Annotated in this window: 50 protein-coding genes, 1 tRNA gene and 2 riboswitches (2 of these 53 cut by a window edge); of the genes, 17 read left to right on the plus strand and 34 right to left on the minus strand. The window is 67.9% G+C overall.

Annotation, left to right across the window (positions count from 1 at the left end; all coding sequences use genetic code 11):
• Positions 1-1,411, minus strand: the start of a protein-coding gene (locus IW252_RS05050; protein WP_196837114.1) for a Na+/H+ antiporter subunit A. Its footprint begins 1,598 nt before the window's first position; 1,411 of the gene's 3,009 nt are visible here — the first part of the coding sequence; it begins with the start codon at positions 1,409-1,411; the stop codon falls past the left edge of the window.
• Between the two features lie 99 nt (positions 1,412-1,510).
• Here IW252_RS05050 and IW252_RS05055 point away from each other — a divergent pair, with 99 nt between their 5' ends.
• A complete protein-coding gene (locus tag IW252_RS05055; protein WP_231365912.1) occupies positions 1,511-2,833 on the plus strand; it encodes an MFS transporter in 1,323 nt (440 codons plus the stop codon).
• On the opposite strand, the gene dcd is transcribed toward IW252_RS05055, so the two are convergent.
• Positions 2,823-3,404, minus strand: a complete 582-nt coding sequence (dcd, locus tag IW252_RS05060) for a dCTP deaminase (protein ID WP_196835567.1) — start codon at positions 3,402-3,404, stop codon at positions 2,823-2,825. The two genes, IW252_RS05055 and dcd, sit on opposite strands and share 11 nt — an antisense overlap.
• A gap of 56 nt (positions 3,405-3,460) precedes the next feature.
• On the opposite strand from dcd, the gene IW252_RS05065 reads away from it, so the two are divergent.
• The gene (locus IW252_RS05065; RefSeq protein WP_196835568.1) at positions 3,461-4,396 is read left to right on the plus strand and encodes a M15 family metallopeptidase; all 936 of its coding nucleotides are present in this window, start codon (positions 3,461-3,463) and stop codon (positions 4,394-4,396) included.
• A gap of 6 nt (positions 4,397-4,402) precedes the next feature.
• Here the strand turns inward: IW252_RS05065 and kynA are convergent, their stop codons facing one another.
• Together kynA and IW252_RS05075 are read right to left on the minus strand one after the other, a co-directional pair.
• Positions 4,403-5,260, minus strand: coding sequence for a tryptophan 2,3-dioxygenase (gene kynA, locus IW252_RS05070; protein ID WP_196835569.1), 858 nt, complete (start codon positions 5,258-5,260; stop codon positions 4,403-4,405).
• 4 nt (positions 5,261-5,264) lie between these two features.
• Positions 5,265-6,971 carry a fumarate hydratase gene (locus IW252_RS05075; RefSeq protein WP_196835570.1) on the minus strand — a complete coding sequence of 569 codons (1,707 nt, stop codon included), beginning with the start codon at positions 6,969-6,971 and terminating at the stop codon, positions 5,265-5,267.
• A gap of 144 nt (positions 6,972-7,115) precedes the next feature.
• Here IW252_RS05075 and IW252_RS05080 point away from each other — a divergent pair, with 144 nt between their 5' ends.
• The 8 genes from IW252_RS05080 (at position 7,116) to IW252_RS05115 (ending at position 13,031) form a co-directional block, all read left to right on the plus strand.
• Entirely contained in the window at positions 7,116-7,574 is a 459-nt protein-coding gene (locus IW252_RS05080) for an SseB family protein (RefSeq protein ID WP_196835571.1), read from the plus strand.
• 139 nt (positions 7,575-7,713) lie between these two features.
• The gene (locus IW252_RS05085; RefSeq protein ID WP_331271448.1) at positions 7,714-8,964 is read left to right on the plus strand and encodes a multidrug effflux MFS transporter; all 1,251 of its coding nucleotides are present in this window, start codon (positions 7,714-7,716) and stop codon (positions 8,962-8,964) included.
• Between the two features lie 66 nt (positions 8,965-9,030).
• Positions 9,031-9,101, plus strand: a tRNA-Gly gene (locus IW252_RS05090).
• 149 nt (positions 9,102-9,250) lie between these two features.
• On the plus strand, positions 9,251-9,679 hold the full coding sequence (gene panD, locus IW252_RS05095; protein WP_196835572.1) for an aspartate 1-decarboxylase: 429 nt from the start codon (positions 9,251-9,253) through the stop codon (positions 9,677-9,679).
• A gap of 3 nt (positions 9,680-9,682) precedes the next feature.
• Positions 9,683-10,612 (plus strand): AEC family transporter, encoded by a 930-nt coding sequence (locus IW252_RS05100; protein ID WP_196835573.1) that lies wholly within the window; start codon positions 9,683-9,685, stop codon positions 10,610-10,612.
• Between the two features lie 144 nt (positions 10,613-10,756).
• On the plus strand, positions 10,757-11,599 hold the full coding sequence (locus tag IW252_RS05105; protein WP_196835574.1) for an amino acid ABC transporter substrate-binding protein: 843 nt from the start codon (positions 10,757-10,759) through the stop codon (positions 11,597-11,599).
• Between the two features lie 3 nt (positions 11,600-11,602).
• The gene (locus IW252_RS05110) at positions 11,603-12,277 is read left to right on the plus strand and encodes an amino acid ABC transporter permease (RefSeq protein WP_196835575.1); all 675 of its coding nucleotides are present in this window, start codon (positions 11,603-11,605) and stop codon (positions 12,275-12,277) included.
• A complete protein-coding gene (locus IW252_RS05115) occupies positions 12,264-13,031 on the plus strand; it encodes an amino acid ABC transporter ATP-binding protein (protein WP_196835576.1) in 768 nt (255 codons plus the stop codon). Before IW252_RS05110 ends, IW252_RS05115 begins: the two co-directional genes overlap by 14 nt.
• A gap of 34 nt (positions 13,032-13,065) precedes the next feature.
• Here IW252_RS05115 and IW252_RS05120 read toward each other — a convergent pair whose 3' ends face one another.
• The 4 genes from IW252_RS05120 to IW252_RS05135 all read right to left on the minus strand — a co-directional run bounded on the left by IW252_RS05120 (position 13,066) and on the right by IW252_RS05135 (position 19,132).
• Entirely contained in the window at positions 13,066-14,253 is a 1,188-nt protein-coding gene (locus IW252_RS05120) for a cystathionine gamma-synthase (RefSeq protein WP_196835577.1), read from the minus strand.
• On the minus strand, positions 14,250-15,632 hold the full coding sequence (locus IW252_RS05125) for an aminotransferase class V-fold PLP-dependent enzyme (protein ID WP_196835578.1): 1,383 nt from the start codon (positions 15,630-15,632) through the stop codon (positions 14,250-14,252). Before IW252_RS05125 ends, IW252_RS05120 begins: the two co-directional genes overlap by 4 nt.
• Positions 15,633-15,743: 111 nt before the next feature.
• The gene (metE, locus tag IW252_RS05130; protein WP_196835579.1) at positions 15,744-18,092 is read right to left on the minus strand and encodes a 5-methyltetrahydropteroyltriglutamate--homocysteine S-methyltransferase; all 2,349 of its coding nucleotides are present in this window, start codon (positions 18,090-18,092) and stop codon (positions 15,744-15,746) included.
• Between the two features lie 59 nt (positions 18,093-18,151).
• Positions 18,152-19,132 (minus strand): methylenetetrahydrofolate reductase, encoded by a 981-nt coding sequence (locus IW252_RS05135; protein WP_196835580.1) that lies wholly within the window; start codon positions 19,130-19,132, stop codon positions 18,152-18,154.
• An 85-nt stretch (positions 19,133-19,217) separates the two neighbouring features.
• Positions 19,218-19,322: riboswitch (SAM riboswitch) on the minus strand.
• A 254-nt stretch (positions 19,323-19,576) separates the two neighbouring features.
• Between IW252_RS05135 and IW252_RS05140 the strand changes: the two genes are divergently transcribed.
• On the plus strand, positions 19,577-20,572 hold the full coding sequence (locus IW252_RS05140) for a nuclear transport factor 2 family protein (RefSeq protein ID WP_196835581.1): 996 nt from the start codon (positions 19,577-19,579) through the stop codon (positions 20,570-20,572).
• A 4-nt stretch (positions 20,573-20,576) separates the two neighbouring features.
• Here the strand turns inward: IW252_RS05140 and IW252_RS05145 are convergent, their stop codons facing one another.
• The 6 genes from IW252_RS05145 to IW252_RS05170 all read right to left on the minus strand — a co-directional run bounded on the left by IW252_RS05145 (position 20,577) and on the right by IW252_RS05170 (position 28,015).
• Positions 20,577-21,818, minus strand: coding sequence for an MFS transporter (locus IW252_RS05145; RefSeq protein WP_196837116.1), 1,242 nt, complete (start codon positions 21,816-21,818; stop codon positions 20,577-20,579).
• A 121-nt stretch (positions 21,819-21,939) separates the two neighbouring features.
• Entirely contained in the window at positions 21,940-23,946 is a 2,007-nt protein-coding gene (locus IW252_RS05150) for an NHL domain-containing thioredoxin family protein (protein ID WP_196835582.1), read from the minus strand.
• 63 nt (positions 23,947-24,009) lie between these two features.
• Positions 24,010-24,873, minus strand: a complete 864-nt coding sequence (locus tag IW252_RS05155; protein WP_196835583.1) for a hypothetical protein — start codon at positions 24,871-24,873, stop codon at positions 24,010-24,012.
• Complete coding sequence (locus IW252_RS05160; RefSeq protein WP_196835584.1) at positions 24,863-26,917, minus strand: cytochrome c oxidase assembly protein; 2,055 nt, start codon at positions 26,915-26,917, stop codon at positions 24,863-24,865. The genes IW252_RS05155 and IW252_RS05160 overlap by 11 nt, the downstream gene beginning before the upstream one ends.
• An 11-nt stretch (positions 26,918-26,928) precedes the next feature.
• Positions 26,929-27,609, minus strand: coding sequence for a copper resistance CopC family protein (locus IW252_RS05165; RefSeq protein WP_196835585.1), 681 nt, complete (start codon positions 27,607-27,609; stop codon positions 26,929-26,931).
• Positions 27,610-27,733: 124 nt separating this feature from the next.
• A complete protein-coding gene (locus tag IW252_RS05170) occupies positions 27,734-28,015 on the minus strand; it encodes an HU family DNA-binding protein (protein ID WP_269208232.1) in 282 nt (93 codons plus the stop codon).
• 272 nt (positions 28,016-28,287) lie between these two features.
• Here IW252_RS05170 and IW252_RS05175 point away from each other — a divergent pair, with 272 nt between their 5' ends.
• Entirely contained in the window at positions 28,288-29,604 is a 1,317-nt protein-coding gene (locus IW252_RS05175) for a hypothetical protein (RefSeq protein WP_231365913.1), read from the plus strand.
• Positions 29,605-29,735: 131 nt separating this feature from the next.
• Positions 29,736-30,413, plus strand: a complete 678-nt coding sequence (locus tag IW252_RS05180) for a DnaJ family domain-containing protein (protein WP_196835587.1) — start codon at positions 29,736-29,738, stop codon at positions 30,411-30,413.
• A gap of 87 nt (positions 30,414-30,500) precedes the next feature.
• Here the strand turns inward: IW252_RS05180 and rpsN are convergent, their stop codons facing one another.
• The 8 genes from rpsN to gcvP form a co-directional block, all read right to left on the minus strand.
• Positions 30,501-30,806 carry a 30S ribosomal protein S14 gene (gene rpsN / locus IW252_RS05185; RefSeq protein ID WP_196835588.1) on the minus strand — a complete coding sequence of 102 codons (306 nt, stop codon included), beginning with the start codon at positions 30,804-30,806 and terminating at the stop codon, positions 30,501-30,503.
• Between the two features lie 3 nt (positions 30,807-30,809).
• On the minus strand, positions 30,810-30,977 hold the full coding sequence (rpmG, locus tag IW252_RS05190) for a 50S ribosomal protein L33 (RefSeq protein WP_196835589.1): 168 nt from the start codon (positions 30,975-30,977) through the stop codon (positions 30,810-30,812).
• Positions 30,977-31,213, minus strand: coding sequence for a 50S ribosomal protein L28 (gene rpmB, locus IW252_RS05195; protein WP_196835590.1), 237 nt, complete (start codon positions 31,211-31,213; stop codon positions 30,977-30,979). Before rpmB ends, rpmG begins: the two co-directional genes overlap by 1 nt.
• 371 nt (positions 31,214-31,584) lie before the next feature.
• Entirely contained in the window at positions 31,585-32,070 is a 486-nt protein-coding gene (locus IW252_RS05200) for a MarR family winged helix-turn-helix transcriptional regulator (RefSeq protein WP_196835591.1), read from the minus strand.
• A gap of 88 nt (positions 32,071-32,158) precedes the next feature.
• The gene (locus IW252_RS05205; protein WP_196835592.1) at positions 32,159-33,592 is read right to left on the minus strand and encodes an L-serine ammonia-lyase; all 1,434 of its coding nucleotides are present in this window, start codon (positions 33,590-33,592) and stop codon (positions 32,159-32,161) included.
• Between the two features lie 156 nt (positions 33,593-33,748).
• Positions 33,749-34,129 (minus strand): glycine cleavage system protein GcvH, encoded by a 381-nt coding sequence (gcvH, locus tag IW252_RS05210; protein ID WP_196837118.1) that lies wholly within the window; start codon positions 34,127-34,129, stop codon positions 33,749-33,751.
• Positions 34,130-34,179: 50 nt separating this feature from the next.
• The gene (gcvT, locus tag IW252_RS05215; protein ID WP_196835593.1) at positions 34,180-35,286 is read right to left on the minus strand and encodes a glycine cleavage system aminomethyltransferase GcvT; all 1,107 of its coding nucleotides are present in this window, start codon (positions 35,284-35,286) and stop codon (positions 34,180-34,182) included.
• 18 nt (positions 35,287-35,304) lie between these two features.
• Complete coding sequence (gcvP, locus tag IW252_RS05220) at positions 35,305-38,193, minus strand: aminomethyl-transferring glycine dehydrogenase (RefSeq protein ID WP_196835594.1); 2,889 nt, start codon at positions 38,191-38,193, stop codon at positions 35,305-35,307.
• A gap of 191 nt (positions 38,194-38,384) precedes the next feature.
• A riboswitch (glycine riboswitch) is annotated at positions 38,385-38,484 on the minus strand.
• 250 nt (positions 38,485-38,734) lie between these two features.
• On the opposite strand from gcvP, the gene IW252_RS05225 reads away from it, so the two are divergent.
• A complete protein-coding gene (locus tag IW252_RS05225; protein ID WP_196835595.1) occupies positions 38,735-40,501 on the plus strand; it encodes an SLC13 family permease in 1,767 nt (588 codons plus the stop codon).
• 18 nt (positions 40,502-40,519) lie between these two features.
• Here the strand turns inward: IW252_RS05225 and IW252_RS05230 are convergent, their stop codons facing one another.
• From IW252_RS05230 to IW252_RS05245, 4 genes are all read right to left on the minus strand, one after another.
• Positions 40,520-41,152: a trimeric intracellular cation channel family protein gene (locus IW252_RS05230; RefSeq protein ID WP_196835596.1), complete on the minus strand. Its 633-nt coding sequence runs from the start codon at positions 41,150-41,152 to the stop codon at positions 40,520-40,522.
• A 72-nt stretch (positions 41,153-41,224) separates the two neighbouring features.
• Positions 41,225-41,995 carry an SGNH/GDSL hydrolase family protein gene (locus IW252_RS05235; RefSeq protein WP_196835597.1) on the minus strand — a complete coding sequence of 257 codons (771 nt, stop codon included), beginning with the start codon at positions 41,993-41,995 and terminating at the stop codon, positions 41,225-41,227.
• Between the two features lie 58 nt (positions 41,996-42,053).
• Positions 42,054-43,250 (minus strand): serine hydrolase domain-containing protein, encoded by a 1,197-nt coding sequence (locus IW252_RS05240; RefSeq protein WP_196835598.1) that lies wholly within the window; start codon positions 43,248-43,250, stop codon positions 42,054-42,056.
• Positions 43,251-43,309: 59 nt separating this feature from the next.
• On the minus strand, positions 43,310-44,251 hold the full coding sequence (locus IW252_RS05245; RefSeq protein WP_196835599.1) for a ribonuclease HI family protein: 942 nt from the start codon (positions 44,249-44,251) through the stop codon (positions 43,310-43,312).
• A 219-nt stretch (positions 44,252-44,470) separates the two neighbouring features.
• On the opposite strand from IW252_RS05245, the gene IW252_RS05250 reads away from it, so the two are divergent.
• A complete protein-coding gene (locus IW252_RS05250) occupies positions 44,471-46,012 on the plus strand; it encodes an alanine/glycine:cation symporter family protein (protein ID WP_196835600.1) in 1,542 nt (513 codons plus the stop codon).
• A gap of 123 nt (positions 46,013-46,135) precedes the next feature.
• On the opposite strand, the gene IW252_RS05255 is transcribed toward IW252_RS05250, so the two are convergent.
• From IW252_RS05255 to IW252_RS05275, 5 genes are all read right to left on the minus strand, one after another.
• Complete coding sequence (locus IW252_RS05255; RefSeq protein WP_196835601.1) at positions 46,136-47,263, minus strand: glutathione S-transferase family protein; 1,128 nt, start codon at positions 47,261-47,263, stop codon at positions 46,136-46,138.
• Complete coding sequence (locus IW252_RS05260) at positions 47,260-47,829, minus strand: NADPH-dependent FMN reductase (RefSeq protein ID WP_196835602.1); 570 nt, start codon at positions 47,827-47,829, stop codon at positions 47,260-47,262. The genes IW252_RS05255 and IW252_RS05260 overlap by 4 nt, the downstream gene beginning before the upstream one ends.
• A gap of 7 nt (positions 47,830-47,836) precedes the next feature.
• On the minus strand, positions 47,837-48,202 hold the full coding sequence (locus IW252_RS05265) for a GNAT family N-acetyltransferase (RefSeq protein WP_196835603.1): 366 nt from the start codon (positions 48,200-48,202) through the stop codon (positions 47,837-47,839).
• 44 nt (positions 48,203-48,246) lie between these two features.
• Complete coding sequence (locus tag IW252_RS05270; protein ID WP_196835604.1) at positions 48,247-49,260, minus strand: pirin family protein; 1,014 nt, start codon at positions 49,258-49,260, stop codon at positions 48,247-48,249.
• A gap of 69 nt (positions 49,261-49,329) precedes the next feature.
• Complete coding sequence (locus IW252_RS05275; RefSeq protein WP_196835605.1) at positions 49,330-49,809, minus strand: hypothetical protein; 480 nt, start codon at positions 49,807-49,809, stop codon at positions 49,330-49,332.
• A 120-nt stretch (positions 49,810-49,929) separates the two neighbouring features.
• Here IW252_RS05275 and IW252_RS05280 point away from each other — a divergent pair, with 120 nt between their 5' ends.
• Positions 49,930-51,333 (plus strand): glucose-6-phosphate dehydrogenase, encoded by a 1,404-nt coding sequence (locus IW252_RS05280; protein ID WP_196835606.1) that lies wholly within the window; start codon positions 49,930-49,932, stop codon positions 51,331-51,333.
• Here the strand turns inward: IW252_RS05280 and IW252_RS05285 are convergent.
• Positions 51,330-53,030 carry a gamma-glutamyltransferase gene (locus IW252_RS05285; RefSeq protein WP_196835607.1) on the minus strand — a complete coding sequence of 567 codons (1,701 nt, stop codon included), beginning with the start codon at positions 53,028-53,030 and terminating at the stop codon, positions 51,330-51,332. The two genes, IW252_RS05280 and IW252_RS05285, sit on opposite strands and share 4 nt — an antisense overlap.
• Before the next feature lie 196 nt (positions 53,031-53,226).
• Here IW252_RS05285 and IW252_RS05290 point away from each other — a divergent pair, with 196 nt between their 5' ends.
• Complete coding sequence (locus IW252_RS05290) at positions 53,227-54,330, plus strand: DUF418 domain-containing protein (protein ID WP_196835608.1); 1,104 nt, start codon at positions 53,227-53,229, stop codon at positions 54,328-54,330.
• A gap of 37 nt (positions 54,331-54,367) precedes the next feature.
• Here the strand turns inward: IW252_RS05290 and IW252_RS05295 are convergent, their stop codons facing one another.
• Complete coding sequence (locus IW252_RS05295) at positions 54,368-56,296, minus strand: ATP-binding cassette domain-containing protein (RefSeq protein ID WP_196835609.1); 1,929 nt, start codon at positions 56,294-56,296, stop codon at positions 54,368-54,370.
• A gap of 1 nt (position 56,297) precedes the next feature.
• Positions 56,298-57,123: the 3' portion of a FecCD family ABC transporter permease gene (locus tag IW252_RS05300; protein ID WP_196835610.1), read on the minus strand. 296 nt of this gene lie beyond the right edge of the window; only the last 826 of its 1,122 coding nucleotides appear in the window; its start codon lies off the right edge, out of view — the gene reads right to left on this strand; its stop codon occupies positions 56,298-56,300.

Consider the following 57,123-nt stretch of genomic DNA (forward strand, 5'->3'; position numbering starts at 1 on the left):
AGAACGTCCACGGCACGGGCCGAAACGGCGTCGGGGAAAGCCCCGGCTTGGAGGCAAAGGCACCCCACATGAACCGGGCGCTATAGGCGAACGTGGCGATCGAGCCGAGCACCACACCGCCGATGAGCCACGCGGCCACACTGACGCCGAACAGCCCCTCCTCCGGGAGCCCGGTGTGGGCCAACAGCGCTTCAAAGACCGATTCCTTAGCCACAAAGCCGAACAGCGGCGGCAGTCCGGCCATCGAGGCGGCGCCAAGGAGCGCTACCCAGAACAACTTCGGCGCGCTGCGTCCCAGGCCGGAGAGCTTGCGAATGTCACGGGTGCCGGCCTGGTGATCGATGATGCCGACGACGAGGAAAAGCGTGGCCTTGAAGAGTGCGTGCGCCACCATCAGGGCGCACGCCGCCAACGCAGCATCCCGGGTGCCGATCGAGGCGATAAGGATCAGGAAGCCGAGCTGCGAGACCGTGCCGTAGGCCAAGATGAGCTTGATGTCCCGCTGGCGCAGGGCCCGCCAGCCGCCCACCAACAGCGTGATCACGCCCAAGGTCAGGAGCGTGGGGTGCCACCACGTCGTCGTACTGAATCCCGGGGCGAACCGGGCAATCAGGTACACGCCCGCCTTCACCATGGCGGCCGCGTGCAAATACGCGGAGACCGGGGTGGGCGCCGCCATGGCGCCGGGGAGCCAGAAATGGAAGGGAACCAGCGCGGACTTGGACACGGCGCCGACGAGGATCAGGACGACGGCGATGTCAGCGGCGGTGCCGGTCAGCTCCGGAGCGCCCGACTGGGCTGCGGCCAGCACGGAGGAGAGCCGGTAGGTTCCGGCCAGTTGCCCCAGGAAGACGAGGCCCAGCAACATGGTGAGCCCGCCGAATGTCGTGACGATCAGGGCCTGCAGCGCCGAGCGCCGCGCATAGATGCGCGTCCGGGCGTAGCCGATCAGCAGGTAGGAGAGGATCGTGGTCAGTTCCCAGAAGATGAACAGCACGATCATGTCGTCGGCCGTGACGAGGCCGAACATGGAGGCGGCGAAGGCCGTCAGCTGGGCACCGAAGGGACCAATATTCGGATCGTCATTTTTGAAGTACCGAGCGCAATAAAACAGGACCAAGGCGCCGACGCCCAGCACGAGGACGCCGAGGAGCGCGGCCAGCGCGTCGAGGCGGAACGCAAAATGCACGCCGAGCGCGGGCAGCCAGGGCACGGAGAAGCCCGGCGGCGAGGCCTCGCTTTCCGTCGGTGCCAGCTGATCCGCGGCGAGGATGGCGGGCAGCTGCGCGAGCAGCCACACCAGCCCTGCGGCGGGGAAGAACGCGAGGACGTAGAACGAGCTGCGGCCGATCCGGCGGAACAGCAAGGGGGCCAGCGTTGCGGCGCCAAAGAGTGACAGCGTCACGATCAGCACGTCAGACCCCCTTTCACCCGTCATGTAACCCTATCGGCAATTTCTGATCGCTTCCTGTCATCCGACATGACACCGCGTGCGGATAGGCTTTCCGTTATGAACATCACACAGCCGCGCATCTTCACCCGGCAGGTCATGGCGTGGGCCGCATGGGACTGGGGGTCCGCGGCGATCAATGCCGTGATGACCACCTTCGTCTTCACGGTGTACCTCACCAGTTCCGCCTTTGGAGACACGGATGAGAATTCCGCGGCCCTCGGCGCGGGGTTGGCCATTGCGGGGCTGGCGATCGCGCTCTTGGCCCCGGTGACGGGGCGGCGATCCGACGCGGGCGGGCGGCGTCGGTTCTGGCTGGGTGTGAATTCCGTGCTGGTCGCGTTGACCACAGCCGCGTGCTTCTTCGTGTTTCCCGACCCGTCGTTCCTGATGTTCGGGATCGTGCTGATCGCGCTCTCGAGCGTTTTCGCCGAGTTCGCCACCGTGAACTACTACGCCATGCTCCCGCAAATTTCGACGCCGGCGACCATTGGTCGGGTGTCCGGGTTCGGCTGGTCCATGGGCTACTTGGGCGGCATCGTCGCGCTCGCCATCGTCCTGTTCGGGTTCGTTCAGCCCGTCGTCGATTGGCCCGGTGCGGCCGAAGACAACGCCCTGAACCTGCGGCTCGTCGCGGTCTTCTCCGCGGCGTGGTTCTTCTTCTTCGCGCTGCCCGTGTTGTTCGCGGTTCCGGAGAAATCCCGGGAGCCGGGGCCCAAAGTCAGCGTTCTGCAGAGCTATGTCCAGCTGGGCCGCCACATCGCCACCCTCTGGCGGACCGCCCGGCACACCCTCTTTTTCTTGGCCGCCTCGGCCGTGTTCCGTGACGGTTTGGCCGCAGTGTTCACGTTCGGCGGCGTCGTGGCCGCGGGGACGTTTGGCTTTTCCACCTCCGAGGTCATCATCTTCGCAATCGCCGGCAACGTGGTCGCGGCCCTCGGCTCGCTGATCGGTGGGTTCCTCGATGACCGCGTCGGGCCGAAAGCGGTGATTGTTGCCGCGCTGATCGGCTTGCTGATCGCCGGCCTCGGGCTCTTCCTGGCCCCCGTGGTCATGGCCTCCCCCACCACCGGGTTCTGGATCTTCGGGCTCAGCCTGTGCCTGTTCGTGGGCCCCGCCCAATCCTCTTCGCGCGCCTACATTGCGCGGCTAGCCGAGGACGGTCGGGAAGGCGAGATCTTCGGGCTCTACGCCACGACGGGGCGCGCCGTCAGCTTCCTCGCCCCCACCGCGTTCACGCTCGCCATCGCCCTCGCGGCCCCGTATGTGGCCGACGGCGGCGCCCAGCGGTTCGGCATCCTCGGGATTCTGGCGGTCCTGTTGGTCGGCCTCTTGCTGCTGCTACCGGTGCGCAAGCCGGTCAGCCGCGGAACTACCGGGTGATGCCGGTGCGGTGGAAGTTCTGGAAACTGCGGGAGGCCGTGGGACCGCGCTGGCCCTGATAGCGATTCCCGTAGGGCCCGGAGCCGTAGGGATGCTCGGCGGGCGAGGTCAGGCGGAAGAAGCACAGCTGCCCGATCTTGGAGCCCGGCCACAGCTTGATGGGAAGCGTGGCCATGTTGGACAGTTCCAGCGTGACGTGGCCGGTAAAGCCGGGGTCAATGAAACCGGCGGTGGAGTGGGTCAGAAGCCCTAGCCGCCCCAGCGAAGACTTGCCTTCGAGGCGCGCCGCCACGTCCTCCGGCAGGGTCACCTGCTCGTACGTCGCACCCAGCACGAATTCGCCGGGATGCAGGATGAACGGCTCGTCGGGGTCCACCTCGACCAGGCGGGTCAGTTCCGGTTGATCCTCGGCCGGGTCGATGTGCGCGTACTTGTGGTTGTCGAACAACCGGAAGAAGCGGTCCAGCCGCACGTCCACACTGGACGGCTGGATCATCGCCGGATCGTACGGGTCCAGCCCGATGCGGGACGAGTCGAGTTCGGAACGGATATCGCGATCAGAGAGCAGCACGGCTCCAAAATATCGCATCTAGCCGCACATAGCGCCCTCAACTACCATGGAAAGTCATGACCTCTGACCGTGCTCCGCGTGCGTTGACCGCCGCCGCCCGCGCCCCGCACCGGCCCGGGATCGGCTGGGCGCGCGCACTGGGGGTGGGTGCCGTCGGTCTGGGGCTCGCGGTGGCCACGGCGCTCCCCGCCGCGCAAGCCACCCCGGAGGGCTCAAGCACGACGACGCCGGCCGCCGTCGTGCCGGTTGACGCGGAACCCGCGCTGCAGGCCGGGCAGGCTCCCCATGTGGAGGACCTGTCCGACCCCTCGTCACTGGCGGCCATCGCCAACCCGGCCCGCCCCTTGGATCCGCTCGATTACGCGCCCGAGGAACTGGAGCCCGTCAACGCGTCCGGGGACCAGCTGGTACCCGTGGCTGCGGAGGCGACGCGGCAGCTCCTCGACGCAGCGGCGGAGGCGGGCCACCCCCTGCGCGTGGAAAGCGGGTATCGCTCCTACGAGCGCCAGTCGGAACTGTTCGCGTCCTACGCCGCCTCCTACGGCGCCGAGTACGCCTCACGCATCTCCGCCGAGCCCGGCACCAGTGAACACCAGCTGGGACTCGCGGTGGACGTGGCCCTCGCGAACGGGTACTGCACCCTGCAGGCCTGCTTCGGCGACACCCCGGCGGGGCAATGGGTGGCCGAACATGCCGAGGACTTCGGCTTCATCCTGCGCTATCCGGAGGGCGCCACGGAGACCACCGGGTACGCCTACGAGCCGTGGCATCTGCGCTATGTGGGCGCGGAGATCGTAGCGGACTTCGCCGCGTCCCAGGCCACCACCTACGAGGACTACGCGGCCAACCTTGAGGCAGCGGCGGACCTCGTGGCCGAGCCGCTGCCGGAGGTGCTGCCCGGCCAAGCGCCGCTCCGCCTCGATGTCACGGACCGCCCGGCCGGGCTGCTCCGGTTGCCCGACGAGCTCCGGATGGGCCGCCCGGCCTCCTAGCCCGCGCTACTCGGCGCCCACCTCCGTGCGGACCGCCAACAGCTCGGGGAAGAACGTCAGCTCCAGGGCACGCTTAAGGAAGCCTACGCCGGAGGATCCACCGGTCCCGCGCTTGAAGCCGATGGTTCGCTCCACGGTCTTCATGTGGCGGAACCGCCACAGCTGGAAGTTCTCCTCGAGATCCACCAGCTCCTCACACGCCTCGTACAGGTCCCAGTGCTCGGCCGCGTTCTCATAGACCGCCTTGTACACCTGCACCAATGGCTCGGAGAACGTGTGCGCTTGCGTCACGTCCCGCTCCACCAGCTCCGCCGGGACGTCGAACCCGCGGCGAGCCAGCAACCGGATGAACTCGTCATACAGGCTGGGCATCTCCAGCAGGTCCGTGAGCAGCTTTTGGGCGGCCGGATCGGCGTCGAACACCTTGATCATCCCGGCGTTCTTGTTGCCCAGCACAAACTCCACAGCACGGTACTGGTAGGACTGGAAACCGCTCGAGGCGCCGAGCGAGCCGCGGAATTCCGCGTACTCGGTGGGCGTGAGCGTCGCGAGGACGCTCCACTGCTCGGTCAGGGTCCGCTGGATGTGCTTCACCCGGGCAATGTGCTTGAGCGCAAAGCGCAGGTCATCCCCACGCAGGCGTTCGACGACGGCCTTCAGCTCATGCAGCATCAGCTTCAGCCACAGCTCCGAGGTCTGGTGCTGAATGATAAACAGCATCTCGTCGTGATGCTCCGGCGTGCTCACGGGGTGCTGGGCGTCGAGCAGGGTCTCCAGCGACAAGTAGGAGCCGTAGCTCATCTTGTCCTTGAAGTCCGTCTCGATGTCCGATTCCAGCGAGCGGGTGTTCTTCTCTACAGTCATGGCGCTACCTCGTGCGGACCGGGATGCCGGTGAACGTCGGCTTCATGGTGGCGGCGAAGAAATCCTCGCCCTTGTCGTCGACCACAATAAAGGCCGGGAAGTCTTCGACCTCGATCTTCCACACCGCCTCCATGCCGAGTTCCTCGTACTCAAGGACCTCAACCTTTTTAATGCAGTCCAAAGCGAGGCGTGCCGCCGGGCCGCCAATCGAGCCGAGGTAGAACCCACCGTGCCGCTCGCACGCCTCCGTCACCTGGCCGGACCGGTTGCCCTTGGCGAGCATCACTTTGGACCCGCCGGCGGCCTGAAATTGGTCCACGTAGGAGTCCATGCGCCCCGCCGTCGTCGGGCCGAAGGAGCCGGAGGCCATGCCGTCGGGGGTCTTCGCCGGGCCGGCGTAGTAGACCGGGTGGTCCTTCAGGTACTGCGGCATCTCCTCGCCGGCGTCGAGCCGCTCCTTGATCTTGGAGTGTGCGATGTCTCGGGCGACCACCAAGGGGCCGGTGAGCGAGAGGCGGGTCTTGACCGGGTGCTTCGTCAGCTCAGCCAAGATCTTCTCCATCGGCTGATTCAGGTCAATCTTGACCACGGAGCTACCGCCCGTGCCGGTGACGCCGTCCGTCTCCTCATCGTGCGCGGCAACGGCCGGGTGGGACTCGTCCGGCATGTACTGCGCCGGGTCGGTCTCGAGCTGTTCCACAAACACGCCGTCGGACGTGATCTTGGCCTTCATCTGCCGGTCGGCGGAGCAGGACACGGCGATGGCCACCGGCAGGGAGGCGCCGTGGCGCGGCAAGCGCACCACGCGCACGTCGTGGCAGAAGTACTTGCCGCCGAACTGCGCACCGATCCCGAATTCGCGGGTCAGCTGATGCACCTTGTCCTCGAGCTCGGTGTCGCGGAAGCCGCGGCCGGTCATCGCCCCCTCCGTCGGGAGCGTGTCGAGGTACTTTGCGGACGCGTACTTGGCGGTCTTCAAAGCGTACTCGGCGCTCGTGCCACCGATGACGATGGCGAGGTGGTAGGGCGGGCACGCGGCGGTGCCCAAGGAGCGCAGCTTCTCATCGAGGAACTTCAGCATGGCCTCTTCGTTGAGGATCGCTTTGGTCTCCTGGTAGAGGAAGGACTTGTTGGCCGAGCCGCCACCCTTGGCCATGAACAGGAACTCGTACTGGGCCTCGTGGCCCTCCTTAGTGTCCGCGTAGATCTCCACCTGCGCCGGCAGGTTATTGCCCGTCTGTTTTTCTTCCCACGTGGTCAGCGGGGCCAACTGGGAGTACCGCAGATTGAGCTGCGTGTAGGCGTCAAAAATGCCCTGGGAGAGGGCCCGCTCGTCCGGGCCTTCGGTGAGCACGTGCTGACCGCGCTTACCCATGACGATCGCCGTGCCCGTGTCCTGGCACATGGGCAGGATGCCGCCGGCGGCGATGTTGGCGTTCTTCAGCAGGTCAAGGGCGACGAACTTGTCGTTGGGGCTCGCCTCGTCATCATCGAGAATGTTGCGCAGCTGCTGCAGGTGGGCCGGACGCAGGTAGTGAGAAATGTCGTGCAGCGCCTCCTTGGCCAGCTGAGCCAAGGTTGACGGGGCGATCGACAGGAACTTCCGCCCGCCCGGGCCGTCGATGGTCTCGACTCCCTCCGTTGTCAGCAGGCGGTAAGGGGTCTCGTCCTGGCCAGTGGGCAGCAGGTCCTCGTAACGGAATTCGCTCATCAATGCTTCCTTGCAATGCTCTTGGTAGTGGCGACCAACCGGTGGTTGCCTACCCACTTTAGGCGCTGGGTGCGGCGGGGAACGAAACGGGCTGACCGGTGCACGGCCTTGCGCTGCGGGGCTACCACATGGTCGGGTGTAAGCATGAGCGAGACGCCTGAGACCAACGAATCCCCCGCAACCGGCGCACCGGAGTTCAATCCGGACGCACCCCAGAACGATTTGGAGGCCGCGCTCGTCGCCGGCCAACAGGACCCGGAGAAGGCCGGCGAGGTCATCGCCACCTTCCTCAACTCCGAGATCTTCTTCCTCTCCAGTGAGGAAGTCACGGAGGAGTCCAAGGACGTGGCCCCCTTGGTGTTGCAGAACCCGGACGGCGAGCCCCGCATCGCCGTGTTCTCCGACTTGCGCCGCGTGCCGGAGCAGTACATCGAGACGGCGCCGTTCGGCGTCAAGGTGACCGGTGCCGCCGTCGTCCAAAACCTTAACGGTGCCGGCTTGGTCCTCAACGCAGGGCACCAGATTGGCTTCGAGATTCCGGCCGAAGGCGTCGAGGCGATCCGCCAGGATTTCCGCCCGGTCACGCCGGAGGAGGACGCCTAACAAGCGTCCCACCCCGCATCCCGCGGGAGTCGGCCGGCACGCGCGCCGGCCACCGAACTGGTCACCACTCGCTTGATAGCAAGTAGTAACTATTCGAGAATCTGTTGCAAGCGGGCGGGGTTTCGGTACTGTGATTCCAGTGACCGAAACCCCGCCCGCTTCTTCGCGCCCTCGCTACGTCCCCAACGTTAAGTACATCCTGATGCTCGGCGCGCTGGCCGCGCTGCCCGCGATCAGCACGGACATGTACCTGCCGTCCCTGCCCACAGTGGCCGAGGATTTGGCAGCTACCGAGGCCGCGGTCCAGATGACGCTCTCCGCCATGCTGATCGGCGGCTGCGTGGGTCAGTTGGTGATCGGCCCCTTCTCCGACCGCTTCGGCCGCCGCCTGCCGCTGCTCATTGGCATCTCCCTGCACACCGTCCTGTCCGTGGCCTGCTCCTTCGCCCCGGACGTCACGACGCTGGTGTTCCTGCGCATCGCTCAAGGCTTCTTCAATGCGGCCGCCGCGGTGGTCGCGATCGCCGTGATCCGGGACCGGTTCGTCGGTTCGGACGCCGCCCGGCTCCTGTCCCGCCTCATGCTCGTCATCGGCGTCGCGCCTCTCTTCGCCCCGACCATCGGCGGCTTCATCGCCACGCACTGGCAGTGGCGCGCCGTCTTTTACGCGCTAGCGCTGATCGGCCTCGTCCTCGTGGCGATCGTCTTCAAGTGGATGCCGGAGACCCTGCCGCCTGCCGCACGCCGCCAGCCCGGGGATGTGAAGCCGCATCGCGCCTACTGGTCCCTGCTCAAGGACCGGCAGTTCATGGCGTTCGCCGTCATCCCGGGCCTCGGGCTCGCTGTCATCATGAGCTACGTGGTGGGCTCGCCCTTCGTCTTTCAGGACGAGTTTGGCCTGAGCCCCAATCAGTTCGCCCTGCTCTTTGCCCTGAACGGCTGCGCGATTGTGGCCTCGGCCCAGTTGAACGCCTACCTGGTCAAGCGCGTGGCCCCGGCCAAGGTCTTGCGGGCGGCCGCGCTGGCCCAGTTCGTCTTTATCAGCGTCCTTTTTGCCGTGGTCACCACGGGCGTCGGCGGCCTGCCGGCCCTGCTCCTGTGCCTGTGGCTCGTCCTCGGCGCCCAAGGCATGATCCCCGCCAACGCTTCCGTGCTGGCCTTGAATAACTACGGGCACATGGCGGGCACGGCCGCGGCCGTCATCGGCGCCCTGCAGGCGGGCATCGCCGGCGTCGTCAGCCCCATCGTTGGCCTACTCGGGGGTGGAGCCCAGTCCATGGCCACCGTCATGCTCGGCGCCGTGACGGTCACGCTAGTGGTGCTCGCCGTGGGCACGCCGGTGTACCGGCGCGACGGCTGGCGGCAACTCGCCACGTACGACGACGCCTGATTTCCGCACGCGCGTTCACCTGGGTTAGAGTAAACCCTGTTGTTCGCGGCCACTGCAGGCCGACGCGCGGCTGTAGCTCAATGGTAGAGCCTCTGCTTCCCAAGCAGATGACGCGGGTTCGATTCCCGTCAGCCGCTCGCCCGTCGCGGGAGGCCCACGGCCTCCCGCGATTTTTTTCACTGCCAGCCACCGATCACCCCGGCCAGGACCGAACCGGCGGGCCCGCACCGGGCCCATGAGCTGCACCACAGCCACGTTCAGGGGCGGGGCGTAGAATGGACTCGCCATGAAACGCACCATGTTCAAGTCAAAAATCCACCGTGCCACCGTGACGCAGGCCGACCTGCACTACGTCGGCTCCGTCACGGTTGACTCCGACTTGCTTGACGCCGCGGACATCCTCCCGGGCGAGCTGGTCCACATTGTCGACGTCACGAACGGCGCGCGGCTGGAGACCTACACCATTGCGGGCGAGCGCGGCAGCGGCGTGATCGGCATCAATGGCGCGGCCGCCCACCTCATCAACCCGGGCGACACGGTGATCCTGATCAGCTACGCGGAGATGGACACCGCCGAGGCCCGCGAGTACGTACCCCGCGTGGTACACGTCAACGAATCCAACGAGATGATCCAGCTGGGCGAGGACCCGGCGGAGGCCATCGTCGAGTCCGTCTCCCGGCCGCCGCATTCGCTGGCCGCTGGCGCCCACGCCTAATCCTTGTTCGGGGTCCTGTCCGGGTTCGCCGTCGTCTGGACGGTCATCCTGGTCGGTTACGCCGTCGGGCGCGCCGGCGTGCTGGGACCGCACGCCCGGTATGTCCTGAACCGGCTGACCTTCTTTGTGGCCAGCCCGGCGCTGCTCTTCACCACCCTCTCCGACTCGGAACCAGCCACCGTCCTAGGGCCAGCCCTGTGGGTCGCCGCCCTGTCGGCGGCGATCGTGGCTCTCGTCTATTTCCTCATCACGCGGTGGTGGTTGCGCCGCGAACCCGCCGAGGCGGCCATCGGCTCGATGAGCGCGGCCACCGTCAACTCGGCGAACCTCGGCATCCCGATTGCCGTCTACGTCCTCAATGACATCACTCAGGCGGCCCCGGTCATTCTGTTTCAGTTGGCGCTGCTCAGCCCCGTGTTCCTCACCATTCTGGATTCGACGACGTCCGCCCACCGCACCACGCCCACCGCGATGTTTGTCCAGACCGCGCGAAACCCGATGATCGTTGGTTCCCTGCTGGGCCTCGTCTTTGCGATTCTCGGCTGGGAGTTGCCGCAGCAACTCGCGGACCCGGTGGAGCTCATCGGCAATGCGTCGATTCCGGCGATGCTCATCGCCTTCGGCATCTCCCTCGTGGGTTCCCGCCCGCTGTCCGCGGCCGGCGGCCGCCGTGCCGACACCCTCTTGGCGTCGGCCCTGAAACTGGTGGTGCATCCGGTGATCGCGTGGCTGCTAGGGGCCTTCGTGTTCGGGCTCGAGGACACGCTCCTCTTCGCCGTCGTCGTCATGGCCGCGCTGCCCACCGCCCAGAATGTCTTTGTCACGGCGTCGCGGTACGAGCGCGGCACCGTGATCGCCAAGGACACCGTTCTGGTGACCACCGTCGTCGCCATCCCGGCGATGATGCTGGTCCCCTTGTTGCTGCCGCACTAGCCGCGCACACGGCCGGGGCGCCCGCTCGACACTAGCGGCCAACCAGACCTTGTGGTCATACTTCGGAATACACGCGGCGCTCCGAGCGCTGAAGAGTGTTAGCTTCACTTGCTGACCCACCACTGAGACGCCGAAGGATTCGACATGAGACGTCATACCCCCACCCTGCCGATCCGCCGCGCGCTCGGCGTGGCCGCCACCGCGGCCGCCGCCCTGACGCTGGCCGCGTGCGGTTCCACCGACACCGAAACCGCCGACAACTCAACGGCCAGCGCCGAGGGCGTCGTCTGGGAGGACGTCGCCTCCGCCGGGGTCCTGCAAGTCGGCACCGAGGGCACGTACCGCCCGTTTTCCTACCACGAGGGTGGGACGGGAGAAATTACCGGGTATGACGTCGAGGTCATCAAGGCCGTCGGTGAGAACCTGGGGATCGAGATCGAGTTCAACGAGACCCAGTGGGACGGCATGTTCGCGGGCCTCGACGCCGGCCGGTTCGACACGATCGCCAATCAGGTCACCATGACCGAGGAACGGCAAGCCGACTACCTCTTTACCGACCCGTACACGGTGAGCACCGGCGTCGTCGTCACGCGCGCCGACGACGACTCGGTCTCCACGTTCGCCGACCTCGAGGGCAAGACGACCGCGCAGTCCCTCTCCAGCAACTGGCGCACTCTCGCCGAGGATTCCGGCGCTGACGTGGAGCCCGTGGAGGGATGGGACCAGTCCGTATCACTGCTGGAGCAGGGCCGCGTGGACGCCACGATCAATGACAAGCTGACGGTCTTGGACTACCTGAACGTCAAGGGCAACGAGAACATCAAGATCGCCGCGGAGACGGAGGAATCCTCCACCGTGGGCTTCGTGTTCCCCCAGGGTTCGGAAACCACGGTGGAGAAGTTCAACGAGGCCCTGAGCGAACTGGCCGCCGACGGCACGCTCACGGAGATCTCCGAGGAGTTCTTCGGCGACGACGTCTCCCAGTAGCCCATGGATCCGAACGCGCCCGCCTGGGAGCTTTTTCTCTCCTCGCTCGGCCCCATTGCGCTCGAGGGCCTGCGGGGCACCCTGCCGCTGACGCTCGCCAGCTTTGCCTTGGGCTTGGTGTTAGCGCTCGTGGTGGCCCTGATGCGGATTAGCAAGAACCGAATCCTGGCCTCGATCGCGAGGGTCTACATCTCGATCATTCGCGGCACCCCGCTGCTGGTGCAGCTGTTCGTGATCTTCTACGGCCTGCCCTCGATCGGCGTGACCATCGATCCGTGGCCGAGCGCGATCATCGCGTTTTCCCTCAACGTGGGCGGCTATGCGGCGGAGGTAATCCGCGCGGCCATCCTCTCCGTACCCAAGGGGCAATGGGAGGCCGGGTACACCATCGGGATGTCCCGGACGACGACGCTGCGCCGGTTGATCCTGCCACAGGCGGCACGCGTGTCCGTGCCGCCGCTGTCCAACACGTTCATCTCGCTGGTGAAAGACACCTCGCTCGCCTCCCTCATCCTCGTGACCGAGGCGTTCAAGACGGCCCGCGAGATCGCCACGTTTACCAACGAATTCATGGTCATCTACCTGGCGGCGGCACTGGTGTACTGGGTGTTCTGCACGATCCTCTCCGCCGGTCAGTCCCAGCTGGAAAAGAGGTTGGATCGCTATGTCGCCCACTGAGCCCGCCCTTCTGGAAGTCACCGGCCTGCAAAAGTCCTTTGGGGATCACGAGGTGCTCACCTCCATCGACCTCTCGGTGTCTGCTGGCCGGGTTCTGGCCCTCATCGGTCCCTCCGGTTCGGGCAAGACGACGGTGCTGCGCTGCCTCAACGGCCTCGAGGTCCCGGACGCCGGGACGGTGGCGTTCGATTCCGGCCCGTCGGTCACGTTCTCCGCGTCCACCACCAAGCGCGAGAAGGACAGCCTGCGCTCCCGCAGCGCCATGGTGTTTCAGGGCTACAACCTCTTCCCGCACATGACGGTGCTCCAGAACGTCATCGAAGGGCCCGTGACCGTGCAGAAGCGACCCCGCCAAGAGGCGATCGCCCAGGCCGAGCGCCTGCTCGAACGCGTCGGCCTCTCGGCCAAAAAGGACGCCTATCCGCACGAGCTCTCCGGCGGCCAGCAGCAGCGCGTCGGCATCGTCCGGGCGCTCGCGCTCGAGCCCTCACTGCTGCTCTTCGACGAGCCGACCTCTGCCCTAGACCCGGAACTCGTCGGCGACGTGCTGACCGTCATCAAAGAGCTCGCCGAGGAGGGGTGGACCATGCTGCTGGTCACCCACGAGCTGGCGTTTGCCCGCGAGGTCGCCGACGAGGTGGTCTTCATGGACGACGGCGTGGTGGTCGAGCGAGGGCACCCGGATCAGGTCCTGCGCGATCCGCAGCAAGAGCGCACCCAGCGCTTCGTGCACCGCCTGCTCAACCCGTTCTAGCGCGCCGGGGCGCCCGGGCGCGGGCGCCCCGGCGTCAGACGGCCGTGGGCACCGCGCCGACCGCCCGGACCGTCGCCAGAGCGGCCTCAAGGTCCGCGAGCAGGTCCGCCGCGTCCTCGATGCCAACGGACAGGCGCACGAGGTCCGTCGGTGCTGCCAGCGGCGTTCCCTTCACCGACGCGTGGGTCATCTCCGAGCAGTAACAGGCGAGGGATTCGACGCCGCCGAGGCTCACCGATAAGGCGAAGAGCCGCGTGGACTCCGCGAACGTTCGTGCCGCACGCTCCGAACCGAAACGCAGCGAGACGATGCCCCCGAACCCGCTCATCTGCTCCCGCGCCAGCTCGTGACCCGGGTGGGTCACCAGCCCGGGGTAGAGCACCTCGGTGATCGAGTCCGCTGTGCTAGCCCACTGCGCCACCGTCGCCGCGTTCTGCTGGTGCCGCTCCATGCGCAGGCCCAAGGTCTTCAGGCCGCGGGCCGCGAGGTAGGAATCCTGCGGGCCGGCGACCGCTCCCCCGGCGAATTGCTGGAACCCCACCGCTTCGGCGAGCGCCTGGCCCCGGAACGCGCGGTCTGCGACCACCACCACGCCACCGAGGACGTCCGAATGCCCACCGATGTATTTCGTGGCCGAGTGAACCACCACGTCCGCCCCGAGGTCGAGCGGCCGCTGCAGAAACGGCGTCGCAAAGGTGTTGTCCACCACCAGCAGCGCCTCGGCGTCGTGCGCAACGCGCGCCCACGCGCGGATGTCCGCGATCGCCAGGCGCGGGTTCGACGGCGTCTCGAGCCACAACAGGGCCGTGTTCTCCCGCACCGCAGCGGCAACGGCGGCGGGATCGGTGATCTCCACGGGCGTGTTGGACACGCCCCAGCGCCCCAGCACTTGGTTGATCAGGCGATTGGTGCCGCCGTACCCGTCGCCGCCGAGCACCACGTGGTCCCCGGGGCCGAGCACGGCGTGCAGCAAAGCGTCCTCGGCGGCGATCCCGGAGGCGAACGCGAAGCCCGCGGCCCCGCCCTCCAGCGCGGCGATCTGGGCCTCGAAGCCGCCGCGCGTCGGGTTGGAACCGCGGGAGTACTCGTGGCCGCCGCGCAGCACGTTGATGCCGTCCTGAACAAACGTGGACGTCTGGTAGATCGGCGGAATCACGGCCCCTGTCAGCGGGTCCGGCTCTTGGCCGGCATGGACGGCGGTGGTGTTGAATCCGGTACTCATGCGCGGACGCTTCCTTCCGTGGTCAGGGTGGAGGAGTGAACGGTCAGCAGGGCCTGATCCAGATCGGCGATGAGGTCCGCGGGGTCCTCCAACCCCACGGAAAGCCGGACGGTGGTGTCGCTGATGCCGGCGGCTGCCCGCGCCGCGGCCCCCATCCGGCAGTGGGTCATCGCGGCCGGGTGGGCCACGAGGGAGCGGGTGTCACCGAGGTTGGCCACCAGCTTGAAGACGCCGAGTGCGTCGATGAAGCGCTCCACGACCCCCGCCGCATCCGAGCCGTCGCCAGCGGCGAGATCGAACGCGAACACGGCACCGGTGCCAGCCGAGAAGTCCCGCGAGGCCACCGCCACGGAAGGGTGCTCCGGGTGGCGTGCGGCCCGCACGGCAGGGTGGTGGACGGCTGCGACGGCCGGATGCTCCGCCAGGTGCCGCGCCAGAACCTCGGCATTGGCGCTGTGCTGGGCCATGCGCAGGGGCAGGGTCTCGATACCGCGGCTAATCTCCGCGGCCGCCGCCGGAGCGATGCAGGGCCCGACATCGTGCAGGTACTTGCTACGCACCAGCATCGCGAACGCCAGCTGCCCGTACCGCTGCACCAGCGTCTGGTCCCCGACGTAGCGCTCCTTTGGCCCCGCCAGTTGCTGCCACTTGGCGGGATCCGCCGCCCAATCGAACCGGCCGGCGTCCACGATGACCCCGCCCAAGGCGGCGCCGTGGCCGCCAAGGAACTTGGTGGCCGAGTGCACGACGACGTCGGCCCCGTGGGCGATCGGGTTCAGCAGTGCCGGCGTGGCGAGCGTGTTGTCCACGACCAGCGCCGCCCCGGCCGCGTGCGCGAGGTCAGCAATCGCGGGCACATCCGCGGGCTCCGCCAACGGATTCGAGATGGATTCCACCAGGACCGCCCGGGTCTGCGGACCGATGGCCTCGCGCCAGGCGTCGAGATCGTGCTGGTCCACGAAGTCCACGTGGTACCCGAAGTCCGCGAACGTGTCCGTCAGCAGGTCCACCGTTCCCCCATACAGCTGGCGGGCCGCCACCAGATGGCGCGGACCGGCGTCGTACCCCGGGCCGCCGGGACGTTCAGCGTCGCCGCGGCCGGCGAGCGCCATGAGGGCCAGCGCGACGGCGGACTGACCGGAGGCGGTGGCGACGGCGGCGACGCCGCCCTCCAGCGCCGCGAGGCGCTGCTCCAGCACTGCGACGGTGGGGTTGCCGGTCCGCGTGTAGGTGAACCCGGCTCGCGTCAGGGCAAACATTTCCGCGGCCGCGGCGTAGGACTCGAACTCGTACGCTGTACTCGCGTAGACCGGCGTGGCCACGGGGTAGTGCGGGCCGGCGGGGGTGTAGCCGGCGTGAATGCTGGTGGTCGAACTCATGAGGGGCTCCTCAGCTCGTCGGTGGTGTGCTGATCGTCGGCGGCGGGCCGGGCGCTGCCTGCGTGGGCGTCGGCGCCCGGCCCGCCGTGGGTGCTCGCGGCGAGCGGGCCGTTAGGCCGGCTGGGCGGCCAGGTCCACGGAGCGGACCGAGGCGGTGGCGGCGACGAGGTTCTTCAGCGAGGCCACCGTCTCCTCGTACCCGCGGGTCTTCAGCCCGCAGTCCGGGTTCACCCAAAGCTGGCGCTCTCCGACGCTGGCGAGGGCGATGCGCAGCAGCTCCTCCACTTCGCCGGCCGAGGGCACGCGGGGCGAGTGGATGTCATAGACGCCGGGACCCACACCGCGGCCGAACCCGAACTCCTGCAGGTCCGCCGCGACCTCCATCTTGGAGCGGGCCGCCTCGATGGAGGTGACGTCCGCGTTCAGGCCGTCAATTCCGGAGATCACCTCGCCGAACTCCGAGTAGCAGAGGTGGGTGTGAATCTGCGTGTCCACGCGGACGGAAGAGGTGGCCAGCCGGAACGCGTTGACGGACCAGTCCAGGTAGGCCGGCTGGTCGGCCGCGCGCAGCGGCAGCAGTTCGCGCAACGCGGGCTCGTCCACCTGAATGGCGGCGATGCCAGCGGCCTCCAGGTCAGCGACCTCGTCGCGCAGGGCCAGCGCCACCTGATTGGCCGTCTCGGCGAGCGGCTGATCGTTGCGAACGAACGACCACGCGAGGATGGTCACCGGCCCGGTGAGCATCCCCTTGACCGGCTTCTGGGTGAGTGACTGCGCGTACTCGATCCACGGGACGGTGAACGCCTCCGGCCGCGACACATCGCCCCACAAGATGGAGGGGCGGGTGCAGCGCGAGCCGTAGGACTGCACCCAGCCGTGCTCCGTGGCCGCGAACCCGTCAAAGTTCTCCGCGAAGTACTGGACCATGTCATTGCGCTCCGGTTCGCCGTGCACCAGCACGTCGAGACCGATCTCCTCCTGCAGGTCGATGACCCGCTTGATCTCCGCGCGGAGAAACTCGTCATACTCCTCATTCGTCAGCGATCCGGCGCGGTGGGCGGCACGGGCCTTGCGGACCTCGCCCGTCTGCGGGAAGGAACCGATGGTGGTGGTCGGCAGCGCCGGCAGGCTCAGGCGCTCGGCCTGGGCCGCCGCCCGATCGGCGGCATCGGCGCGGGTCGCGTCCTCGGTCGTGATGGCCGCGGTGCGCTGCCGCACCTCGGCGCGCCGCACGCCCTCGGCCGCGGCACGCTCGGCCTTCGCGTCCTCCGACTCCTGGATCTGAGCCGCGACCTCGGCCGAGCGGTTCGGGCCCTGCTCGACGCCGGCGGCCAGCGTCAGCACCTCGCTCACCTTCTGGTCGGCGAACGCCAGCCAGTGCGGCAGCGGGGACGGCAGGTTGGTCTCAGCGGCGACGTCGTGCGGGACGTGCAGCAGGGAGGTGCTGGTGGCCACCGAGGCATCTGCCTCGAGGGAGGTGAGCAAGTCAGCGGAGGCGGCCAGATCGTTCCGCCAGACGTTGCGTCCGTCCACGATGCCGGCGACGAACCGGGTGTCCCCCAGCGCCTGCAGCGCCTCGGTGCCGGGGCGTGCGCCGCGAACGAGGTCCGCGTGGACGGCATCGACGCCGGCGGCGGCGAGTTCGGCGAGCGCCTGCCCCGGCGCGGCCGGGTCGCCCGCCGTGCCGTAGCCCGTGGTGACGAACAGTCCCGGGCGGGTGCCGGCGTCGTACCCCGCGGCATCGGCGAGCTCGCGGTAGGCGAGCACGGCGTCGTCAACGTGGGCGCTGCCGTGCTCGGTGGTGAGGGCTGGCTCGTCCAGCTGCACCCAGTCGGCCCCCGCGTCGGCCAGCTGCGCGATGACGCCGCGGTAGGCCGCGACGACGTCGTTCAGGCGATCGATCGGCCGGAAGGTCTCCGGCGCGCCGTCGGCCGCCTTTGCCAAGAGCAGGTAGGTCACGGGCCCGACGAGCACGGGGCGGAGCGTGGCGCCGCGGGCCCGATGGCGCCGCACGATCCCGGCGAGGCGGTCGGCCAGCGCGGCAAAGCTGGTCTCCGGTCCGATCTCGGGGACCAGGTAGTGATAGTTCGTGTCGAACCACTTGGTCATCTCCAGCGGGGCGCGCTCGGCGTCACCGCGGGCCAGCGTGAAGTACGCGTCGAGGCCAATTTCCCCGCCCGGCCCGGCCAGGTCAGCAAATCGGGCCGGGAGGGCGCCCAAGGCGGCCGTGGTGTCCAGCACCTGGTCGTACAGCGCAAAGTCCGCGGGAATGGCCGAGGACTCGGTCAGACCCAGCGCGCGCAGCCGCTCCACGGTGGCGTCCTGCAGCGACGCGGCGGCGGACTCCAGCTCCGCCTCGGTGCTGCGGCCGGCCCAGTAGGACTCGACGGCGCGCTTGAGCTCGCGCCGGGGGCCGATGCGCGGGTAGCCGAGGATGGTGGCGTTCGGGAACGTGGTCATGGTGACTCCTAGGGTGAGTGGGTTGAAATCAAAGGGAATGTGTTGGTGTGGCGGCCGGCTCAGGCGTGGGCGAGCGGCCGGTTCGCGGCCTCCGCGTAGGCGCTAGCCAACGCATTGGCGTCGCCGAAATCTGCGCCCGCCGCGTCCGCCGTCCCGGCGCCCGTGAGGCCGAGCTGGTCCACGACGGCGACGGAATCCACCGCGTCGTTGAACGTGTACAGGTGCAGGCCGGGGGCTCCTGCCACGAAGGCTTCATGGGCCAACGCGGCCGCGTGGTCGATCCCGATGCGGCGACGCTCGGCATCAGTCGACGCCCGCTCCAGCCGTGCCAGCAGCGCGGCGTCGGGGGCCAGCCCGGCCAGTTCCGCCAGCCGGGTCAGCCGCCGCACACTGTTGACGGGCATGATCCCCGGCACGATGGGGATCCGTACCCCGGCGGCGCGGGCGGCCGCCACGAGGTGGGCGTATTCGGCCGCGTCGAAGAAAATCTGGGTAATGGCAAAGTTCGCGCCCGCCCGTTCCTTGGCCAGCAACACCTCGACGTCGTGTTGGAAGCTCGGCGACTCGGGGTGGCGCGTGGGGTACGCGGCCACACCGATCGCCAGCCGCCCCGCGGCCAGCGAGGCGGAGCGGCGCGCCTCCACCTCGCGGATCAGCTCCACGAGGTACCGGGCGAAGGGCAGCTCGCCCGGCCCGACGGCGTCGTGCCCCGGGGGTAGATCGCCGCGCAGGGCCAACACCCCGCGCACCCCGAGTGCCACGAGGTGATTGACCAGGCGGTCCAGGGAGGCGCGGCTCTCCCCCACGCACGTCAGGTGGGCCAGCGGGCGCAGTCGGGTGTGTTCGATCAGGTGTCCGATCAGCTCGACGGAGGCCCGCCGCCGGGCGGGGCTCCCGTTGTAGGTGACGGACACGTAGTCGGGTGCCGTGGCCTCCAGCGCCGCAATCGTCTCGACGAGGCTGCCGGCGGCCGCCTCATTCCGGGGCGGATAGAGCTCGTAGGACAACGACGGTGCCGTCGATGCCTGCAGATCTGTCATCGTCTCTCCTCGCAGTTAGTGCGAAGGAGTACGCCACGCACACCCACCGGGTACGACGACGGTGGGCGTGGGGACCGTGGATGCGTCTCCATCGCTTCTGGCGGTAGCACCGTTCCGAGCCGGCAGGGCCGGGTCCGGATGGTTGCTGCGGCGTCGTCGAGCCAGATCTCTCAGCCGCTCTGGATGGGTTGTGGAACCAGACTGCGGTGCCGGCGGGAGAACGGACAAATGAGTCGGCGGCGGGCGCTTCACAGTGCTGCACATGACCCGCGATGACTCCGTGTGGCCGGATGTGTCCCCCGGAAATCCGGGGTGCCGCGTCTCACGCGCGTCATAAGACGTGATGATGACGCGGTACGTCGCGGTGTACCCGCGCCTGCGCCGGGAAACCGGCCGCGCCCGCAAAGAACGGCCGCAGCCTGCGCCGCTGGTAGCGTATGGCCCGTGCACACCACGATCCGAGCGCGGCTTCGCAGGGTCATCGCCATCTGGGCGGTGGCCCTGATCGTCGTCCTCGTGGCGGCCGGCGTGGCCATCGCCGTCGTCAATGCCAAGCACTTTGGTCCCGAACGCGTGGTGGCTGACTACGTGGCCGCTCTCCAGGAGGGCGACGGCGCCACCGCGCTCGGCTACCTCAACCTCGACGCCCCGGCCGAAGGCAATGGCCTGATGCTCTCCCGCGAACCGCTGGCGGCCTCCGCTGCGGCCCTCGGCGACGTGCAGATCGAGGAAGAAGACCGGGAGGGGGACCGCGCGTCTGTGCGGGTCTCCTACGGCGTAGAAGGCCGCGGCTACCACACCGACTTCCGGCTGGTGCGCACCGGCCAGCAGTGGCTGTTCTTCGACCAGTGGGACTTGCAGGTGGGAAAGCTGCCGCAGGTGCAGGTCAACGCGGCCAACACCACGGACGTTGTGGTCAACGGGACTGAGGCACCGCTCGAGGCCGGCGCGGCGACCTTCCCGGTCCTCCCGCCGGCGATCGTCACCGCGTCCTTTGAGCAGCAATTCTTCCGGGCGGAGGAAACCAGCCGCATTGTCACCGAGTACAGCGACGCCGAGGATCCCGTTCAGTTGGTGTCACAGCCCACTCAGGCGCTGACGGATGAGGTGGATCAGCAGGTGCGCGCCTACCTCGACGGGTGTACCGAGCAGCAAGTCCTCATGCCCGCCGGTTGCCCGCTGGCGTATGACACCGTCGACCGGGTGGACGCCAGCACCATCGACTGGGAGGTCGAGCGGTATCCGGAGATCCAGATCACGGGGTTCGACGGCGGCTGGGTCCTCGCCCCGCTGGAGGCGGACGTCTCCCTCCAGCTCACGGAACAGGACCTAGCCACCGGAGCGATGACGGACGTGGACGTGACGGAGACCTACACGTTCACTGCAAAGCTCGACGTGTCGACGTCGAACGTGACCGTCACCCCCGTCGCCGTCGAATAGCGCGCTACTTCACCGCGGGCAGCGAACCGGTGGCGGGGTTGTCATCCCGGATGACGAACCGCCCGCGCAGCACCAAGTACAGCGCCCACGCCCCGGCGAGGAGGGCAACGCCAGAGCCGAGCCCCACGGCCCAGCGCGCGCCGAGCGTGTCCCCGATGAAGCCAATCAGCGGCGCCCCAATCGGCGTCCCGCCTTGGACGACCGCCATGTAGACCGCCAGCACGCGGCCCCGATACTGCGGTGCCACGGACAGCTGAATGGACGTGTTGCAGCCGTTGAGGAACGTCACCGCCCCGAGGCCGACGGGCACCAGCGTGAGCGCATACCACCAGAAGGACGGCATGAGCGCACCGGCGACGCCAGCCACCCCGAACACGACGGCGCCGCCGACGAGGTAACGGAGCCGGAACCGGCCACGGCGGGCCGCCCAGAGCGCCGCGCCGAGCGTGCCGACGGCGGTGATGGAGCCGAGGACTCCGTACTCGGTGGGACCGCGGCCGAACACGCTGGTGGCCATCATGGCGTTCGTGATCTGGAAATTGAATCCAAACGTGCCCACAAGGAACGCCATCGTCAGGATCACGATCAAGTCCGGACGGCCGGCGATGTAGGCGAGGCCTTCGCGGATCTGGCGCTTGCCGCGCGGGGTTGGCTCCGCCCGGTACAGCGCGGCAACATTCATGCGGGAGATGCCGAAGAGCACGGCCGCGAAGCTCGCGGCGTTGAGGAGAAAGGCCGGGCCGGTGCCCACCCACGCGATGATGAGGCCGGCGACGCCCGGGCCAGCCAGGCGGGCGAGGTTGAAGGAGGCGCTGTTCAGGGCGACGGCGTTGGGAATGTCCTTTTTGGCGACGACCTCGGAGACGAACGCCTGCCGCGCCGGGGCATCAAACGCGCTGCCGACGCCGAGCGCCAGCGCGATGACGTACACGTGCCACAGTTCGGCCGTCTCGGTGACCACGAGCAGGCCCAAGATCAGCGCGGTGAGGCCCATGGCCGTCTGCGTGATCATGAGCAACCGGCGCTTGTCATACCGGTCCGCGATGAGCCCGGCCCATGCGCCGATGAAGAGGATCGGGAGGAACTGCAGGCCCGTGGTGATACCCACGGCGGTGCCGTTCTGATCCGTGAGGACGGTGAGTACCAGCCAGTCCTGGGCGACGCGCTGCATCCACGTGCCGATGTTGGATACCAGCGCCCCGGCCACCCACAAGCGATAGTTCGGGCTTTTCAGTGCGCTGAACATCGTGGGCACGTCGGCTGGCACGCTCCTTGCGAGATGAAGGCGGGGTAAACGAGAACCACCCTAGTAGTTACTGAGAGCAACTACTAGGGTGGCCGTCACACTCGGCTGACCGAGGGCGCGATTAGTCGAGCCCGCGGAGGTCCAGCGTCAGGCCCGTGTCACCGTCCTCGTCGAGGACCACAGGGATGCCCCAGTCTTGCTGGTACAGGTGGCACGCGGCGTGATCCGGGATATCACCGCCGGGCTCGCCGTCGCACGCCGCCGCGCGGGCGGTGATGTGCAGGACGCCGCCGTCGAGCTCCGGGTTGAGCGTCAGCGTGCGGGTCAGGCCCGTGGTGGTGCCGCCACCGTCGAGCACCAGGTTCTCCGGAGAGGAGGAAATCTTCAGCTGGGTCGGGTCGCCCCAGCGGTCGTCCAGCTTCTGGCCCTTGGGGGCGGAGAACCGCACCACGACTTCGTGTGCGCCGGCGGCGACGGGCGTGGCGGCGCGCTGCGTCTGCGCGGCGCCTTCATCCACGATGAGCGCTTCCTTCGGCAGCGGCAGGCGCACCAGCTGATGCTGGTTGGTTTCAACGACCAGCAGGACCGGGCCCCCGTCCACCGAGGTATCCAGCAGGACGTCGCTCGGCTCGGCCAGCCCGCGGCCCAGCGTGGAGACCGTCCGCGTCACCGGGTCGTAGCGGCGCACGGCCCCGTTGTAGGTGTCGGCGATGGCGACGGACCCGTCCGGCAGCACGGCCACGCCGAGCGGGTGCTGCAAGCGCGCCTGCCCCGCCTCGCCATCGCGGAACCCAAAGTCGAACAGCCCCTCGCCAACGCCGGTTTCCACGGCGGCGACGGCGCCGTCGTCGTTCAGGCGGAGCACGCGCAGCGCGGAGGTTTCCGAGTCGGCCACCCAGACATCTCCCGCTGCGTCGAGCGCGAAGCCGGAGGACTGGGCGAACCATGCGGCGTCGGGCCCACCGTCCTGCAGGCCCTCGGTGCCGGTGCCGGCGAACACGGCGACCGCCCCGCTGACGGGATCAAAGCTAAAGATCTGGTGCGTGCCGGCCATCGCGATGATCACGGCACCGGCCTTGTCAGACCAGACGACGTCCCAGGGCGAGGACAGCGACGTGTTCAGCGGATCCGCACCCAAGTCCGAGACCCAGGCTCCGGACTCATTGGCGCGGGCGGAGGCGACGTCGAGCAGGCGCTGGACGCCATTGCCGGCGATCGTGGTGACGGCGCCGGTGCCTAGGTGCACCCCGCGGAGGCGGTGGTTCACCGTATCCGCCACGACGACGTCGTACCCCACCTGCTCCGCCACAGCGGCGGGCAGCACCGTGAGGCCCTGAGGTTCGTTGAAGCGCGCAGCGTCCGGGCCGCCATCGGCGTGGCCCTTGACGCCCTCCCCGATAGTGCGCACCACGGTCGTGGCGTCGGCGGCAAGCTCGACGAGGCGGTGGTGGCCGGAGTCTCCGACGAGGAAATGGCCGTTCTCCAGCGCGATCGCCTTGCCGGGGAAGCGCAGGTCCCCGTCGCGCGCAGGCGGGGCCACGTAGGGGCCATCGCCGCGGTGCAGGGTGCCCTTGGCCTCGTGCTCGGCGACGAGCTCCTCTACGAGGACCTCGAGGCCGTTGGCGTGGCCCTCACCGGTCAGGTGGGCGGCGATGTAGCCTTCAGGGTCAACGACGACGAGGGTCGGCCACGCGCGCGCCGTGTACGCCTGCCACGTCGTCAGTTCGGGGTCGTCGAGGACGGGGTGGTGGATCTCGTAGCGCTCGACGGCGGCGGCGAGCGCGTCCGGATCCGCCTCGTGCTCAAACTTTGGCGAGTGCACGCCCACGATGACGAGCTCTTCCGCGAACTTCTCCTCGAGCGGCCGCAGCTCATCGAGGACGTGGAGGCAGTTGATGCAGCAAAACGTCCAGAAATCGAGGACGACGATCTTGCCGCGCAGGTCCTCGAGGGTGATGTTTTCCCCACCCGTGTTCAGCCACCCGCGGCCGATGAGCTCTGAGGCGCGGACGCGGTAGCTCGCGCGGACGGATTCGGCGCTGGCGGCGGAGGTGTGGGTCTGGGTCACCGTGGGACTCCTCGTTGTCGGCTGACGTTGATTTCGGGACAACTCATTATCGCCCGCCATGATTCCCGCTCGGGCCTCGATGACGGCGTGAGACTGCTAACGTCGCCGGCGGCCCAACGTGCGCTAGCCCTCCTGCTGCGCTTCCAGTTCGAGGACCGTGACCTCCAAGACAGACTCGGCCATCTGCCGGAACTCGGTGTCCTGAATATTCTCGGGGCCGATGAAGGACACCATGGCCACGTAGTCCCCCGCCTCGCGGATCAGCACGAGCGACTGCTGCTTCAAGTCCTCGTCATTCGGGAATCGGGACCAAAAGAGCGCCGAATCGACGTCGTAGCCCGTCTCCACGGTGCGGAAGGTCAAGGGGCCGTTGGCCGGCGTGACCGCACCGTCTTCGCCGGGCTTGGTCACGTTCAGCGTCACGGAGGAGCACTCGGTGAGCAACCGCTGCACCACCTCATAGTGGGATTGAAGCTGCCCCGGGTCGTCATTCTTCGCCACCTCCACGGTGCCGATCGCGCTGACACCCTCGGCGGTGAATTGACTCAGCGCGGCGTCCTCAACCGAGCCGGCGAGGAGCGTCGGCGACCAGTTCAGCTGCGTCAGCGGGTCCTGACAGGCCGACGGCGCCACGACCACGTCTTCCAGCGCGTCCGCCGGATCCTCGCGGAGCGCCGTCAGGTCCTCGCTGCGGGCGTCGGAGGACAGGTCAAACCCGAGTCCGCTAGCCTGCAGCACGCCGGCCGTCACGGCCACGCGCGGGATGGTGACCTCCGCCTCGGATTCGGCCGACGCTTCGCCTGAGCCTCCGGGCGACGCCGTGGCCGCCGAATGCACGGCGTCGTCGGGAACATCGCTGCCGGACGGCCCGCCGCAGGCAGACGCTGCCAACAGCGCGACGGCGGCCGCGGAAGCCCAGCCGGCGCGGGTAGCCCGGCGCGTGCCGCTCGAGCGGCCGGGTCCTGGTGCGCGGAGATTAACGGCCACGGATTCCTCGTTCCTGGTCCTGCTGGTTGAGCTGCTGAATCATCTGGTTGTAGGCGGCGAGCTCGGCGTCGTCGTCCCGGTCCGCCTTGCGATCTTGACGCTTGGCCTCACGCTCCGAGGACCTAGACCAGGAGAACATGACCCCGAGAGCCAGCAGCAGTGTGGGCACCTCGCCGATGCCCCACATGGCCCCGGCGCCGAATTTCTGGTCCTCCATCGGGGTGGCGCCCCAGTCGCGGCCCATGTTGCCGAACCAAGAGCCCTGAATGAGCGACTCGCTGCTCATGAGGGAGACGCCGTAGAACGCGTGGAAGCTGATGGTCACCAACAGGATGACGAGGCGCAGCGGGTAGGTCGCCCGCCGTGGCAGGGGGTCGATGCCGATCATGTTCAGCGCAAAGATGTAGCCGGTGAGCAGGAAGTGGAAGTTCATCAGCTCGTGGCCCACGTGCTCTGACAAGGCGAAGCGGAAGAAGTCCGTGTTGTAGAAGACGATGATGGACCCCGCGAAGTTCACCGCCGCGAAGATGGGATGCGTGACCACCTTGGAGAATCGGGAGTGAACTATCGTGAGGATCCACTCGCGCGGCCCGCGGGTGCCATCCGTCCGGGACGGCAGCGCGCGCAGGGCCAGGGTGACGGGCCCGCCGAGGACGAGGAAGTACGGGGCGATCATGGTCAAGGCCATGTGAGCGATCATGTGGGAGGAGAACAGCACCATCCCGTACACGGCCAGCGCGCCGGAGGTGATGTAAAAGACTGCGGCGAGGCCCACGAGCCAGCTCACCAGCCGCATGACTGGCCAGTGATCGCCGCGGCGCCGGACCTGAAGGAACCACCGGATATAGAACACGGCGAGCGCGATGACGATGGCTACCCACAACCAGTCGATCCGCCACTGGGTCCACCACGACTCGGCCGTGAGCTCCGGAGGCAGCTCATACCCGGTGAGGTACCGCGCCGGCGTCGGGTTCTCCGGTTCCAGCTGCGGCACCGGAGGCGCCGTGCGCGCCAGCACGGCCGCCACGGCCATGACGACGGCGATGATGGCCACCTCGACCCCGACGATCCGCCAGGCGGCCTTGGCCGCGGAGAGTTTGCCCGCCAGCAGCTGCGGGATCGTGGCTTGGCGGTGCATCCAGCCGAGCGCGCCCAGGATCAAGGTCAGGGCCACCTTGACGATGAGCAGCACGCCGTACTCGGTGGTGAGCCCCTCCAGCGTGGTGACGCGCAGGGAGGCGCTCACCACGCCGGAGACGGCCACCAGCAGGATGGACAGGGTGGCGAGGGCCGAGAATCGCTGCAGGACGACGCCGGTGAGCACCGGGGTGGGGCTCCCCCACCCGCGGCCCGGGGCGGGGGCATCGAGCAGCCCGGCGAGGCACGCGAGGACCACCAGCCCGCCGACCCACAGGCAGACGCCACCGAGGTGTAGGAGCATCCCGTTGACCGCGGTCCAGTGATCATCAGCGCCGCCAGCGTGGCCAATGAGGGAGAGCGGAACGATCGCCACCAACGCGAACACGGCGCCGAGCGCGATGCCGGTGGCGGAACGGACACCGAAGGACCAGGCGGCGGTGACCGCCGCGATCACCACCATCCAGGCCCACGCCTGACCCGTGCCAATGTTCAGAACGAAGTCCAGCATGCCGCTGGTGTACGCGGGGGTGCCGGCCAGCGGCAGCCCGGAGACGTCGGAGAACGTCAGGACCAGAACCACGGCCGCCGCGACGGTCCAGACGCACGCCGCGATGGCCGCGATGTTCATCGTTCGCTCGAACGCCGGGTGCGCTCCCCCGGCGTCGGAATCCGTCCGCGTGGGCTTCATGCCGCGCGGCAGGATCGCCGCCGCAAACACCAGCGCGCCGATGGTCGTGGCCATCGCCGTGTGGTGGATGGTGCGCGCCAGCGGCAAGCCCCACCGCGTCAGGGCCCCGGGGTCAGCCAGCTGGCCCGCGACGGCCGCGCCCGAGTAGGCGAGCGCGATGACGAGGGCAAGGAGGCCGAGCCCGGCGGCGGGCAGGGTCAGGCGAAGGGGCTTCACAGGGGTTGGGCCTACTTTTGCTGGTTGCGGACCTTGACGATGACCACGATGACGGCGGCGAGGGCCGCGGCGGCCAGCAGGATAATGATCAGCGGCGTGGCCCACCCGCTCTCCTCCTCGGTGAGGTCGAGCTCGATGGGCCCTGAGCTCTCTGACGCCGTCGCTTCCGGGCTCACCGGTGAGGCTGTGGCCTGCGTGGTGGTCGGCGTCGCCGTCCCGTCCTCGGCGGGAGCGGACGTGGCCGCGGAGGCCTCGTCGTCGGCGCTCGGGCCGGATTCCACGGTGAAGTCGACGGCGCCGTCGTTCTCGACGGTCCCCTCGATTGGGTGACCATCGCTGGAGGTGACGCGCCACGCGAGCGTGTAATCGCCGGCCTGCAGGGGCTGGGCCGGGGTGAGCACCAAGTCGGCCCGCTCGACAGCGAGCTCGACGTCGTACGCCTGAGCGTCGGCATCGGTGAGCTCCACCGCGGAGCCGATGTCCTGGATCTCGCCGCTGAACGTCAGCCGAAGTTCCTCGGGGCTCTCAGCGAGCGTGTCCCCGTCGGCCGGGTCGGTAGAAATGAGCTGATCGTGCGCGTGCGCGGCCGGAGCTAGGGCGACGGCGCCGCACAGCGCGGCGAGAGCGATCAGCGCGGCGGCGAGTGCCGCGGGCAGTACAGAGGGGCGGGCAATTTGCCGCAGGGAAGTCATAGCGTCCTCACTGGTCGGAAGCGTTCACATTCTACGCCACGTAGAAAGGCCCGCCGTTTCGCGTGCTGCGAGACGACGGGCCTTCTGTGCCTCCCGTGTGGGGAAGCGAACAGGCTAGGGAGCCTTACTTGGCGACGGCAGCCTTCAGCTTGGAGCCGGCGGTCAGCTTCACGGAGTGGCCGGCCGGGATCTGGATGGCCTCGCCGGTCTGCGGGTTGCGGCCGGTGCGGGCGGCGCGGTCAGTGCGCTCGACAGCCAGCCAGCCCGGGATGGACACCTTCTCGCCCTTGGAGATCTGCTCAACGAAGACCTCGAAGACGGAGTCCAGCACGCCGTTCACGGCGACCTGGGAGTTGCCGGTCTTCTCGGCAACAGCGGCAACAAGCTCACTACGGTTCATAGCCAATGTATGTCCTCCTGGACTGCTCTTCCCCGGGCAACGGGGCCCGGATGCCCCGCGTTTGCGAGGACTTCTGGGATGAAAACTATCAGCCATGCCCCGCGGACACGCCCAGATCGGCCCGATTTGGGCCGATTTTTTGAGAAATCCGCGAGATTCCAAGCGTATTCGCAGGTTCGCGGCCGGATTCGAGGCCCTCGACCCCGCCCGGCCCGCCGCCGCGTCAGCACGAACGCCACAAATTGCAAACGATTCTCATTTAGTTCTAAGCTGCTTCTATGAATCGACACAGCGCCTCATGGCAGATCCCTTCAAGCACTCGCCGCGCCGCCGCGCACTGGCGCCCGGCCACCGCCGTCGCCCTCACCGCGCTTCTGGCGGGCCTCACCGGATGCGCGGCCTCCAGTGCCTCCTCCAACAACTCTTCCGGCAGCGCGTCGGCCCCGGGTTCCGAGGAGCCCGCGGCTGAGGCCACGGAAGTCACTGCCGACCAGCCCCGCTTCGCGACCACGTACGACGGCGGCGTGCTGATCGTGGACGCCACCACCGGCGAGGTGCTGGTGGACGAGCCGGTGGAGGGCTTCGCCCGCCTGAACGCGGCCGGCGATGGTCGCCACGCGATGCTCAGCGCCGAGGGAGCGTTCCGCGCACTGGACCTCGGCTCGTGGGAACAGGGCCACGGCGACCACTCCCACTACTTCGCCGGGCCCCCTGCGGTGACGGACGTCGTCGTCCCCGCCGAGCAGCCGGGCCACGTCCTGGCCCACTTGGGCCAGACGGCCCTCTTCGACGACGCCACGGGCACCATCACCCTGTTGGACGCCACAGCGCTCGACGCCGACGCGGACCCGGTCATCGAGACCCTCGAGCTGCCGGATGCGCACCACGGGGTGGCCGCAGCCCTGGCGGACGGGTCGATCCTCACGAGCCTCGGCACCGAGGACGGGCGCAACACGGCGGCCGCCTATGCACGCGCTGACGCTGACGGCCATCGGGAGATCGTCGCGCAGAACGAGGACTGCCCGGGCCTGCACGGCGCGGCGATCGCGGCCGAGGAGACGGTGGCGTTCGGTTGCGAGGACGGCATGTTGATTTACCAGGACGGCGCCTTCACGAAGGCCGAGGCCGCGGACACCTACGCCCGGATCGGCAATCAAGCCGAGGACGCCGAGTCGCCGATCGTCCTCGGCGACTACAAGGTGGACCCCGATGCGGAGCAAGAGCGGCCCACACGCGTCAGTCTGGTGGACACCCGCGACGCGTCCATCGATCTCGTGGAACTTGAGGCCAGCTACACCTTCCGCGGCCTCGGCCGCACGGTCGACGGCGGCGGCCTGGTGTTCGGCATGGACGGCACCCTGCGCCAGATCGACGTCGAAACCGGTGAGGTGACCGACTCGCTCGAGCTCATGGGCAGCTGGGAGGAGCCGGAAGATTGGCAGCAGCCCATGCCCACGCTCGCCGTGGACGGGGACCTAGCCTATGTCACGGAGCCGGAGACGGCGCAGGTCCACGTGGTCGATCTGGCCGCGTGGGAACTGGAACGCAGCATCGACCTGCCGCAGACCCCGAATGAGATCACCGGGAGAAGCTAACACCTCGCGAAGCCATCAACGTGCACTGAGGGAGCAGCCGCGGCTGTTCGCTCAGTGCACGTTGACGTGCGCTCTCCGCCTGGCGACCTCCGGATCTACACTGGCCCTACCCGGCAGGATGAGGTGATCGGATGGGTGCGCGCCACGACGATGAACGGCCCCCGCGGCAGGAGACCGACCCGGTGCTTCGCGCCGCCCGGTATCGGGATCAACAGGAGCGGGCGTCGGATGTGGACGTCCCCGATGAGTCCGGGGTGGTGAACCTGGGCGGCGAGCGCCTCGCCGAAATCCGCCCCCGGCTCTCAGCGCATGACGACGTCGGTGCGGTCGCCGCGTCCGCCCTCGAGCAGGCCATGGACCGGGGCGACTTTGACTCCCTCTCTTACGCCGGGCGTCCGCTGCCGGGCAGCACCACCGCGGCGAGCGACACCTTGGACCCCGACTGGTGGGTGAAGTCCCTCATTGAACGCGAGGGCATCCGCGGGCTCGGGCCACCGGCCATCGCCCTGCGCACGGAGGACGCACACTTGGACCAACGACTCGCTGCACTCGGTTCCGCCTGGCAGGTCCGGCAGCTGGTGGAGGACTTTAACGCTCGCGTGGTGGAGGCGCGGCGGCAGTTGCTCGGCGGGCCACCCGTCGTCACGCCCCTGCGCGACGTCGACGCGGAAGTGGAGCGGTGGCAGCTCCACCGGGATGAGCGAGCGGAACGCGCCGCCCGCCAGCGGCGCCGCCGCGAAGTGGCCCGGCAGCGCGCCCGCGCCGCCTCACGCGCCCGATTCTTCAGCCGCTGGATTCCGTGGCGCTGAGGAGCGCGCACGTTAAACGACGAGGGGCCCCACCGTCACGGTGGGGCCCCTCGTGTCTAGTCAGCCGGCAGCGCTAGCTGCGTGGGCTTACCAGGAGGACTTGGTGATGCCCGGCAGCTCGCCCTTGTGGGCCATGTCGCGGAAGCGAACACGGGAGATGCCGAACTTCTGGAACGTACCGCGCGGGCGGCCGTCAATGGCGTCGCGGTTGCGGACGCGCACCGGCGAGGCGTTGCGCGGCAGCTTCTGCAGGCCCAAGCGGGCCTCTTCGCGAGCCTCATCGGTAGCGTTCGGGTCAACGAGCGTCTTCTTCAGCTCGGCACGCTTCGCGGCGTAGCGCTCGACGATGACCTTGCGCTGCTCATTCTTGGCAATCTTGGACTTCTTGGCCATGTCTTAGCGCTCCTCTCGGAATTCGACGTGCTTGCGGATGACCGGGTCGTACTTCTTCAGGACAATGCGGTCCGGATTGTTACGACGGTTCTTGCGGGTCACGTAGGTGAAGCCGGTACCAGCGGTGGACTTCAGCTTGATGATGGGACGTACGTCCTTGTCCTTAGCCACTAGAGCTTCACTCCCTTCGCGATCAGCTCGGCCACCACGGCGTCAATACCGCGGGCGTCGATGGTCTTAATGCCCTTGGCCGACAGCGTCAGCGTGACGTTGCGGCGCAGGGAAGGAACCCAGTAACGCTTCTTCTGGATGTTCGGGTCGAACCGGCGCTTGGTGCGGCGGTGCGAGTGGGAGATGCTGTGCCCGAAGTTCGGGACTGCACCAGTCACCTGGCATACAGCTGCCATGATCACTCCTCAGTAGTAGTAGTAAAACGGCGGTACTCATCAAGCAGGCGCACGCCAGCGAGGTGGCCTGTGCCTGTTATTGCGTTGAATCGTCCCGCCACCAGTTGTGACACCGTTCTTTACTGCTTGAAGGTAACCAGGCTGGGTGAGATCCAACCGAAGCGCCCTGTCTTGCGCGATACACGGTGAATTCGGCGCCCCGGCGAGATCATCTGACGATGTTTCCTTATCTCGCGGGCCGCGTTATTCGGTTTACGGGAAACCACGCCTGTCACGGAGCGGCACGAGGCCGCACCTGAGCGCAGGCATGACTTAACGCCTTACTATCTTAGGCGTCGCCGCTGCCCAGCGCAAAACGGGCCAGCGTACTCTCAGTCACCCTGGTCGTGAAAGATCCAGTGGTCCTCGTCCAGCCCGCGGATGATCTTTTGACCCACTCGAGTCAGGTCAGCAATGTCTGCCTCGTCGAGCTGGTCAAACATCAAGCGGCGCACCGATTCCACGTGCTCCGGCGCTAGCGCTTGGACGGAACGAACGCCATCCGGGGTCAGCGTCGCCATGGTGACGCGAGCGTCCAGCGGCGATTGGCTGCGCGTCAGCCAACCGCGCGCCTCGAGTTTCTTGGCCACGTGGCTCAGCCGAGACAAGGACGCGTTGGTCATCCCCGCCAGCCGAGACATGGTCATCGTCCGATCATCCTGCTCGGAGAGCATGGCCAGGACGTTGTAATCAAAGATGGACAGTTTGGCCTGCTTGTAGAGCTCGGAATCGAGCGTCGCCGGCAACTTCAGCATGACGGCCCACAACGCCAACCATGCTTCCCGTTCGTCAGGGGTCAACCACCGTGGTTCCGTCATGAACGCCATTCTGACATGACTCGCCCACGAAACGACGGTACGTGGGCGTGTTTGACTAGGAACGACGTCGACGCGCGCCGTGGACCGGTCAGCATTCGACGACGTTTACGGCGAGTCCGCCGAGGGCAGTCTCCTTGTACTTGTGGCTCATGTCCTTGCCGGTCTCCCGCATGGTCACGATCACCTCATCGAGGCTCACCCGGTGCTCACCGTCCCCCATCAGCGCCATCTTGGCCGCGTTGATGGCCTTCGCCGCGGCAATCGCGTTGCGCTCAATGCAGGGAACCTGCACGAGCCCGGAGATCGGGTCGCACGTGAGCCCCAGGTTGTGCTCCATGGCAATCTCCGCCGCATTCTCCACCTGCTGCGGGCTGCCGCCGAGAATCTCCGCCAGCCCAGCGGCCGCCATGGACGAGGCGGATCCGACCTCGCCCTGACAGCCCACCTCGGCCCCGGAAATCGAGGCCTGCTCCTTGTACAGGACGCCAATCGCCGCGGCGGTCAAGAAGAATCGCACCACAATATCCTCCTTGACCCGCTGAGCTTCCTCCTCGCCGCGACCGATCGCTTCCTTGATCGCCGCCGAGTAATGCGTCGCGTAGAACATCACGGCCGGAATGATGCCGGCGGCCCCATTGGTGGGGGCGGTCACCACGCGCCCGCCGGAGGCGTTCTCCTCGTTGACGGCCAACGCCACGAGGTTGACCCATTCCTGCCAGAACACCGGTTCCCGGTTGGGGTCCTGTTCCGTCAGGCGTGCATGCCAACCGGGCGCACGGCGCCGCACCGCGAGCCCTCCCGGCAAGGTGCCACTGCGCTCCAAGGCGTGGTCCTTGGACGCTTCCATGACCTCCCACAGGTGCAGAATCCCCGCCCGGACCTCGCTCTCCGGGCGCATCGTCGTCTCGTTGGCCAACATGATGGCGCTCAGGGGTGCGTCCTGTTCGGTGCTGTGCTCCAAGAGCTCTGCGGCCGTCCGGAAGGGGTACGGGACCGCCGCGAGGTCCTGTTCAATCTCCTGAGCGACGGCGTCCTCTGCGCCTTCGCGGACAATGAACCCCCCGCCAATCGAGAAGTAGGTCTCCTCGATCAACGGCGCGCCGTCGGCGTCCAAGGCCGCGAGCCGGAGCCCGTTTGTGTGCCGCTCCAGCACGGTCAGCGGGTGCAGGATCATGTCCCCCACCCCGAAGGTCACGGTCCGCGTCGGCCCCTCCAGCTGAGCGGCGACGTCGACGGTGCCCGTCTCCGCGTGGACCGCTTGCCGCTGTTCGGCCACCTCCGGGAGGATCTCCTCCGCCGCGTATCCTTCGAGCCCGAGCAGGATCGCGCTGAACGTCCCGTGTCCACGCCCCGTGGCCGCGAGCGAGCCGTAGACGTCAATTTTGAGCCCATCGAGGCGCTCCAGCACGCCCGCCTCCGCGGCGCGCGCCACAAAATCGGCGGACGCACGCATGGGGCCGACGGTATGGGACGACGACGGCCCAAGGCCGACGCTAAACAGGTCAAAGAGGGACAGTGCCATGGATGTTCTCCTTCGGAACGGGTGGTCCAGAACGGCGCGGCGTTCTGGCGTGTCCGCGGTGCAGGGAACACGACGACGCCGGGGCGATGCGCGCCGGCGTCGTCGTGTGCTCAACGTTCGGGGTCAGGCCACGCTGACCCCGGACAGGGTGCCGTATTAGGCGATTTCTCCACCATTGGCGGAGGCGTAATCCTCGGCCGAGAGCAGCGGGCCTTCCTCGGTAACCTCCACCGTGAAGAGCCAACCGGCACCGTAGGGATCCTCGTTCAGGATGGCCGGGTTGTCGATGGGCTCCTGGTTGACCTCAACCACCGTGCCGGTGATCGGGGAAAAGATTTCCGAGACGGACTTCGTGGACTCAACCTCGCCGCAGGCCTCTCCGGCCGTGAGCTCAGCGCCGACCTCCGGCATGTCGACGTACACCACGTCGCCGAGCGCGTCGGCGGCAATCTGCGAAATGCCAATCTTGGCCGGAGTGTTGCCATCAATCCACTCGTGCTCGGCGGAGTAGCGGAGGGTGGAGAGAACCTTGCTCATCATGTTCCTTTGGGTCGGGGGCGAAATAAATACGGGACGTGGAATCTACGTTACTTCTGGCGGCGGTAGAACGGCAGTGCCACCACTTCGAAGGGCTGCGGCTTCCCGCGCACATCGACGTCGACAGCGGTGCCGGGTTCGGCATGGGCAACGTCGACGTAGGCCAGCGCAATCGGGTAGCCCAGCGTGGGGGACGGCTGGCCCGACGTGACCGCGCCGACGACCTCGCCGTCGACGGTCACCTCATAGCCTTCACGCCCGGCGCGGCGGCCCAGCCCCTTGAGCCCCACCAGTTTCCGCGGCGAGCCGGCGGCCTTGGCCTCCTCGAGGGCGGCGCGACCCACAAAGTCGTCCTCCTTCTTCAGGGAGACCACCGGCCCGAGGCCGGCCGCGTACGGGGTCGTCTCGAGGGTCAGCTCATGCCCGTAGAGCGGCATGCCGGCCTCCAGTCGCAGCGAGTCACGAGCGGCCAGTCCCGCGGGAATCACGCCGGATTCGGCGCCGGCGGCGAGCAGAGCCCGCCACAGGGCGACGGCGTCGTCGGAGCCAACGTAGAGCTCAAACCCGTCCTCGCCGGTGTAGCCGGTCCGGGCCAGCAGGACGCGGATTCCGGCGACCGTGACCTCGTCGGCGGCGTAGTAGCCCATGGAGGTGACCGTCTCCGCCTCGGCCTCCGGGGTCTCGCTCAGCAGCACGGCCTCCGCGACGGGGCCCTGCAGGGCGATCATCGCGGTCTCGGCCGAGGCGTCCCGGACGGCCACGTCAAAGTTCGCGGAGCGTTCGGACAGGTCCGCGGCCACGGTGGGGGCATTCGATGCGTTGGAGACCACCAAGTAGGTGTCCTCCTCGCGGCGGTAGACGATCAGGTCATCGATGATGCCGCCGCGCGCGTTGGCGATCATCGTGTACTTCGCCTTGCCGACCTTGACGGCGGCGAGGTTGCCCACCAGCGCGTAGTTCAGGAAGGCGGCCGCCTCGGGGCCCTCAATCCAGATTTCGCCCATGTGGGAAATGTCGAACAGCCCCGCCGCCTCGCGGACGGCGCGGTGCTCGGCGAGCTCGGAGGAGTACTTCAGCGGCATCTGCCACCCGCCGAAATCGGTGAAGGATGCCCCGAGCGCCTCGTGCTCGGCGGCCAGCGGTGTCTGCTGTGTCATGGTGTCCTCTCGAAACGGTTAGTTGCTCTCCGGGGCCTCGAAGGCCTCCGGCGGCGGGCAGGAGCAGACCAAGTTGCGGTCGCCATGGGCGCCGTCGATGCGGCCCACGGGCGGGAAGTACTTGTCCTGGCGCAAGCGGCCCACGGGGAACGCGGCCTGCTCGCGGCTGTAGGGGCGGTCCCAGTCGTTGCCTGCCAGCACGGCAGCCGTGTGCGGGGCCCGCCGCAGCGGCGAGTCCTCCACCGCATGCGCCCCGTCGACGACGGCGGTGATTTCGGCGTGAATGGCGATCATGGCCTCGATGAAGCGGTCCAGTTCGCCGAGGTCCTCGGACTCCGTCGGCTCCACCATGAGGGTGCCGGCCACCGGAAACGCGAGGGTCGGCGCGTGGAAACCGAAGTCGATGAGGCGTTTGGCGACGTCCTCGGCGGTGACACCCGAGGCTGCGGTGAGCTCGCGCAGGTCCAGAATGCACTCGTGGGCCACCAGTGACGTCTGCCCCGTGTAGAGCGTCGGGTAGTAGTCGGCCAGCGCCGTCGAGACGTAGTTCGCGGCGAGCAGTGCGTTCGCCGTCGCGTCCGTGAGGCCCTCGGCGCCCATCATGGCGATGTAGGCCCAGGAGATCGGCAAGACGCCGGCCGAACCGTACGCGGTGGACGCCACCGGGGTGCCGTGATGGCCGTTGTGCGGGCCAGTGGCCGCGCCGGGCAGGAACGGCAACAAGTGCTCGGCCACCGCAACGGGGCCAACGCCGGGGCCGCCACCGCCGTGCGGAATGCAGAACGTCTTGTGCAGGTTCAGGTGGGAGACGTCGCCGCCGAACTGCCCGGGCTGGGCAAGGCCCACGAGGGCGTTCATGTTGGCGCCGTCGATGTAGACCTGACCGCCGGCAGCGTGCACCTTGGCGCAGACATCGCGCACATCGGCGTCGTACACCCCATGGGTGGACGGGTAGGTGATCATGATGCCGGCCAGGCTCTCACGGTGCTTGTCGATCTTCGCGTCCAAGTCCGCTGCGTCGATGGTCCCGTCCTCGGCCGTGGCCACCACGACGACCTTCAGGCCGGCCAACACCGCCGAGGACGCGTTGGTCCCGTGGGCCGAGGCCGGGATCAGGCAGACGTCACGGCCCGTATCGCCGTTGGCCACGTGGTACTGGCGGATGGCCAGCAGGCCCGCGTACTCGCCCTGCGAACCGGCGTTCGGCTGGATGGAGACCCCGGCGTACCCGGTGATCGCGGCCAAACGCGCTTCCAAATCGCCGATGAGCTGCCGCCAGCCAGCGGTCTGGTGCTCGGGCGCGTAGGGGTGAATCGCCGCGAATTCTGGCCACGAGATCGCGGCCATCTCCGCGGTGGCATTGAGCTTCATCGTGCAGGAGCCCAGGGGAATCATGGTGCGATCCAACGCCAAGTCGCGGTCCGAGAGGCGGCGGAGGTAGCGGAGCATCTGCGTCTCCGAACGCACCGTGTGGAAGATCGGGTGCTCCATGTACGTGCTGGTCCGCACGACGGCGTCGGCCAGACCGGTGCCCGCGGCACCGTCGGCGGCGGACTGAATCGCCGCCTCGGCGTCGGACACCCCAAACGCTGCGGCGACGGCGGCGAGGTGAGCGGGCGTCGTCGTCTCATCCGTGGAGAGGCTCAGCGTGTCCTGGTCCAGCAGGCGCAAATTGATCCCGGCGACCTCGGCGTCAGCCACGATGGACTCGGCGCGGTCCGGCGCGGTCACGGTCAGCGTGTCAAAGAATTGGTCCGTGGCGAGCTCGAACCCGGCGCCGGTCAGCACCGCGGCCAGGGTGCGGGCGGAGGCGTGCGCATGCTCCGCGATCTTCTTCAGCCCTTCCGGCCCGTGGTAGACGCCGTACATGCCCGCGGCGATGGCGAGCAGCGCCTGCGCGGTGCAGATGTTGGAGGTCGCCTTCTCACGGCGAATGTGCTGTTCGCGGGTCTGCAGGGCCAAGCGGTAGGCGCTGGCTCCCGCGTCGTCGAAGGAGACGCCGACGATACGGCCCGGCAGGTTGCGCTCGAGCCCCTTGCGGACGGACATGTAGGCGGCGTGCGGACCGCCGAAGAACAGCGGGACGCCGAGGCGCTGGGTGTTGCCGACGGCGATGTCCGCGCCCTGCTCGCCGGGAGGCGTGATGAGCGTCAGGGACAGAATGTCCGCCGCCACGGTGACCATGGCCCCACGCTCATGGGCGGCTGCAATCACGGCTGCATGGTCCGTGACGCGCCCGGAATTGCCCGGCTGCTGCAGCACGATGCCGGAGATCTCCCCGTCGGGCAAGCCCGCCGAGAGGTCAGCGACCTCGAGGTCAAAGCCAAGGGCCTCGGCGCGTCCGCGAACCACCTCGATGGTCTGCGGGAAGAGGTCCGCGTCCAGCACCGTCTTGGCATCAGCCTTCTTTTTATTGGCCCGGCGCATGAGCAGCACGGCCTCGGCGACGGCGGAGGCCTCATCGAGGAGGGAAGCATTGGCGACGGGCAGGCCGGTCAGGTCGCCGATCATGGTCTGGAAGTTCAGGAGCGCTTCGAGACGGCCCTGGGAGATCTCCGGCTGGTACGGCGTGTAGGCCGTGTACCAGGCCGGGTCCTCCAGGATGTTGCGCATGATCACGGGTGGGGTGTGCGTGCCATAGAAGCCCTGACCGATCATCTGGGTCTTCACCACGTTCTTCGATGCGATCTGCCGCAAGTCCTCCAACACCTCGGCCTCACTGCGGGCGGCCGGCAGTTGCAGGCTCTCTTGCTGGCGAATGTCAGCCGGCACCGCGGAGTCGACCAGGTCGGCCAACGAGGCGTAGCCAATGGTCGCGAGCATGTGGGCTGCGGCGTCCCCGCGCGGGCCAATGTGGCGATGCGCGAAGGACTCCGCTGCGGGGTACGTGAAATCGGTGCTGGTCATGAGGTGGGACTCCCGGGTCGGGTTACACAGATCAAAAGCGAGGGCGAGCACAAGTGCCGCCACCCAGTACGCGGGCAACGGCTGCTTCCCTCCCCGCTCTGTAGTGGACCTGAGAGTTTCCGCGAAAATGATTCCGCTTGCACCTTCGGTGAGCGACACCGGTTGGCCGGCTCGCTACTTTCCAGAGTCGCCTCTTCGCGGCGGTACGGGGGCCTGAGAGATTCCTGGGGAGGAAATTGCTCCTACGGCGCCCGACCGTGGCTTCGGCCGGGGCTCTCCCGCCGCATGTCGACAGCGTGTACCGCGGAACCACAACACCCGTTGCGGCCGTCGGCACATCTCCCAGTGTAGTGCGCTCCGTGAGAGCCAAACAACAGCCTCCGGTGGCACGGCCCACGCTCGTGACGAAGCGCGTCGGCGCATGACGAGTTCTGACGCAGTGGGGCTGCGGCCGCGCCACAACCACGAGGCCCCGGTAGTCTGAACTATCGTCCCTAGTAAAACCTCGAACGAGCCCCATCAACGAGCGGGAGAATCTTTCATGCCGGTTGACGCCATCCTGGCCCTCGGCACCGTCGTGGCCGTGCTGATGGTCCTCATCACCACCCGGATCGCAGCCGACGTCGTCCTCGTTTCCGCCGTCGTCTTTCTCATGCTCACCGGCATCCTCACCCCCCAGGAAGCGCTGTCAGGGTTTAGCAACACCGGCGTGCTCACCATCGCCGCTCTCTACGTGGTCGCCGCCGCGCTCAAGGAGTCCGGTGCCATCCAGTGGTTGGCCCTCCGCGTGCTCGGCCAACCCAAGCGGACCAAGCTGGCGCAGTTGCGCATCTTGGGCCCGGCCGCGGGCCTGAGTGCCTTCATGAACAACACGGCCGTGGTGGCCATGCTCATTCCGGCGCTGCAGGATTGGTCCTCTCGGCTCAAGATCGCGCCGTCGAAGCTCATGATTCCGCTCAGCTACGCCTGCATTCTGGGCGGCACGGCCACCGTCATCGGCACCAGTACCAACCTCGTCGTCGTCGGTCTGCTGGATTCGGAGAAAGACGTCCAGCTCTCCATGTTTGAGCCCGCGTGGATCGGCGTGCCGCTCGTGGTGGTCGGTGGGCTGTACATGTTCTTCTTCGGCAACAAACTGCTGCCACGCCGGCAAGGCTTCCTCGAACAATTTCAGAGCGCCCGTGAATATGGGGTGGAAGTCCTCGTCGACGCCAACGGCCCCCTCGTCGGCAAGACGATCGCCGCCGCCGGACTGCGCCAGCTCACCCACGGATACCTCGCCGAGATTGAGCGCGAGGACCAGCTGATGACCGCTGTCTCCCCACAGACCGTGCTCCGTGGTGGCGACGCCCTGATCTTCATCGGGGCCCCCGACTGCGCGCAGGAACTGCGCCGAATCGACGGACTCACCCCGGCGGATGGGCACGTGCAGGAACTCAACATCCGCCACTCCAGCCGACGGCTGATCGAGGCGATCATCGGGACCGACTTTTCCGCCCTCGGACAATCGATCCGGGCCGCAAAGTTCCGTACCCGCTACAACGCGGTGGTGCTGGCCGTCTCCCGCCACGGCAAGCGCCTGCCCGGCAAGTTGGGCGACATTGAATTGCAGGTGGGCGACACCCTGCTGCTGGAAGCTGGCGACGACTTCGTGGGTCAGTACCGGCACCGCAAAGACTTCCTCATGGTCAGCGCCCTCAACGACTCCTCCCCACCGGATTTCAAGAACGCCCCGGCGGCACTCGGCATCTTGCTGGCCATGGTGGTGGTCAGCGCGGTGGGCCTGCTCAGCATCCTGGAGGCGTCCTTCCTCGCCGCGCTCGCCCTCATCGCCATCCGCTGCGTGCCCGTCTCGAAGGCGCGCCGGGAAATCGACTTGTCCGTGCTCACCGTGGTGGCGGCGTCCTTTGCGCTCGGCAGCGCCATGGCCAGCAGCGGCGCGGCCGAGCGGATCGCGGGCCTCCTCCTCTTCGCCGATGGCCTCGCCCCGTGGTTGGCCCTCGCGATGGTCTACGCGCTGACCGTCTTCTTCACCGAGCTCATCACCAACAATGGTGCGGCCGTGCTGATGTTTCCCATTGCGGTGGAGGTGGCCGCGCAGTTGGACGTCAGTTTCATGCCGTTCGTTCTGGCCGTCATGTTCGCCGCCTCGGCGAGCTTCATGACGCCGTTGGGGTACCAGACGAACCTGATGGTTCTGGGTCCCGGCGGTTACCGCTTTACGGACTACCTGCAGGTGGGTGCTCCGATGAGCCTGCTGGTCGGTGCCGTCGTCGTCGGCCTGGTTCCCTTGGTCTGGAGCTTCTAACCGCCCCACCCGGGACTGTTAACGGGCTTCGCCTCCGCGCACCGTTCCCCCGCCGGCCAGCGGCACGTGCCACCCAAACCGGAGGGACAACCCGCGCAGGGTAAAGACGGCCGCTGCAATGCCGATGCCGACCCACGTGGAGAACCAACCCAGCTCGAGGGCGCCCACCGTGAAGAACGCCCCCAGCATGGCCGGGATCGCGTACACGCCGCGCGGATTAAACAACTGCGGGGTCTCATTGGCCACCACATCACGCATCACGCCTCCGCCCACCGCGCTGGTGACGCCCAGCAGGGCGGCCGCCACGGGGTTGAGGCCGGCCTCGTAGGCAATCAGCGTGCCGGACGTGCAGAATAGCGCGAGCCCGCCGGCGTCGAACAGCAAGAGGGTCCGGCGCAGCCGGGTATCGTGAATGATCCGCGTGGCGACCAGCAGCATGGCCAGCACGGGCGGCACCAGATAGACGGGTTGTTCGAACGCGTTGGGCACGCCCTCGCCGATGATCACATCACGCGTCACCCCACCGCCCAGCCCGACGAGCGAGGCGAGCAGGAGCGAGCCCACGACGTCGAACTGCTTGCGCGCAGCCAAGAGCGAGCCCGAGACGGCAAAAAAGAACGTGCCGAGGAGATCAAGAATGAGCATGGACATCGGCTCGAGCATAGCGGCCCCACGCACGCTTGCGCCGGTGAGCCCACGCCCGGCGCCGTCACACGAGCTCGCCTAGTCGGCCGCCACCTGCACGTAGTCTGGATACTTGGCGCTCATGTTGTCCCCGGAGCTCACCCCGGTCAGGCGCCGCTTGACCCACGGGAGCAAGTGGACCTTGGCCCACGTGGCGTTTTCCTTCAGGAGCTCGACGCGGCTCCGCGCGGCGGGCGTGGATAACTCCGGCACCTCGATACTGTGTTCGGCCCGCAGGAGCTCAAGGATCCGGGTGGCCATCAGCGTGTGCCCGGCCGTGTTCATGTGGAGCCGGTCCTCATCCCAGTAACCAAAGTTCTGGAACTGCCGCCACCGCCAGTAGTCGGCGATCACCACCTCGCGGCGATCGGCGATCTCGCGGAGCCGCTCGTTAAACAACGCGACGCGGCCCAGGGTGGTGTTCACGAGCGGGGATTTGGAAACGTCAAACCCGGTAAAGACGACGACGGCGGCGCCGGTGCCCTTCAGGTCGGCGAGAGCGCCGTCCAATTGCCGCGCGATGGCCTCGACGTCCACTCGCGGACGCAGGATGTCATTTCCGCCGGCGGAGATGGTGACCAGCGTCGGCTTCAGCTCGATGGCGTGTGGCACCTGCTCGGCCACGATCTGCGGGAGCTTCTTTCCGCGGATGGCGAGGTTGGCGTAGCCCCAGGCAGGATCGGCGGTGATCAGCTGCTCGGCCACGCGATCCGTCCAGCCGCGCACGCCGTTCGGGCGGTCCGGAGCCGGGTCACCGACGCCTTCGCTGAACGAATCTCCCAAGGCAACATATCGCTTCTCGAAATCCACGATCAGTACCCTAATACACGCTGGGCCACTACTGCGGGATGGAACACCCGGTGCAACACTAGGCGCGTGGAACAGTCGCCGCGAGCCGCGCCTGACGCACCGCCGCGCCGAGGATGCCGTTGCGGGAGAGATTCCCGTTGTCCTCACCACGCAGGGGGACGTAGCCGAAGGCGAGCCCGTAGGCGGGGTCCGCCCACCCGAAGGACCCGTTGGCGCCGTTGTGGCCATACGCCCACACCGATCCGAAGCTGTTCTGGGGAGCCGGCTTCATGAAGCCAATCCCAAAGGCGGTCAGCTCGCCGCTGGCGCGGTCCGCGCCGAAGACCTGATCCTCGGTCATCAGGCGCGTTGTCTCGGCGGAGAAGAGCGGCTCGGTGCGGGAGCCGGCGTCGTCCACGACGCCGGTGCTCGTCACCGCGTACAGCCTCGCCAACCCGCGGGCGTTGGCGACGCCGCCCGCGGAGGAGTGCCCGCCGGCACGGACGGCGCGGTGGTTCGGCAAGTCCAACAATTCACCCGCTGTGCCGTCCTCGCGCTCAAACACCCCGGTGGAGTTGAAGGCCAAGCCGGTATAGCCAAACGGGTCGATGAAGGGCAGGGGCGCGGCGGCGGGCTTGAGGACGTTTCGGTAGCGGAACTCCTCGGCCTCCGGCAGGCCCAAGTAGAAATCGATCCCGTACGGGGAACGCACGCGGTCCTCGTACACCTGTTGCAAGGACTCTCCCGTGGTGCGCCGCACCAACTCCTCCATCAGCACGCCGATGGTCAACCCGTGGTAGGCGTGCGTGATGCCAGGCCGCCAGGCCGGGGGCGCCGCCGCCAGCTGGGCGGCGGCGCGCTCCGACTCGTTGTACTCCGCCAAGCTAAACCCGCCCGGGACGCCGAGCGCGCCGGCCTGATGGCTGAGCGCCTGCCGCACCGTCGTCGCTTCCTTGCCAGCCGCCGCGTACTCGGGCCAATACTCGGCAACGCGCGCATCCAGATCGAGCACACCGTCCTGAACCAAGAGGCCCATGACCACGGCGCCAGCCCCCTTGCTGCAGGAGAACACCCCGGTCAGGGCCTCGCGCCTCAAGGCCGGCGGCTCGTCGTCGGCCCCAAACCCACCGGCTTGCGGGGCGTGATCCTGCCCGACGGCGAGGTCGAGCACCGGGGCTCCGTCGAGATACACACACAGCTGTCCCGCGTAGGCGGGATCCTCTTCAACGAAGCGATCCAAGAGGTCCGCGACGGCAGCGAAACGGGGATCAATCATGTATTCATCCTTCAACGATTGCAGCGAGAAGGGGCCTCGCGCGGGGCCCTGCGGGGGTTTTAGCGTTCCGGGGTTGACTGGCGAAACCGCAAGCGCCAGCGGTCATCTTGGCGGACCCACAGGGAGGAGACGATGAGGGCGTATCCCGCCCCAGCGATCCGGTACGTCAGGTGGGCGCCAAGGGGATGGGCGTCTGCGCCCGCCCCGTCCGCGGGCACCGCGCTGGCGTGGAGCAGTTCAAACGTCCCCGCCGGGGCACCCGCCGCCTCGGCGAGCGCAGCGACGGCCGCGTCTCGGTCGTGCACCGTGCCGCGGGAGCCGACCTGCAGGAAGTCGTGATGCAGCAGATAGGCCACAGCGGAGGAATCCGCGCGGACGGACGGCTCCATGAGCTCCCGCTCTAACGTCACGACCGCGTCGAGTTCCGCGGTGCCCGCCCCGGCCTCTTGCACGTCCTCAAAGCTGCTGAACAGGTGGTCCTGCTCGCTCTCTACGGCGGGTGCCGCCGGCTGCTGGACCGTCTCCGCCGCCGGGCCGCCGCCGAGGCCCGGACCCGCGTCGAGCTCCCGGCCTTGCTGAAAGGCGGTGGCCGCGGCCCGTGCGCGCACGTCCGCGGCCTCGTTCATGGCGTGCCCGGCGTGGCCCTTGACCCATTCGAATTCGTACGTGCGGCCCACCAGGGCGGCGTCGATCTCTTGCAGGAGGTCCACGTTGAGCACCGGCTTGCCGTCGGACTTTTTCCAGCCCTTCTTTTTCCAGCCCGGCATCCACTTGGTCACCGAGTTAATGACGTACTGCGAGTCGCAGAGGATGTGTAGCGGCTCGGCGGGGCGGTCGGCGGTGGCGCGCAGCAGGTCCAAAACCGCCATGAGCTCGCCCATGTTGTTGGTGCCGTGCTTCCAGCCGCCAGCGCGCCAGTGGTCGTCGTCGATGTACCAGGCCCACCCGGCGGGCCCCGGATTGCCGAGGGCGGAGCCATCCGCTGCAGCGATGATCGTCATGCAAACCATCCTGCCACGGCGTCCTGACGGGCCGGAACGCAGAGCGCCCCGCGGCCGCAGGCCCGACCGAGCCGAGCGCCTGCCGCCGCGTGAGCTAGCCCTCACCACCATTTTGTGAGACACTTCACAGGTTTTTGCGTGGCCTGCAACACGATTGCAATCAATCAAGTGCATGATTAAGCGCATCACTTAGCACTTTCGACGAAGGATCCTCACACCATGAGCGAAGTCTTAGCTTCCATCAATGAAGTGATCTGGAGCGACTGGCTGGTTTATCTCTGCCTCGCTACCGGCGTCTACTTCTCCATCCGCTCCCGTTTCCTGCAGGTGCGGCACTTCAAGGGAATGATTCAGCAGCTCATCCGCGGCGAGCGTTCCCCCTCCGGCGTCTCCTCCTTCCAGGCGCTGGCCCTGTCCCTCTCCGGCCGCGTCGGCACCGGCAACATCGCCGGCGTCGCCACCGCCATCGCTTTCGGCGGCCCGGGTGCCCTGTTCTGGATGTGGATGGTGGCCTTCCTTGGCGCCTCCACCTCCTTCGTGGAGTCGGCCTTGGGGCAGCTCTACAAGACGCGTGACCCGCTGACCGGCGAGTACCGCGGCGGCCCGGCCTACTATCTGTCCCGCGCACTGGCCCACACCAAGGCCGCCGGGTTCTTCAAGGTCTACGCCTACATCTTCGCGTTCGTCACCGTCCTCGCCTGCGGCGTGCTGCTGCCCGGCGTGCAGTCCAACTCGATGGCCACAGCCATCGACGGCGCCTGGACCGTGCCCTCCGGCGTCGTCGCCGTGGGTGCCGTGATCATCCTGGCGTTCGTCATCATCGGCGGCGTGAAGCGCATCGCGAACTTCGCCACGATCGTGGTGCCGTTCATGGCCGTCGCGTACATCGTCCTGGCCCTGATCGTCGTGTTCGTCAACGCTGCCCAGCTGCCCGAGGTCATCGCCATGGTCTTCCGCAGCGCGTTCGGCATGGACTCGGCCTTCGGCGCCGTGATCGGTCTGGCCGTGATGTGGGGCGTCAAGCGCGGCGTCTACTCCAACGAGGCCGGCCAGGGCACGGGCCCGCACGCGGCCGCCGCCGCTGAGGTGTCCCACCCGGCCAAGCAGGGCCTGGTGCAGTCCTTCGCGGTTTACGTGGATACCCTGTTCGTCTGCTCCGCGACGGGCTTCCTCATCCTCTCCACCGGCGCCTACCGCGTCTTCGACAACGGCGCCGAGGATGGCAACGTGATCGCCGAGGGCGGGATGCTCTCCGCGACCGCCACCGTGGGCCCGCAGTTCGCCCAGGAGGGCTTCGATAGCGTCTTCGCCGGGTTCGGCTCCTCCTTCATCGCGGTCTCGCTGATCTTCTTCTGCCTGACCACGATCATCGCGTACTACTACATGGCGGAAACCAACCTCCGCTTCATCGTGGGCCAGGCCTCCAAGAAGCTCATTCCGGGCATCAACGCCTCGGTGGGCCGCGTGACCACCATGGCCCTGCAGATCGCCATCCTCGTCGCCGTGGCCTACGGCTGCATCAACACCGCCTCGGACGCGTGGGCGATGGGCGACATCGGTGTGGGCCTCATGGCGTGGCTGAACATCATCGGCATCCTGATCCTGCAGCAGCCGGCGTTCAAGGTCCTCAAGGACTACGAGCAGCAGAAGAAGCTCGGCTTGGATCCGGTGTTCAACTCGTCCAAGCTCGGCATCACCGGCGCGACGTTCTGGGAGACGTACGAGTCGGACCGCGCAAAGCGGGACACTGCCGGGGTCTAATCCTCCCCCCCGGCTCGGACACACGAAAGCCGGCGTCCCGTCGTCGTACCTCATCTGGACGACGGCGGGACGCCGGCTTTTCCGTGTCCGGCGGCTGGGTGCCAGCCGCCTCGGCTGCCCAGCTTAGGCGGGGTACATCGGGTTGTGGCCAGCCTCGACGCGTTCGGCCTCGCGCACAGGGCCCGGGGCCGTGCCGTCACCGAACGGTCGGCCGCCCAACTCCTCACGCCCGTGCTCGCTGAGCCAGCCGGACAGGTCCGGGCCCACGGGAACGATTTGGGTGGGGTTCACATCCTCATGCACGACGTAGTAGTGGCGCTTGATCTGTTCAAAGTCGATGGTGTCGCCGAAGCCCGGGGTCTGGAAGAGGTCCCGCGCGTACCCCCACAGCGCTGGCATCTGCTCCAGCTTGTTGCGGTTGCACTTGAAGTGGCCGTGGTACACCGGGTCAAACCGCACCAGGGTGGTAAAGAGGCGGATGTCCGCTTCCGTGATGCTCTCCCCCATAAGGTACCGCTGGCGGCTCAACCGCTCCTCCAGCCAATCCATGGCGGTCCACAGCCGGCCATAGGCCTCCGCGTAGGCCTCCTGGCTGCCCGCGAAGCCGCAGCGGTAGACACCGTTGTTGACCTCGGTGAAAATCCGCTTGATGACCGGAAACATGTCATCCAGCTTGTCGGCCGGGAGCAGGTCTGGCGCGCCCTCCCGGTGAAAGGCCGTCCACTGGGTGGAGAAGTCCAGCGTCATCTGCGGATAGTCGTTGGTGACCACCCCGCCAGTTTCGATGTCCACGATCGCGGGGACCGTGATGCCACGCGGGTAATCGGGGAAGCGGGCCAAGTAGTTTTCCTGCAGCCGCTCGGTGCCAAGCACCGGGTCCCGTCCGTCCGGATCCAGATCGAACGTCCACGAGCGCGCGTCGTGCGTCGGGCCGGGGGTGCCGAGGGAGAGCGCGTCCTCGAGCCCCAACAGGCGCCGAACAATCAGCGCCCGGTTGGCCCATGGGCAGGCCCGGGCGGCCACGAGCCGGTACCGGCCCGCCTCCACCGGCCACGCGTGGGCGCCATCCGTCAGTCCCGCACCCACCTGGCCGATCGTGCTGGACTCGGCGGTGGGCAGCGCCCGGATCGCGTCCGGATCGGCGACCACGCGGTCCTCAATGTAGTTCGTGTCTCGCGTGAATTCTCCCCCGGTGACGTAGGCCCCCTTGGTCGAAAATTCGTTGTTGTTCTGGGTGTGTTCTGCGCTCATGATTCCTCCTGCTCACGCACCGTCTGCAGGGCACGGCCCCACGCGATGACCTGATCTAGCATCGATTTCATGGCCCTTTCCGCGCTGGGCGACGGCGTGAAGGTGCCCTCGTCGAAGTCCGCTCCCAAGGCAAACGCCACCGTCTTCTGCACGTGGGCGATACCGACGGCGGACAGTTGCTGACGCAATACCTCCGTGGCGCGGGCGCCCTTAACGCCGCCGTAGGAGACGATTCCGGCCGACTTATCCGCCCATTCGGCGAAGAGGAAGTCGATGGCGTTCAGCAGCGCCGGCGACGGCACGTGGTTGTATTCGGCGGTGACGAACACGTACGCGTCAAAGGAGGCCATTTTGGCGGACCAGACCTTGGTGTGCTCCCGCTCGTAGACGCCGCTACCGGCGGGGAGCGGTTCATCCAACAGCGGCAGTGCGTAGTCGGCGATGTCCACGTACTCGAACTCCACGTCCGGCCTGACCCGCGCGGCGACCTCGTGAGCCCATTGGGCCACTTGGGGGTTGAGGCGGGATGGGCGGGTGGACCCGGTAACGACGGCGATCCTGAGCATGTTCCTCCTAGTCCTCGGTGGCTCCGGCGCCGCGGACGGCCTCGAGGTGGGCTGGCTTGACGGGGACGGCGTGTTCGCCAAACTCATCGGAGTGCTTGGCAATGAAACCCTTGATGAACGGGCAGACAGGCACGATCTTCAGCCCATCGGCAATCGTCGCTTCTAGGGCGCCGCGGCCGAGCACGTGGGCGAGGCCGCGGCCGGAGTAGGCGTCCTCGACCACCGTGTGGAAGAAGACGCGCTGGTCCGCGGCGGGGCCATGCGGCAGGTAGTGTGCCCGCCCGACGACCTGGCCGGTGGCGTCATCGAGGAGCTGGAACTGCCGCGCCCGCGAATCGTGGTGGACGGTAAAGGTCGTGCCGTGCTCGGTCAACGGGTCTCCTGTGAGGTTGAAGCGGTCAGAGTCATGGCTCGCGGTCACTGCTCGCGCGGCCGCAAGCGCGCATTGGGCAACGCGGGCGCCGGCAGCGCGGCCGGCTCCCTCGGCGGGAAGGTGCCGTACCGCGGCACCGGTGCGCCGTCGTCGTACACCCCGGACGACGGCGGATCGGCAGGTTCCGCGCCGATTTCCGCCTGCCAGGCCGCACGGTAGGCGGCGATTTCCTCGTGCTCGCGGCCCACAAAGTTCCACCACATGACGATGCGCTCGCCAAACGGTGTCCCCCCGACCAGGAGCGCGCGCACGGGCCGTTCTCCGGCCGTGAGGACGAGCCCCTGGCGCCCGGTGGGCAGGTAGGCCAGATGATCCTTGGGCAGCGCCACGTCGTCCAATTCAAGGTCGCCGGAGTCTAGGAGGAGGCCGTGTTCGTAGGTCGGGTCCACGTCGAGGACCAGCTCGGCGCCCGGCTCCAGCAGGATCTCCGCGCCCAGGGTCGGGTGGTGCGTGGTCACCGGCGACTCGCTGCCGGCGAGTGAACCGAGGAAGACGCGCACGACGGCGCCGGCGCGCTGGACGGGTTCCGGGGCGTAATGCTCGAACGTGGGCTCCATGTGCCGGGCGCTCTCCGGCAGGGCCAACCACAGCTGAGCCCCGTGCAGAACGGTGGTCTCCGCGGTGGAAAACTCCGAGTGACTGATGCCCCGGCCCGCGGTCATCAGGTTGACCTCGCCCGGGCGCACCGTGGCGGCGAACCCGGCCGAATCCCGGTGGTCGATGGCGCCGGTGAAGAGCCAGCTCACGGTCTGCAACCCGGTGTGCGGATGACGCGGCACATTCATGCCGCCGGTGTGCGCCACGTCGTCTGGACCGTAGTGATCCAGAAAGCACCACGGACCAATGAGGCTGCGCTCGCGCTGGGGCAGAGTGCGGCGCACGGACATGTGCCGAATCCCGCCCAGCGGCACGTCCCGTGGGGAGAGCACCTTCACGCCCTCACACTCATCCCCCGGGGCGCAGGTGACGGCCTCCGGGGCCAGCTCAAGGTCACTCATGGCGAAAGCCTAGCGCGTGGACCGGCCCGGCGTCTGTGGGCTTCAACGCAAAGTCCCGGCGTTGGCCCGTTACTTTTCCGGCCGCTCCGCTGGGCGGCGGGCACCGAAAATCTCCAGCAACCACGCGGTGAGGACGGCCACGGCGGCGGGCAGCGTCATCGCGTAGGCAACCAGCGCCCACGTGGGCCCGTCCGGGAACTGCACAGGTGCCCCGGTCAAGAACGCACCGGCCGTAAACTGCAGCAGCCACACGGCAAAACCCAGCGCATAGGCGCCGACGGCGGTGAAGAACACCGTCAGCATGCGCCACTTGCGGGAGGACTCCAAGGTCTCGGCGTGCCTCAGCAGAGCAGGCCGCAGGAGCAGAATCAGCAGTAGGAACGCCACGAAGAAGCCGGCGGAGAAGAAGGCCGTGAGGATCACGAGCGAGCCGAAGGAGAGGAGGCCGATCAGCAGGGACCCTCCGATACTCGCCGCGAGCGCCCACCACAGGCGCTTGGCGAACGTCTTCAGAGGTACCGGCGGCAAGTCCATCAGGGAGGCGAGCATGGCCAGTAGCCTACCGGCCGCTCAGGACGTCGTGTGGTTCGAAGCCCTGAATGACGTTCACCCTGGCCGCAGCGGGCACCCCACCTGCCGCGCCGGCGTCGGGCATGCCAGAGTAGGAGTATGAGTCAGAGCGATGCGCAGACCACCACGACCCTCCTCATTTTGGGCGCTTCCGGCGACCTGACCTCTCGCCTGCTGCTGCCCGGCCTCGCGACCCTCCTGACCGTGGAGACGGATCGGCGGGTGCGCGTGCTTGGCTCCGACCTGCCGGACATGGACGAGGACGCGTGGCGCGACCGCGTGCGGGAGGCCTTCACGAAGGTCGACGCCGGCGCCGAGGCTGAACGGGTCCTTGGCGACACTGCCTACATCGCGGCCGATGCAACGGACGCGGATGGACTGCAGCGTGCCCTTGACGCCGCCGGCGACGGCCCGCTGGTCATCTACTGTGCGCTGCCACCGCAGATCACGGCCAAGGCGTGCGCCGCGTTGGCCAACGTCAGCTTGCCCGAGCAGACCACGCTCGCCTTGGAAAAGCCGTTCGGGTACGACGCCGACTCCGCCCGAGAGCTCAATCGGACCCTCGCCCGCTCCGTGCCGGAAGAGCGGGTCTTCCGAATCGACCACTTCTTGGGCCTCTACACGGTGCTAAACCTCTTGGGCCTGCGGTTCACCAACCGACTGTTCGAGCCGGTCTGGAACCGGGACTCGATCGAATCGGTGGAGATCATCTACGACGAGATGGTGACGCTTGAGGGCCGCGCCGGGTACTTCGACCACGCCGGCGCCCTCCGAGACATGATTCAGTCCCACCTTCTGCAGGTCATGGCGGTCGTCGCGATGGATCCTCCCGCCAGCGTCGGCGAGCGGGACCTGCGCGATGCGATCGGGCAAGTGCTACGCGCGGCCCGCATCGTCGACCCGGCGGAGCATTCCCGCCGCGCCCGTTACACCGCCGGGTCCATCGGCGAGCGCGAGGTCCCGGATTACACGGCCGAGGAGGGCGTGGATCCGGACCTCGGCACGGAGACGCTAGCGGAGGTTCAGGTGGACATCGCCAACCACCGCTGGGCTGGCGTGCCCTTCATCCTGCGCAGCGGGAAGGCCTTCGGCGAGATTCGCAAGCGGGTGGTGATCCACTTCAAGCCGCCAGCACACATCCCCGACGGCCTATTGGGCCAAGACACACCGGACTCGCTGACCATCGACCTCCGGCCCGACTCTTTCACGCTGTCCCTCACCACGAACGGTGCGGGCGACGCGTTTACGCTCGGCCGCACGGACCTGACCGGACAACTCGGCGGGGGCCAGTTGGAACCCTACGGCGAGGTCCTGTCCTCCATGCTGGATGCCAACCCCCGGTTGGCCGTGCGCGGCGATGCGGCGGAAGAGTGCTGGCGGATCCTCGAACCCGTCCAGCGCGCGTGGGACGCGGACGACGTCCCGCTGGAGGAATACCCTGCCGGCTCGCAGGGCCCTTCGAGCTGGCCCACGGCGGGCGCATCCGGCGCGCGTCAAAGCTAGGGGGCGTCGACGGTGTGCGCCGCTTCGCGGCGAGAGTCATTGGCGCCCGTGACGCTGCCGGAGGCGTAGTCGATCTCCAACGCCTGCACCGATCCAAACACCGCATCGAGCCGCCCCGTGACCCGGCTGTCCCAGCCGCGGCGTTGGATCAGCGCGGCCACATCGGCGGAGGCGGGCGACTCGAGCGCTAGGGTGCCATCCTGCAGGTGGTGTCTCGGCGCATCGATCGCCTCCTGCAGTGGGGCGTCCTGCAGTGCCCACGGCACCAGGACGGAGGTGAGAATGTTCGGAATCTGGTGACCGCCCGGGCTGCCCAAGGCCAAGACCGGCCGCCCCTCGCCGTCCAACACCATGGTCGGCGCCGCCCAACTCACCGACTTACGGCCCGGCGAGGGCCGATTCGCCGCGCTCGGGTCAGAGGTGAACCGGGAGAGCTGATTGTTCAGGAAAAAACCTCCCACGCTTTCGGTGGTCCCACCGCCCCAAAAATTGGTGATGGTGTTGGTCATCGAGATGGTGAAGCCGTCAGAGTCGACCACGCTGAGGTGGGTGGTGTTTCCGGCGACGATCTCAGCCGGTTCGTTCGCCGCGCTGCCCCCACGGGGTGCCGCGGCGGGTTCGACGACGGACTCAGCCAGTTGCGCATTCCGGGCGGCATCCGTCATGGCGTCCGTGGAGACGTCCACGAAGCGCTGGTCACCGAAACGCGTGGCCACATTGTCCTCAGCCACAGTCCATCCCGCCGACAGCGTGTCAATGTAATCGGCGGACCCCGGGGCGTGGTCCGCGGCGCCGGCGGCCTCACCGATTTGAAGCATCTGGATGACCGCCGCTCCCGGCAACGCCGGGGCCATCGAGACCAGCTCATACTCGCCGAATTCCCCGCGGACCGGTTCCAGTTTCTCCGTCTCATAGGCCGCTAGCGAGGCTCGATCGATCCCCTCGACCGCGGCGAGCTGATCCGCCAAGCTACCGGTATAGAACGCGTCCGCGCCCTCAGCCGCCAAGACCTCCATGAACCGGGCCAGTTCCTCCTGCACCAACTGATCCCCCTCGCCCACGCGCCCGAACCCGGACTCAAACTGTTCCAGGCCCGCCACGGCGGCCGGACCGGCGTCGGACTCAATCCGGTGCGCCAAGAACGGCGTCACCGCAAACCCCTCCCGGGCCACGTCAATGGCGGGTTGCAGCACCTCGGACCATTCCAGTTCGCCATGTTCAGCGTGAAGGGTCGCCATGCCATCGACGAACCCGGGAATACCGGTGCCCGATTCCGGCACCTCCCCCGCCTCATTGACGACCTCGCGGTAGTCGTAAGTGACCGGCTCGTGGCCGGCTTGCGCCAGCACGGCGGAACCGCCCCCGCCCATCCCGGAGGCAAAGGGTTCGACGACGGCGACGGCGAACGCGGTGGCCACGGCGGCATCGGCCGCGTTGCCGCCAGCGTTCAACATCTGCACTCCAGCGTCCACCGCCGCGGGATGGGCCGCTGCGACCCCGTGCTCCTGCAGCAGCCGCTCAGCCTCAGCAGGCTCACTCGCCGGCGCGGACTCGCTGGCTGGGGCGCTGGGACTCGGGGCAACGGGTGCTGACGAGCTAGGGGTCGCGGAACGCGGATCAGGCTCCGGGGCCGGTGCGGAGCACGCCACGGTGGCCAAGAGCAGGACAGTGACGGTGACGGGGGCAGTTCTCTTCATGCGGGGCCTTCCTCGTTTTTCCGGCCAGGGCCACGGATCAGCGCGCCGTGGCGACCCTCAGGCGTGGTGTCCCGGCTCTCATCCGGGCCGCTGCCCCATTGCAACACGTCAACCTGAACGCAGCATTCAGGCCCGTACCCTAGGATCAACATCAATCACCGTTGGCCTTCCGATCAGTCAGGCGGGACCTCGCCCCATGACACGCACCACCGCTTCCAGCCCGGCGCCCGGGTCCCACCCGGCGCGGCCGTCACTGGGCCGTGTGGCAGCGCTCGACGCCGCCCGGGCGGTCGCGATCGTCGGCATGATGGCCGTCAACGTCGGGCCCCGTGATGTCGAGGGACCCGTTGGACTGCTCTATCAACTCCCGGCCGGGCGCGCGTCCTTATTGTTCATGGTGCTCGCCGGCGTCGGCATGTCCATCTTGACCCGCACGGCCCGGCAGCCGGGAGGACACCTGCCGTGGCAGACCATTCTGTGGCGGGCCGCCCTGCTGCTGGTGGGCGGGCTGGCGCTGCAGATGCTGGACCACGAGGTCAGCGTGATTCTGCCTACCTACGGTTTTCTGTTCCTGATCTGCATGCCGTTATTGCGGCGCTCCAACCTGACCCTGGCCGTCATCGCAACAGCCTCGACCCTGGCGGGTCCGCTGATCTGGTTGCTGGCCCAACGCGCGACGGGACAGACGTACGATTTCACGCAGCCGGTCCTCGCGGACGCGCCTCGGGACATCCTCGAGGGAATTGTGCTCTCCGGCTCCTACCCCGCCGTCGTCTGGATCGCCCCGTTCGTGCTCGGCCTGCTCTTGGGCCGCGCCGACTTGCGGGCCCGCCGCGTCCAAGTGCGCCTGGCCGTCGCGGGAGCGGCCACGGCGCTGATCGCCTACGTGCTCTCCCAGATCCTAATTGTCCTTCTTGGCGAACCGAGCGAGCCCGCGGGGTGGACCAAGCTCGTCTCCGCCGTCGACCACTCGCAAATGCCGTTGTGGCTCATCTCCGGCACCGGAAGCGCCGTGTTGATCCTGGGGATCTTCCTGTTGGCCGAGGACGTCGTCGCCCGGCGCTTGAAATTCCTGTGCGCTGCCGGGCGGCTCTCCCTGACGGTCTACGTCGGCCATTTGCTGGTGCTCGCCGCGTGGGTCCGCCCAGAACCGCACACCCTAGCCGAGGGCATCCTCATCACCCTCGTCATGGCCGTGGCCGCGTTGATCTTCGCGTCCGTCTGGACGCGCTTCTTCGCCACGGGCCCGCTCGAGTTCCTGTTCCGCTGGCCGCGATCCCGCAGCTCGTCCCGCGGCTAGGCACGGGCGCGGCGGACCCGGCGACGACAGCCCGCGGCTACATCTCCGCCTTACCGCGCCGCCAATAGCCCATGAAGGACACCTGCTTGCGGTTGATGCCCGCGTCTCGCACCAAGTAACGGCGCAGTTCCTTAATGGTTCCGGCCTCCCCGGCGAGCCACGCATAGAAGGGCGCATCGGCCGCCTGGGCCGGCTCCCACAAGATGGTCTCGTCGATGTCAACGTCTTCGGGTTCCTGCCCGGCCACCACTGCGCCCGCGGCCGGGATGGCGACGGCGCCTCGCACCGCCGTGCCGAGGAGCTCACCATGGGGGCGGGAGCCGCGCGGCAGCCACTGCACGGAGACTCCCGATCGGGTGAACGAGCCCTGGATATCGTCCACGCTGGGGACCTCGATGAACGCATTGCCGGTCATGCCCGGCGGCAGGGTCTCGAGGATGGAACAGATGGCCGGTGCCGCCGTCTCATCCCCAGCCAGCAGGATGCGGCGCGCGGAGCCCGGTTTGAACTCGATCCCCGCGTAGTCCGGCTTCACCAAATGCTTGTTCGGGCCGATCATGGTGACGTGCTGGCCCGGCTCCGCCTCGGCGGCCCAGACCGAGGCCGGACCGCCGACCAGCTTGCCGTTCTCCCGGGCCACGTGCAGCACGAAGTCGATGTCGATCTCCGCGTACTCGCCGACATTGCCGGGATGCCCGGGCGCGCGGAACGAGCGGATGGAATAGGTCCGCATCCAGCCGCGATCCGCGGGGTCCTTTTGCAGCCAATGCCGGTACCAGCCGGTCACGTCTGCCTCGGCAATGCGGCCGTCAGGACGCAGGCGCGCAAAATGGTCCGCGCTGGCCTCCGGCCCCGGGATGACCAGCTTGATGCGCAGGTCCAACGGGTGCCCGCCGGTCCCGAAGTGCTCAAGGTCCGGCCCCGTGAACGTCACACGCCGGTAATTGGGGCTGATGGTGGTGGCGGCGACGGTGGTCAGCGTGAACGCGAGCGCTTGGCAGGCCTCCAACGCCGGCTTCAGCCCGTCATCGTTCAGATCGCCGGTAGGTGCCTCGGCCGGCGACGCGGCGCTAACGGTAGTGGGCGCATCCTGCGGGGCGTTCAACTGCGGCAGGGTTCCCGTCGAGCGGCCCCCGGCCGCCGCCCGTGAGGCGTTCTCATCGTGGTTTGTCCCGCGCACCACCCGGTTGCGTCCAATCGGCAGCACCAAGGGGGTGCCAGCCACCGGATCGGGGATCACGCGCGAGGGCATGCCGAAGACGTCCTGCACCATCGTCTCCGTGACGACGGCGGCCGGGTGCCCTTGAGCGTAGATACCGCCCTCCTTCAAGGCGACGAGGTGATCCGCGTAGCGGGCCGCGAGGTTCAGGTCATGCAGCACGATCGCCACGGTGGTCCCGCGGCGGCGGTTCAGATCCGCGACCACGTCGAGAACCTCCAGCTGGTGCGCTACGTCGAGGTAGGTCGTCGGCTCGTCAAGCAGCAGCAGGTCCGTCTCCTGGGCCAGCGCCATGGCGATCCACACGCGCTGGCGCTGGCCGCCCGACAGCTCGTCAATCGCGCGGTCCGCCAACTCCTCGGTGCCCGTGGCGTGCATGGCGCGCGCCACGGCGTCGTCGTCCTCGCCGGACCAGCGGCGGAACCAGCCCTGATGCGGGTAACGGCCCCGCCCCACCAGCTCGCGCACGGTGATGCCGTCCGGGGCGATCGGCGTCTGCGGCAGCAGGCCGAGCACCTTGGCGATCTCCCGCGCCGGCTGGGTATGAATGTCCTTGCCGTCCAGCACCACGGAGCCGGCCGAGGGCTTGAGCAGCCGGGAGAGCCCACGCAACAACGTGGACTTGCCGCAGCCATTGGCGCCCACAATCATGGTCACTTCGCCGGTGGGCAGCTCCAGGCTGAGATCGTTGACGATCATCGACTTGTCATACCCCAGGCTCAGGGCCTGGGCTTGCAGTTGGGCCATGTCAGCCTCCCATTCCTTGTTTGTTGGAGCGCACCAGCAACCACAGCAGGAACGGCGCGCCGAGCGCACCGGTGATGACCCCTGCCGGGAGGGTGACGTCCCCGAAGAGATTGGCTCCAGCAAAGTCGGCGGCGAGCACCAGCGCCGCGCCAACCAGTGCGGAGGCCACAAAATTGGTGCGGTGCGTCAGGAGGCGGGCCAGCGGTCCCGCCAAGAACGCGACGAACGCGAGCGGCCCGGTGACCGCAATGGTGCACGCGCTGAGGGCGACGCCGAGCACCACGAGCGCGGCGCGGGTGCCCCGCACGTTGAGGCCCAAGCTGGTGGCCGCGTCATCGCCCAGTTCCAGGATCCTCAGCTTCGAAACCGCCAGGGCCGTGAGCGGGGCGAGCACGACGAGGCAGGCCGCCAGCACGGCCGCCCGGTCCCACGTGCTGGAGCTCAGGGAGCCCACGAGCCAGTGCAGCGCGTCGCCCGCCGCACGCACATCGGTGCGGGTCAGCAAATAGTTCATGACGGCCTGAAGCATCGCGGCCGCGCCAATGCCGATGAGGATAAAGCGTCCACCGGTGTTCTTACCGCTTTCCGCCATGAAGTACACGAACAGTGCCACCACGAGGCCACCGGCGAATGCGAACAGGCTCAGCGCCGGCCCAGTGATTCCGAGCGCCAGCATGCCGGCGACCGCCGCGGTCGCCGCACCGTAGCCCACACCGATGACATCGGGGCTGGCCAGCGGATTGCGCAGCAGCGTCTGGAAGATGGTGCCGGACAGCCCCAGCGCGGCACCGGCGAGGGCACCGACGACGGCGGCCGGGCCGCGGTGC

The organism is Zhihengliuella flava, from assembly GCF_015751895.1.
Lineage (GTDB): Bacteria > Actinomycetota > Actinomycetes > Actinomycetales > Micrococcaceae > Zhihengliuella > Zhihengliuella flava.

Coding starts and splice junctions, on each gene's coding strand:
- IW252_RS05250 (WP_196835600.1), top strand. CDS start 44,471: ATGAGCGAAGTCTTAGCTTCCATCAATGAAGTGATCTGGAGCGACTGG.
- IW252_RS05055 (WP_231365912.1), top strand. CDS start 1,511: ATGAACATCACACAGCCGCGCATCTTCACCCGGCAGGTCATGGCGTGG.
- IW252_RS05145 (WP_196837116.1), bottom strand. CDS start 21,818: ATGTTCAGCGCACTGAAAAGCCCGAACTATCGCTTGTGGGTGGCCGGG.
- panD (WP_196835572.1), top strand. CDS start 9,251: ATGAAACGCACCATGTTCAAGTCAAAAATCCACCGTGCCACCGTGACG.
- IW252_RS05105 (WP_196835574.1), top strand. CDS start 10,757: ATGAGACGTCATACCCCCACCCTGCCGATCCGCCGCGCGCTCGGCGTG.
- IW252_RS05240 (WP_196835598.1), bottom strand. CDS start 43,250: ATGATTGATCCCCGTTTCGCTGCCGTCGCGGACCTCTTGGATCGCTTC.
- IW252_RS05165 (WP_196835585.1), bottom strand. CDS start 27,609: ATGACTTCCCTGCGGCAAATTGCCCGCCCCTCTGTACTGCCCGCGGCA.
- IW252_RS05230 (WP_196835596.1), bottom strand. CDS start 41,152: ATGTCCATGCTCATTCTTGATCTCCTCGGCACGTTCTTTTTTGCCGTC.
- IW252_RS05110 (WP_196835575.1), top strand. CDS start 11,603: ATGGATCCGAACGCGCCCGCCTGGGAGCTTTTTCTCTCCTCGCTCGGC.
- IW252_RS05115 (WP_196835576.1), top strand. CDS start 12,264: ATGTCGCCCACTGAGCCCGCCCTTCTGGAAGTCACCGGCCTGCAAAAG.
- IW252_RS05065 (WP_196835568.1), top strand. CDS start 3,461: ATGACCTCTGACCGTGCTCCGCGTGCGTTGACCGCCGCCGCCCGCGCC.
- IW252_RS05180 (WP_196835587.1), top strand. CDS start 29,736: ATGGGTGCGCGCCACGACGATGAACGGCCCCCGCGGCAGGAGACCGAC.
- metE (WP_196835579.1), bottom strand. CDS start 18,092: ATGACCACGTTCCCGAACGCCACCATCCTCGGCTACCCGCGCATCGGC.
- IW252_RS05295 (WP_196835609.1), bottom strand. CDS start 56,296: ATGGCCCAACTGCAAGCCCAGGCCCTGAGCCTGGGGTATGACAAGTCG.
- IW252_RS05280 (WP_196835606.1), top strand. CDS start 49,930: ATGAGTCAGAGCGATGCGCAGACCACCACGACCCTCCTCATTTTGGGC.
- gcvH (WP_196837118.1), bottom strand. CDS start 34,129: ATGAGCAAGGTTCTCTCCACCCTCCGCTACTCCGCCGAGCACGAGTGG.
- kynA (WP_196835569.1), bottom strand. CDS start 5,260: ATGACTGTAGAGAAGAACACCCGCTCGCTGGAATCGGACATCGAGACG.
- IW252_RS05260 (WP_196835602.1), bottom strand. CDS start 47,829: ATGCTCAGGATCGCCGTCGTTACCGGGTCCACCCGCCCATCCCGCCTC.
- IW252_RS05255 (WP_196835601.1), bottom strand. CDS start 47,263: ATGAGCGCAGAACACACCCAGAACAACAACGAATTTTCGACCAAGGGG.
- IW252_RS05135 (WP_196835580.1), bottom strand. CDS start 19,132: ATGACAGATCTGCAGGCATCGACGGCACCGTCGTTGTCCTACGAGCTC.
- IW252_RS05225 (WP_196835595.1), top strand. CDS start 38,735: ATGCCGGTTGACGCCATCCTGGCCCTCGGCACCGTCGTGGCCGTGCTG.
- gcvP (WP_196835594.1), bottom strand. CDS start 38,193: ATGACCAGCACCGATTTCACGTACCCCGCAGCGGAGTCCTTCGCGCAT.
- IW252_RS05205 (WP_196835592.1), bottom strand. CDS start 33,592: ATGGCACTGTCCCTCTTTGACCTGTTTAGCGTCGGCCTTGGGCCGTCG.
- IW252_RS05245 (WP_196835599.1), bottom strand. CDS start 44,251: ATGACGATCATCGCTGCAGCGGATGGCTCCGCCCTCGGCAATCCGGGG.
- IW252_RS05175 (WP_231365913.1), top strand. CDS start 28,288: ATGAATCGACACAGCGCCTCATGGCAGATCCCTTCAAGCACTCGCCGC.
- IW252_RS05125 (WP_196835578.1), bottom strand. CDS start 15,632: ATGAGTTCGACCACCAGCATTCACGCCGGCTACACCCCCGCCGGCCCG.
- IW252_RS05120 (WP_196835577.1), bottom strand. CDS start 14,253: ATGAGTACCGGATTCAACACCACCGCCGTCCATGCCGGCCAAGAGCCG.
- IW252_RS05080 (WP_196835571.1), top strand. CDS start 7,116: ATGAGCGAGACGCCTGAGACCAACGAATCCCCCGCAACCGGCGCACCG.
- IW252_RS05285 (WP_196835607.1), bottom strand. CDS start 53,030: ATGAAGAGAACTGCCCCCGTCACCGTCACTGTCCTGCTCTTGGCCACC.
- IW252_RS05275 (WP_196835605.1), bottom strand. CDS start 49,809: ATGCTCGCCTCCCTGATGGACTTGCCGCCGGTACCTCTGAAGACGTTC.
- gcvT (WP_196835593.1), bottom strand. CDS start 35,286: ATGACACAGCAGACACCGCTGGCCGCCGAGCACGAGGCGCTCGGGGCA.
- rpmB (WP_196835590.1), bottom strand. CDS start 31,213: ATGGCAGCTGTATGCCAGGTGACTGGTGCAGTCCCGAACTTCGGGCAC.
- IW252_RS05290 (WP_196835608.1), top strand. CDS start 53,227: ATGACACGCACCACCGCTTCCAGCCCGGCGCCCGGGTCCCACCCGGCG.
- IW252_RS05200 (WP_196835591.1), bottom strand. CDS start 32,070: ATGACGGAACCACGGTGGTTGACCCCTGACGAACGGGAAGCATGGTTG.
- IW252_RS05075 (WP_196835570.1), bottom strand. CDS start 6,971: ATGAGCGAATTCCGTTACGAGGACCTGCTGCCCACTGGCCAGGACGAG.
- rpsN (WP_196835588.1), bottom strand. CDS start 30,806: ATGGCCAAGAAGTCCAAGATTGCCAAGAATGAGCAGCGCAAGGTCATC.
- IW252_RS05150 (WP_196835582.1), bottom strand. CDS start 23,946: ATGGCGGGCGATAATGAGTTGTCCCGAAATCAACGTCAGCCGACAACG.
- IW252_RS05270 (WP_196835604.1), bottom strand. CDS start 49,260: ATGAGTGACCTTGAGCTGGCCCCGGAGGCCGTCACCTGCGCCCCGGGG.